The organism is Sphingobacterium sp. LRF_L2, assembly GCF_965644235.1.
Lineage (GTDB): Bacteria > Bacteroidota > Bacteroidia > Sphingobacteriales > Sphingobacteriaceae > Sphingobacterium.
This window is the reverse complement of record NZ_CBFFRI010000002.1, coordinates 173,015-229,841: the sequence shown is the minus strand read 5'-3', so window position 1 is coordinate 229,841 and position 56,827 is coordinate 173,015. Positions and strand designations below refer to the sequence as shown.

Annotated in this window: 63 protein-coding genes and 3 tRNA genes (2 of these 66 cut by a window edge); 14 read left to right on the top strand and 52 right to left on the bottom strand. The window is 38.5% G+C overall.

The annotated features are described in order from the left end of the window. The 3 genes in view from ACSZOX_RS04290 to ACSZOX_RS04280 are tightly spaced (at most 1 nt apart) and all read right to left on the bottom strand, a layout consistent with a single transcriptional unit that may run on beyond the window. Positions 1–438, bottom strand: the 5' end (the start) of a protein-coding gene (locus ACSZOX_RS04290) for a hypothetical protein (RefSeq protein WP_437918576.1). 1,095 nt of this gene lie to the left of the window's left edge; 438 of the gene's 1,533 nt are visible here — the first part of the coding sequence; its start codon is at positions 436–438; its stop codon lies off the left edge, out of view. Further along, positions 395–1,189: a terminase small subunit gene (locus ACSZOX_RS04285; protein WP_437918575.1), complete on the bottom strand. Its 795-nt coding sequence runs from the start codon at positions 1,187–1,189 to the stop codon at positions 395–397. The genes ACSZOX_RS04290 and ACSZOX_RS04285 overlap by 44 nt, the downstream gene beginning before the upstream one ends. A gap of 1 nt (position 1,190) precedes the next feature. Next, positions 1,191–1,385, bottom strand: a complete 195-nt coding sequence (locus tag ACSZOX_RS04280) for a hypothetical protein (RefSeq protein ID WP_437918574.1) — start codon at positions 1,383–1,385, stop codon at positions 1,191–1,193. A gap of 355 nt (positions 1,386–1,740) precedes the next feature. Between ACSZOX_RS04280 and ACSZOX_RS04275 the strand changes: the two genes are divergently transcribed. Further along, on the top strand, positions 1,741–1,872 hold the full coding sequence (locus tag ACSZOX_RS04275) for a hypothetical protein (RefSeq protein ID WP_437918573.1): 132 nt from the start codon (positions 1,741–1,743) through the stop codon (positions 1,870–1,872). A gap of 66 nt (positions 1,873–1,938) precedes the next feature. Here the strand turns inward: ACSZOX_RS04275 and ACSZOX_RS04270 are convergent, their stop codons facing one another. From ACSZOX_RS04270 to ACSZOX_RS04135, 28 genes are all read right to left on the bottom strand, one after another. Beyond that, positions 1,939–2,136, bottom strand: coding sequence for a hypothetical protein (locus ACSZOX_RS04270; protein WP_437918572.1), 198 nt, complete (start codon positions 2,134–2,136; stop codon positions 1,939–1,941). Between the two features lie 525 nt (positions 2,137–2,661). Beyond that, positions 2,662–2,934, bottom strand: a complete 273-nt coding sequence (locus tag ACSZOX_RS04265; protein ID WP_437918571.1) for a hypothetical protein — start codon at positions 2,932–2,934, stop codon at positions 2,662–2,664. Between the two features lie 133 nt (positions 2,935–3,067). Then, positions 3,068–3,157: transfer RNA gene (locus tag ACSZOX_RS04260), tRNA-OTHER, on the bottom strand. A gap of 344 nt (positions 3,158–3,501) precedes the next feature. Further along, positions 3,502–3,948: a hypothetical protein gene (locus ACSZOX_RS04255; RefSeq protein ID WP_437918570.1), complete on the bottom strand. Its 447-nt coding sequence runs from the start codon at positions 3,946–3,948 to the stop codon at positions 3,502–3,504. Between the two features lie 251 nt (positions 3,949–4,199). Continuing rightward, positions 4,200–4,691: a hypothetical protein gene (locus tag ACSZOX_RS04250; protein ID WP_437918569.1), complete on the bottom strand. Its 492-nt coding sequence runs from the start codon at positions 4,689–4,691 to the stop codon at positions 4,200–4,202. Positions 4,692–4,942: 251 nt separating this feature from the next. Then, positions 4,943–6,265 (bottom strand): PcfJ domain-containing protein, encoded by a 1,323-nt coding sequence (locus ACSZOX_RS04245; protein ID WP_437918568.1) that lies wholly within the window; start codon positions 6,263–6,265, stop codon positions 4,943–4,945. Then, the gene (locus tag ACSZOX_RS04240; RefSeq protein ID WP_437918567.1) at positions 6,262–6,612 is read right to left on the bottom strand and encodes a Cas9 inhibitor AcrIIA9 family protein; all 351 of its coding nucleotides are present in this window, start codon (positions 6,610–6,612) and stop codon (positions 6,262–6,264) included. Before ACSZOX_RS04240 ends, ACSZOX_RS04245 begins: the two co-directional genes overlap by 4 nt. Before the next feature lie 78 nt (positions 6,613–6,690). Continuing rightward, a complete protein-coding gene (locus tag ACSZOX_RS04235) occupies positions 6,691–7,743 on the bottom strand; it encodes a nucleoid-associated protein (protein ID WP_437918566.1) in 1,053 nt (350 codons plus the stop codon). Positions 7,744–7,752: 9 nt separating this feature from the next. Further along, positions 7,753–8,100 carry a hypothetical protein gene (locus ACSZOX_RS04230; RefSeq protein ID WP_437918565.1) on the bottom strand — a complete coding sequence of 116 codons (348 nt, stop codon included), beginning with the start codon at positions 8,098–8,100 and terminating at the stop codon, positions 7,753–7,755. A gap of 508 nt (positions 8,101–8,608) precedes the next feature. After that, the gene (locus ACSZOX_RS04225) at positions 8,609–9,352 is read right to left on the bottom strand and encodes a hypothetical protein (RefSeq protein ID WP_437918564.1); all 744 of its coding nucleotides are present in this window, start codon (positions 9,350–9,352) and stop codon (positions 8,609–8,611) included. A gap of 2 nt (positions 9,353–9,354) precedes the next feature. Continuing rightward, the gene (gene dnaN / locus ACSZOX_RS04220) at positions 9,355–10,443 is read right to left on the bottom strand and encodes a DNA polymerase III subunit beta (protein ID WP_437918563.1); all 1,089 of its coding nucleotides are present in this window, start codon (positions 10,441–10,443) and stop codon (positions 9,355–9,357) included. Positions 10,444–10,478: 35 nt separating this feature from the next. Then, entirely contained in the window at positions 10,479–10,694 is a 216-nt protein-coding gene (locus ACSZOX_RS04215; protein ID WP_437918562.1) for a hypothetical protein, read from the bottom strand. Between the two features lie 61 nt (positions 10,695–10,755). Then, positions 10,756–10,950, bottom strand: a complete 195-nt coding sequence (locus tag ACSZOX_RS04210) for a hypothetical protein (protein ID WP_437918561.1) — start codon at positions 10,948–10,950, stop codon at positions 10,756–10,758. 425 nt (positions 10,951–11,375) lie between these two features. Next, the gene (locus tag ACSZOX_RS04205; protein WP_437918560.1) at positions 11,376–11,840 is read right to left on the bottom strand and encodes a hypothetical protein; all 465 of its coding nucleotides are present in this window, start codon (positions 11,838–11,840) and stop codon (positions 11,376–11,378) included. Between the two features lie 142 nt (positions 11,841–11,982). Beyond that, positions 11,983–13,401, bottom strand: coding sequence for a replicative DNA helicase (gene dnaB, locus ACSZOX_RS04200; RefSeq protein ID WP_437918559.1), 1,419 nt, complete (start codon positions 13,399–13,401; stop codon positions 11,983–11,985). Further along, complete coding sequence (locus ACSZOX_RS04195; protein WP_437918558.1) at positions 13,394–14,191, bottom strand: DUF7833 domain-containing protein; 798 nt, start codon at positions 14,189–14,191, stop codon at positions 13,394–13,396. The genes dnaB and ACSZOX_RS04195 overlap by 8 nt, the downstream gene beginning before the upstream one ends. 12 nt (positions 14,192–14,203) lie before the next feature. Next, entirely contained in the window at positions 14,204–14,599 is a 396-nt protein-coding gene (locus tag ACSZOX_RS04190) for a hypothetical protein (RefSeq protein ID WP_437918557.1), read from the bottom strand. Then, complete coding sequence (locus ACSZOX_RS04185) at positions 14,596–14,946, bottom strand: hypothetical protein (RefSeq protein ID WP_437918556.1); 351 nt, start codon at positions 14,944–14,946, stop codon at positions 14,596–14,598. Before ACSZOX_RS04185 ends, ACSZOX_RS04190 begins: the two co-directional genes overlap by 4 nt. Positions 14,947–15,052: 106 nt before the next feature. Continuing rightward, positions 15,053–15,412 carry a hypothetical protein gene (locus ACSZOX_RS04180; protein ID WP_437918555.1) on the bottom strand — a complete coding sequence of 120 codons (360 nt, stop codon included), beginning with the start codon at positions 15,410–15,412 and terminating at the stop codon, positions 15,053–15,055. After that, positions 15,375–16,097 (bottom strand): MBL fold metallo-hydrolase, encoded by a 723-nt coding sequence (locus ACSZOX_RS04175; protein WP_437918554.1) that lies wholly within the window; start codon positions 16,095–16,097, stop codon positions 15,375–15,377. Before ACSZOX_RS04175 ends, ACSZOX_RS04180 begins: the two co-directional genes overlap by 38 nt. Further along, positions 16,097–17,005, bottom strand: a complete 909-nt coding sequence (locus ACSZOX_RS04170; RefSeq protein WP_437918553.1) for a recombinase RecT — start codon at positions 17,003–17,005, stop codon at positions 16,097–16,099. The genes ACSZOX_RS04175 and ACSZOX_RS04170 overlap by 1 nt, the downstream gene beginning before the upstream one ends. A gap of 5 nt (positions 17,006–17,010) precedes the next feature. Next, positions 17,011–17,361, bottom strand: coding sequence for a hypothetical protein (locus tag ACSZOX_RS04165; protein WP_437918552.1), 351 nt, complete (start codon positions 17,359–17,361; stop codon positions 17,011–17,013). Next, entirely contained in the window at positions 17,361–19,349 is a 1,989-nt protein-coding gene (locus ACSZOX_RS04160) for an AAA family ATPase (RefSeq protein ID WP_437918551.1), read from the bottom strand. Before ACSZOX_RS04160 ends, ACSZOX_RS04165 begins: the two co-directional genes overlap by 1 nt. A 5-nt stretch (positions 19,350–19,354) precedes the next feature. Continuing rightward, complete coding sequence (locus ACSZOX_RS04155) at positions 19,355–19,606, bottom strand: hypothetical protein (RefSeq protein ID WP_437918550.1); 252 nt, start codon at positions 19,604–19,606, stop codon at positions 19,355–19,357. After that, positions 19,599–19,883, bottom strand: a complete 285-nt coding sequence (locus tag ACSZOX_RS04150; protein ID WP_437918549.1) for a hypothetical protein — start codon at positions 19,881–19,883, stop codon at positions 19,599–19,601. The genes ACSZOX_RS04155 and ACSZOX_RS04150 overlap by 8 nt, the downstream gene beginning before the upstream one ends. 139 nt (positions 19,884–20,022) lie before the next feature. Further along, positions 20,023–20,325, bottom strand: a complete 303-nt coding sequence (locus ACSZOX_RS04145) for a hypothetical protein (protein ID WP_437918548.1) — start codon at positions 20,323–20,325, stop codon at positions 20,023–20,025. 2 nt (positions 20,326–20,327) lie between these two features. Then, positions 20,328–20,570 carry a hypothetical protein gene (locus tag ACSZOX_RS04140; RefSeq protein WP_437918547.1) on the bottom strand — a complete coding sequence of 81 codons (243 nt, stop codon included), beginning with the start codon at positions 20,568–20,570 and terminating at the stop codon, positions 20,328–20,330. A 20-nt stretch (positions 20,571–20,590) separates the two neighbouring features. After that, positions 20,591–21,172 (bottom strand): response regulator transcription factor, encoded by a 582-nt coding sequence (locus tag ACSZOX_RS04135; RefSeq protein ID WP_437918546.1) that lies wholly within the window; start codon positions 21,170–21,172, stop codon positions 20,591–20,593. 241 nt (positions 21,173–21,413) lie between these two features. Between ACSZOX_RS04135 and ACSZOX_RS04130 the strand changes: the two genes are divergently transcribed. After that, entirely contained in the window at positions 21,414–21,779 is a 366-nt protein-coding gene (locus tag ACSZOX_RS04130) for a hypothetical protein (protein WP_437918545.1), read from the top strand. Between the two features lie 12 nt (positions 21,780–21,791). Here the strand turns inward: ACSZOX_RS04130 and ACSZOX_RS04125 are convergent, their stop codons facing one another. Continuing rightward, entirely contained in the window at positions 21,792–22,028 is a 237-nt protein-coding gene (locus ACSZOX_RS04125; RefSeq protein WP_437918544.1) for a hypothetical protein, read from the bottom strand. 70 nt (positions 22,029–22,098) lie between these two features. Between ACSZOX_RS04125 and ACSZOX_RS04120 the strand changes: the two genes are divergently transcribed. From ACSZOX_RS04120 to ACSZOX_RS04100, 5 genes are read left to right on the top strand one after another with little or no spacing between them, the layout of a single operon-like run. Further along, entirely contained in the window at positions 22,099–22,728 is a 630-nt protein-coding gene (locus tag ACSZOX_RS04120) for a LexA family transcriptional regulator (RefSeq protein ID WP_437918543.1), read from the top strand. 3 nt (positions 22,729–22,731) lie between these two features. Then, positions 22,732–23,202: a hypothetical protein gene (locus tag ACSZOX_RS04115; RefSeq protein ID WP_437918542.1), complete on the top strand. Its 471-nt coding sequence runs from the start codon at positions 22,732–22,734 to the stop codon at positions 23,200–23,202. After that, positions 23,199–23,597, top strand: a complete 399-nt coding sequence (locus tag ACSZOX_RS04110; protein ID WP_437918541.1) for a hypothetical protein — start codon at positions 23,199–23,201, stop codon at positions 23,595–23,597. The genes ACSZOX_RS04115 and ACSZOX_RS04110 overlap by 4 nt, the downstream gene beginning before the upstream one ends. Before the next feature lie 31 nt (positions 23,598–23,628). After that, positions 23,629–24,006 (top strand): hypothetical protein, encoded by a 378-nt coding sequence (locus tag ACSZOX_RS04105; protein WP_437918540.1) that lies wholly within the window; start codon positions 23,629–23,631, stop codon positions 24,004–24,006. Beyond that, positions 23,996–24,322 (top strand): helix-turn-helix domain-containing protein, encoded by a 327-nt coding sequence (locus ACSZOX_RS04100; protein WP_437918539.1) that lies wholly within the window; start codon positions 23,996–23,998, stop codon positions 24,320–24,322. Before ACSZOX_RS04105 ends, ACSZOX_RS04100 begins: the two co-directional genes overlap by 11 nt. 169 nt (positions 24,323–24,491) lie before the next feature. Here ACSZOX_RS04100 and ACSZOX_RS04095 read toward each other — a convergent pair whose 3' ends face one another. Next, positions 24,492–25,373 carry an OmpA/MotB family protein gene (locus ACSZOX_RS04095; protein WP_437918538.1) on the bottom strand — a complete coding sequence of 294 codons (882 nt, stop codon included), beginning with the start codon at positions 25,371–25,373 and terminating at the stop codon, positions 24,492–24,494. A 316-nt stretch (positions 25,374–25,689) separates the two neighbouring features. After that, positions 25,690–26,667, bottom strand: coding sequence for an endonuclease/exonuclease/phosphatase family protein (locus ACSZOX_RS04090; protein WP_437918536.1), 978 nt, complete (start codon positions 26,665–26,667; stop codon positions 25,690–25,692). A 192-nt stretch (positions 26,668–26,859) separates the two neighbouring features. Here ACSZOX_RS04090 and ACSZOX_RS04085 point away from each other — a divergent pair, with 192 nt between their 5' ends. From ACSZOX_RS04085 to ACSZOX_RS04075, 3 genes are read left to right on the top strand one after another with little or no spacing between them, the layout of a single operon-like run. After that, complete coding sequence (locus ACSZOX_RS04085; protein WP_437918534.1) at positions 26,860–28,038, top strand: glycosyltransferase family 4 protein; 1,179 nt, start codon at positions 26,860–26,862, stop codon at positions 28,036–28,038. After that, on the top strand, positions 28,023–29,045 hold the full coding sequence (locus tag ACSZOX_RS04080) for a lysylphosphatidylglycerol synthase transmembrane domain-containing protein (protein ID WP_437918532.1): 1,023 nt from the start codon (positions 28,023–28,025) through the stop codon (positions 29,043–29,045). The genes ACSZOX_RS04085 and ACSZOX_RS04080 overlap by 16 nt, the downstream gene beginning before the upstream one ends. Next, complete coding sequence (locus ACSZOX_RS04075; RefSeq protein WP_437918530.1) at positions 29,026–30,189, top strand: glycosyltransferase family 4 protein; 1,164 nt, start codon at positions 29,026–29,028, stop codon at positions 30,187–30,189. The genes ACSZOX_RS04080 and ACSZOX_RS04075 overlap by 20 nt, the downstream gene beginning before the upstream one ends. Before the next feature lie 52 nt (positions 30,190–30,241). Here ACSZOX_RS04075 and ACSZOX_RS04070 read toward each other — a convergent pair. Together ACSZOX_RS04070 and ACSZOX_RS04065 are read right to left on the bottom strand one after the other, a co-directional pair. Then, positions 30,242–30,326: transfer RNA gene (locus tag ACSZOX_RS04070), tRNA-Ser, on the bottom strand. Between the two features lie 91 nt (positions 30,327–30,417). After that, entirely contained in the window at positions 30,418–30,942 is a 525-nt protein-coding gene (locus ACSZOX_RS04065) for a YceI family protein (RefSeq protein WP_437918528.1), read from the bottom strand. 192 nt (positions 30,943–31,134) lie between these two features. On the opposite strand from ACSZOX_RS04065, the gene ACSZOX_RS04060 reads away from it, so the two are divergent. Further along, positions 31,135–31,208 (top strand) — tRNA-Arg (locus ACSZOX_RS04060). 882 nt (positions 31,209–32,090) lie between these two features. On the opposite strand, the gene ACSZOX_RS04055 is transcribed toward ACSZOX_RS04060, so the two are convergent. The 11 genes from ACSZOX_RS04055 to ACSZOX_RS04005 all read right to left on the bottom strand — a co-directional run bounded on the left by ACSZOX_RS04055 (position 32,091) and on the right by ACSZOX_RS04005 (position 48,085). Next, complete coding sequence (locus tag ACSZOX_RS04055) at positions 32,091–32,900, bottom strand: serine O-acetyltransferase (RefSeq protein WP_437918526.1); 810 nt, start codon at positions 32,898–32,900, stop codon at positions 32,091–32,093. 88 nt (positions 32,901–32,988) lie between these two features. Then, positions 32,989–34,761 (bottom strand): family 2A encapsulin nanocompartment cargo protein cysteine desulfurase, encoded by a 1,773-nt coding sequence (locus tag ACSZOX_RS04050; RefSeq protein ID WP_437918524.1) that lies wholly within the window; start codon positions 34,759–34,761, stop codon positions 32,989–32,991. A gap of 26 nt (positions 34,762–34,787) precedes the next feature. After that, on the bottom strand, positions 34,788–35,714 hold the full coding sequence (locus tag ACSZOX_RS04045; protein ID WP_437918522.1) for a family 2A encapsulin nanocompartment shell protein: 927 nt from the start codon (positions 35,712–35,714) through the stop codon (positions 34,788–34,790). Between the two features lie 757 nt (positions 35,715–36,471). Then, positions 36,472–37,188 (bottom strand): hypothetical protein, encoded by a 717-nt coding sequence (locus ACSZOX_RS04040; protein ID WP_437918520.1) that lies wholly within the window; start codon positions 37,186–37,188, stop codon positions 36,472–36,474. Between the two features lie 126 nt (positions 37,189–37,314). After that, entirely contained in the window at positions 37,315–37,962 is a 648-nt protein-coding gene (locus tag ACSZOX_RS04035) for a response regulator (protein ID WP_437918518.1), read from the bottom strand. A gap of 22 nt (positions 37,963–37,984) precedes the next feature. After that, on the bottom strand, positions 37,985–39,775 hold the full coding sequence (locus ACSZOX_RS04030; RefSeq protein ID WP_437918516.1) for a tetratricopeptide repeat-containing sensor histidine kinase: 1,791 nt from the start codon (positions 39,773–39,775) through the stop codon (positions 37,985–37,987). A gap of 172 nt (positions 39,776–39,947) precedes the next feature. Continuing rightward, complete coding sequence (locus ACSZOX_RS04025) at positions 39,948–40,190, bottom strand: hypothetical protein (protein ID WP_437918514.1); 243 nt, start codon at positions 40,188–40,190, stop codon at positions 39,948–39,950. Between the two features lie 111 nt (positions 40,191–40,301). Next, a complete protein-coding gene (locus ACSZOX_RS04020; protein ID WP_437918512.1) occupies positions 40,302–44,744 on the bottom strand; it encodes a chemotaxis protein CheB in 4,443 nt (1,480 codons plus the stop codon). A gap of 14 nt (positions 44,745–44,758) precedes the next feature. Next, the gene (locus tag ACSZOX_RS04015) at positions 44,759–46,246 is read right to left on the bottom strand and encodes a GAF domain-containing protein (RefSeq protein ID WP_437918510.1); all 1,488 of its coding nucleotides are present in this window, start codon (positions 46,244–46,246) and stop codon (positions 44,759–44,761) included. A 242-nt stretch (positions 46,247–46,488) separates the two neighbouring features. Then, positions 46,489–47,226, bottom strand: coding sequence for a DUF6796 family protein (locus tag ACSZOX_RS04010; RefSeq protein ID WP_437918508.1), 738 nt, complete (start codon positions 47,224–47,226; stop codon positions 46,489–46,491). A 328-nt stretch (positions 47,227–47,554) separates the two neighbouring features. Continuing rightward, on the bottom strand, positions 47,555–48,085 hold the full coding sequence (locus ACSZOX_RS04005; RefSeq protein WP_437918506.1) for an NAD(P)H-dependent oxidoreductase: 531 nt from the start codon (positions 48,083–48,085) through the stop codon (positions 47,555–47,557). A 99-nt stretch (positions 48,086–48,184) separates the two neighbouring features. Here ACSZOX_RS04005 and ACSZOX_RS04000 point away from each other — a divergent pair, with 99 nt between their 5' ends. Next, positions 48,185–48,541, top strand: a complete 357-nt coding sequence (locus ACSZOX_RS04000; protein WP_437918504.1) for a winged helix-turn-helix transcriptional regulator — start codon at positions 48,185–48,187, stop codon at positions 48,539–48,541. Between the two features lie 179 nt (positions 48,542–48,720). Beyond that, positions 48,721–49,515 (top strand): N-acetyltransferase, encoded by a 795-nt coding sequence (locus tag ACSZOX_RS03995; RefSeq protein WP_437918502.1) that lies wholly within the window; start codon positions 48,721–48,723, stop codon positions 49,513–49,515. 124 nt (positions 49,516–49,639) lie between these two features. Here ACSZOX_RS03995 and ACSZOX_RS03990 read toward each other — a convergent pair whose 3' ends face one another. The 3 genes from ACSZOX_RS03990 to ACSZOX_RS03980 all read right to left on the bottom strand — a co-directional run bounded on the left by ACSZOX_RS03990 (position 49,640) and on the right by ACSZOX_RS03980 (position 53,675). Then, complete coding sequence (locus ACSZOX_RS03990; protein ID WP_437918501.1) at positions 49,640–50,233, bottom strand: pentapeptide repeat-containing protein; 594 nt, start codon at positions 50,231–50,233, stop codon at positions 49,640–49,642. A gap of 71 nt (positions 50,234–50,304) precedes the next feature. Beyond that, positions 50,305–52,551 (bottom strand): beta-N-acetylhexosaminidase, encoded by a 2,247-nt coding sequence (locus tag ACSZOX_RS03985; protein WP_437918499.1) that lies wholly within the window; start codon positions 52,549–52,551, stop codon positions 50,305–50,307. Between the two features lie 473 nt (positions 52,552–53,024). Further along, positions 53,025–53,675 carry a metal-dependent transcriptional regulator gene (locus ACSZOX_RS03980; RefSeq protein WP_437918497.1) on the bottom strand — a complete coding sequence of 217 codons (651 nt, stop codon included), beginning with the start codon at positions 53,673–53,675 and terminating at the stop codon, positions 53,025–53,027. Between the two features lie 128 nt (positions 53,676–53,803). On the opposite strand from ACSZOX_RS03980, the gene ACSZOX_RS03975 reads away from it, so the two are divergent. Then, on the top strand, positions 53,804–54,622 hold the full coding sequence (locus tag ACSZOX_RS03975) for a ZIP family metal transporter (RefSeq protein WP_437918495.1): 819 nt from the start codon (positions 53,804–53,806) through the stop codon (positions 54,620–54,622). A 146-nt stretch (positions 54,623–54,768) separates the two neighbouring features. Here ACSZOX_RS03975 and ACSZOX_RS03970 read toward each other — a convergent pair whose 3' ends face one another. Together ACSZOX_RS03970 and ACSZOX_RS03965 are read right to left on the bottom strand one after the other, a co-directional pair. Then, the gene (locus ACSZOX_RS03970; RefSeq protein WP_437918493.1) at positions 54,769–56,043 is read right to left on the bottom strand and encodes an efflux RND transporter periplasmic adaptor subunit; all 1,275 of its coding nucleotides are present in this window, start codon (positions 56,041–56,043) and stop codon (positions 54,769–54,771) included. A 6-nt stretch (positions 56,044–56,049) separates the two neighbouring features. Further along, a protein-coding gene (locus tag ACSZOX_RS03965; RefSeq protein WP_437918492.1) for a CusA/CzcA family heavy metal efflux RND transporter crosses the window boundary here: on the bottom strand, positions 56,050–56,827 show its final stretch. Its footprint extends 3,536 nt past the window's final position; the window shows 778 of its 4,314 coding nt (coding positions 3,537–4,314); its start codon lies beyond the right edge, outside the window — the gene reads right to left on this strand; its stop codon occupies positions 56,050–56,052.

The window sequence follows — 56,827 nt, the reverse complement described above, 5'->3', positions numbered from 1 at the left end:
CTTTGTTTCATCTAATTCAGCCCAGCCAAGTTCTTTCCCGTCGTGTGCTTCAAAATTGTCCAGTGAAGCAATATAGATAATAGCGCCATTTCGAAATGAAACAATGCCGTCATACCTATCATAAGCTTCAAATACTGTAAAATTTGCCGGTGGCTTTTTATTCACCACATACACGCCCTTAGGGTTGCGTACACGGTCGTATTCTTCTATCCCGAACTCCTGCTTCCATACCTTACGGACTGCAACGAGAGTAGATTGTGACAGTTGCTTATAAGTATTCGCAGCTATCATTCCCCTCATCCGTGGAAAGTTCTTTACATAGTAACCAGATTTGAAACCGATCATGTGAGATTTGCCCACACGTTGTCCAGCCATGTTCAAAGTAACCGGCTTTCTACTGAACAGAACCTTCTGCTGTGGCTCGCTGAATATCGGCATTGTCCTCTTCTTTCCTGGATAAAACGGTTATGTTAAGTTGCACAGGGGCTAAAGGGTCAGGCGTTGTCGGATCGGTAGGCTCTCCATTTTTGTCAAGCATTTGCATTCTGTTGGTAAAGAAGCCTAATTTGTTGGCAATATTCACAATCATCTTATCAGCTGCGAACATTTCAACTTTGGGACCAAACTCACCCCATTGGAAGGACTTGATCTTACCCCTTTCTTTGTCTTGAGTTAATTTGATCAAATCAAGTTCAACAGCGTCATAGGTTTCCATTTCAAAATCTTCAAACTCAGCTTCCGGCTCGCGTTCCAATTTAATCTCTAACCGAAGAATTTCGTCTTCCATCCTTTCAAGCGCTTTTTGGTATTTCGCCAAATCATCGCCCATCAGTCCTTTTCTAGCAATGAACAAATTTTCCCTTAGCAATTCCTCTTTCTTTTTATCGATCTGAATTTGGAGTGGTCGTAAAATAGGCTTAGGCCTTTCTTTCTGGACAATTACAAAGTAGTCATTCATGGAAGACTGCGCAATATCAGCCATCAGTTTCGATGTCTGTGCAGCGGTAAGATCCAACGATTCCAAACGCTCATCTATAGCCGCTACGATGTCAGGTTTGGTAAGGTTTTCGCAACCAATTGACTTGGCGGTCTTTTCGCTGTACCCGGCTCTAATAGCCGCCTGCGTCGCATTGAAATCGACACAATACTCCTCAACAAACCTTCTTTGCTTTGCTTTCAGTCCTTCCATATTACAAACTCTTTAAGACATCTCTCTCGTCGGTTAACTCGATATCGTACGCACAATAGTTTTCAGAGCCTCTGGCCAATAAATATATCGTGCTTCCTAAAGCGAAACGAACCTGTGTCACCATCCAAGGATCCTGCGTGATATCGGTCTTCAGGTAAACCATATCGCCAAAGCCAAAACGGGAATTAAAAACCATATATTAATAATATATACAAATATATTAATATCTAACTAATGCTATATATTCATTTGACTAGTTTAATTTGTTGATTGTGGAAAAGTTGTGTTAATAACTTGACAAAATATATTGCGAATAGATTGATTCATAGATATATTTGTACACGATTATTTATTCATTAAAAATTGGAAACTCGTTCTTAATCACTATCAAACAAAAAAGTATTAAAACAACAATTTGTTTAGATCGTCGAGGGTGCAGGATGGGAAAGATTTTAAAATTGGATGGGCCTGACAAATCCATTCTGGCAAAGAGCTAAGTTATAGCCAGATTGACCAATCTCTTAGTAACTTTAAGAAAGGAGGACCAATGAATGAGTGAAATAATCGAGCGTAATGGTAAACGTTACAAAGTGATATATACATCTTACATTACCAGAAACGGTAAAAAGGTTTATCACCCAAAAGGAAAACTCTACCGCTTTGAAGTCGAAATTACCGACTAAAAAGAGATAGAGTTTACGCATAATAATTGTCCCTATTACGCGGAAGTCGATTAAGGAATTGTCAACTTAATCGACTTTTTTTAATTTCTGCAAATCAGTGACATAGAAGCCATCTGAAAGGTTGAAAGTTGTGTCTAGAAAAGTTCCCAAATCTATAAGTCTATCAAAAAACCAGTTTGTACCTTTTACCTCCATGTTATCTTCATTAAAATAACAGGGTATACCATAAATTTTGGCCAAGTGAGTAAAACGATTTTTGTACATTTTTTTAGTAAATCTTATTATTAACGAAGCAAATAAACTTTATAACTATTTATTACAAAAACTAAGTTGCATCAATTTGTTATCGCTTACTGTTATAACGTTTTGTAAAAACAAAGTAAATACAATTTAAACACATAAACTACATTTCTGTGTCACAATTTGATTAATTTAGAACAATTCTAAATTAACAAACAAAATATATACAACTACTTTATAAACTAAAAATCAAAATAGTATAACAATTACAAGAACAATTTGTTTATATAAAACAGGTATTTACCTTTATGTATTAAACAATGAATTAAGTCACTTTATAAGCTATAAATCCCCCCTATATTGACAGAAAACAGGCTATAAGCCCCCCCCTTATTGTCGAAATTGATGCATAAAAAATCCTCCAACACCGGGGAGATGTGGAGGATTAACTAACCAATTATAAACCTAAATTATGAAATTATGAATAAGCAAACAGATTGCTCGTCTTTCCGAGCTGTCAAGTCTTTGACTAACTAAACACAAACACATCTACAACATTCGAATCGTTGGCGGATCGTTGGCACTTGGAGCGGTATCAGCAGTATATCCCGACACAATGTCGCTTTCCGGTAGTACTGTTACCATTTTGCCGTATTGTGGTTCTACCGATGGAGTTACACCATCCATGATGCCCACGAATGAAACATCATCAAAACTTTTTTTCAGCTCAATGGATGTCTGCGTATCAAACGCAGCGTACACCATACCAACCATCACAAAGGAAAACAAACCGACTAAAGCAATTGCAATAAATCTTTTCATCTTTGAATGGTTTAAATAAAATAATGAACTATTTGCAGTCTATCCCGCTGTCTTAAAGACCTTTCATACCCCCAGAATATTTACCGGGGGTTTACTGCATATGTCAAACGAAATATTAAAAGTATCATCCTTGCGACAGGAGCCGGATTCGAACCGACTATGAAGGTATGATTTATTCCTCCGCCTACGGAACCTTTTGTTTTACCCTTTACAACATCCTGTCAAATTAACGGTCTTTCCCGATTGTCAGACACTACTTCTATCATTTCGGGATTATCTGCCCTGCACGTGTTTTCCACCCACGGGATGGTAGCTTTGTACCTCTTGGCTACTAAGAGAATAGTCTTTCCTATCAGTCACGATTTTCCGGACTTGCTGGACAATTGTTTTGCCACACTATTACACCGTGCCCGTTTGGAGGAGGTTCGCTAACAGCTCGCTTTCCTCATTTGACTTATTTCAGCTGATCAAAGAATATTTTTAAGGAGGCAACAAATAAGCATGGCATCTCACGACGCCATGCACTCAGAAACCTAAACCAATTATTACCCCTAACAATATGATCCACTAATAACCCCAGACTAAAAGAGCCGCATCTCTTTGCTCCTGGTTAGTTCTTCTAGAGTAACCCGTAAGCTTTTGAAACTCTTCATGACTGATCTTTCCATCGGGTCCTTTCCAGCACTTGCGAAGAGGCAACTTTTCTAAACAAGAAACGCCTAGATAAGCACACATTTCAACAATCTTTCGTCCGACCTCATGATTAGCACCTGTTCTGGCTCCTATCTGTGAAGCTACTCCCACACCTCGCTGGTTTTCATGAAAGTTAGCTTTCTTGATCTTCCAGGAAGCTTCAACGACAACTTCACGGATATCATCTTTATGATCATTTAAAAAATCCAATAATTTAAAGAACGGTAAAGCAAATAATTGGAGGTCTTTTGATGACTTTTTATAGACCGCTACACCACTTTTATCCACATCGGGGTCTATTCCAATTATCAAACCTTTCACATTTCAAATATAAATATATTATTATTAAATACAAATATAATATTTTATAATTGCTATTTGATTTCCTTAACTTTGGTTTATACAGAACCAAAATATATTATTATGAATAACATATCCGTAAAACTCCATGATATCCAACTCAAAGGGCCGGTAATTCACAACGAAGAGAATGACTCCTACACGTTTGTTAATCGACATAGTTCAGACGATATTTATATTGAAGTCAAACGTGACGATCAAGGAAATTGGTATCAATCTGGAGGACCAAGCATTAGTTTCCCAAAAGAATTTGTTGACTCAGTTGGTAATGAAATAGAATCGATTATTTCAAAATAAAACTTCCCCAGGAACGGCTTATCTACAGAAACATCAAAAGCATCAGCGACGTTATTCATATATACAATACGTCGCTTTGTTGCAGGAACACCTGTTGTTTTTGGAAGCTTTGCCAATCGTTTATGGAAATCTTTCATATATCGACGGAACCCCTCCAGATCCAACGACCGCTTATAGTGATTGACAATCTTTAGAGCTGGCAAAAGATTATCCAGGTCGTGAACTTTTTGAATGTTTTCTCGAATATCGTCTATATTCACATAACGGCAATAAGCATCATTCGAGTGCTTATATACACTAGTAACATGATCTACCTGCCAATCGTCTCCAAGAGCCTTACCTGTATAAGCGCAAAGACCATTGTACTTCTGCTTTACTAGTTCACGATCTTTTTTTGAAATTTTCATTCCAACCTCCCCTTTACATAATCCAAATTATTAGTTTCAAAAAAAACATCCACTGGATAGTACTTAGCCTCGGCCTCCCATTCTTCATAACATTGCTGACAATAGGCACTGTTCAGTACGCCGATATACATAAAGTTCCCAGTGGCGGAATTACAGCTGTCACATATTCCTAAGCCACCAAGTTTTGTTATCTGAGAAAGGGTGACGGGAACAACCCGCCATCCTTGCCTCGTTTTGATTTCTTTCATACCCTACCCCGCATTCTTTTGCTCGCCTTGCATACGCTGCGCGATTTGATACATATTCCTGTTTACTAGGTCAACGATAGCGTCGTGGTACTTTGTGGCCTCGTTATGTTTTCCGCGTGATTGGGTAACGTTCATCGAATTCAGATTAACCTCAACAGTTTCCACTGGGATCTCTTTGAAAGAAGCGGACATCACAAGTGTATTGCCTTTATTGTAATACCGATTGGTGTAAACGCAATGTCCGTGAAAATCCCCTTCCAGCTTAAACTCTTCAATCGACTCCAGAACTTTCACGTGAAGATCTCCTTTTGAAAACTGCAACCCAAAGAAATGCCCCTTAAGTTGTTCAAATTTCTGACGATCTTCCATCATTCTCTTTTCCTCTCTTTCGCGTTGCTGAATTTTCCATAAACGATTCCTCTCTTTAGCCAACCGTTCTTCCTCTTTTCTCTTTTTAGCCACCATGCGCTGATGGTCCCTAAACAGTGTTGGTGAGCAGACGAACTTCGGGTTCCTCAAGTCCTTCCCTGCCTCCTCCAACAAATCTAGATGATCCAACCAGACACCCCCATCCGCTACGTAGTACTTGTGCCGGATCGCAATTTTTATAGATGACCAGTGTTTAAGTATTTTACTCGGTTGGTCCCCGCATTTATTAAACAGAGAATATTGCTTTGCTTTCAAAATGGTTTCTGCCCTAGAGTCAAGGGGCAGTATCCTAGATGCCGTAAAGAAGCTCAACCCTCTCAACTCGTGGTTAATGCCGTACTTGGTGTATTCTTGCTTGAATTGTGATTTCGGATGAAACTTGTAAGGACACGGGTTGTAAATATGCCACTGCCAATCGCTAGGCTTACGAATTTCTAAACGCCCACTTGTTGGATCTCCCTGGCCCATATTCCTCGCTCTAGCAACAAACTCAATCTTATCATGGTCATTGGGGATAAATTGCATTATCGTTTCTAAACTTGACACACAAGGTTTTTTATTCATCCTGTGGTTAGAGTTTATAATGAACAACCTAATCACTTGATAATCGCCTAGTAGTTCGGCAAAACCAACGTAGTAGGATTGATGATACTTTCGGATAGCTCTTTCCTTAATTTCAAGACGAACCTTGCAGCTAGGGCATTTTATTGTTTTTCGTTTAACAAATTTTCGTTCATGCACTTCTCCGCAATTCGTACACCAGTATCTTTTTTTTGTAGCAAAAGCATAATGATCATTGCATTCCTTTTGTGCCCATTGCTCAATGTCCTTATTTATTTTTAGGACAATCTTGCTCAGATCATACACTTCCTTTTGTCTTTTCGTCCTTGGTTTCATAGCTCAAATAGTGACGATTGGTGAACGGATGGAGTTGCCTTTTTCTTTGGTTTTGCTACGGGGGCTTTTTCAGCTGGATCGGCGGAACCATGATCCATGGCCACCCCCTGAACTTTACCGGTATCCTTGATCGAGTCCTCGTCATAGTAATGGACCGCCCAACCAAAAACCTCGGCATCCTTAACCATATTAGCGCCTTTCTTCTTAGCTTCGGACATGATATAATTCATGCAGCCATCGATACTCTTATTTTTCTTTTTTAGTGTTTCAGCAAAGAGAGTATCCTTTGCCGCCATCGCCTGGAGATGGCTTTCAATTGCTTCTTTAGCTTCTGCTGATGCTTTCATTTTGTTTTGATTTTGCGTGATAATATTGTGTTACTTGATAGGTGGGGTTACCGACATTGATGTCGGTAACCCCATACCCTACCCCTCGTTTTCGAAATAAACCTTGTAGAAGCTCATTCCCTTCTCATCATCAAACCCTCTCTCCAGAATATCTCTTGTGCCGAGCAGAATGATCTGGGCATTTTTATCAAGCTTGATAACCTTTTTGAAAGAAGACTGCATTTTCTTTACTGCAGATGACGAGATATCAAAACTATCTTCGATAGAAGTCTCGAATTCGTTTTCAAAATCCTTTTTATAATCCAGAAACATACCGATAGCCTGCTCATTGGAGAATACCTCTTCGCCAAATTCTTCCTGGTCGAAGGTTTCTTTCTTTTTGAAGTAGTCTACCGTTTTATTGAGCAAGGCAGACTTATCTGAAAGATCAATGTGGAAGGTCTCGTCCATCTTGTCCATCACGAAACTCTTGGCGACTTTCAAAATATTTGCTGTACGCTGATAGTTATCGTTTCTTGCCATAACTTTCAGAAAATCATCCTTCCAGTATACAGCTTCATTTACAGATTTTGACTCCGTGATCAGAACCTTATACCCCTCTTCTGCTTCCGTGTTAACGATGATAACACCTTTATCCAGGATATCAATATTGATGGTCTCCTCAATATGGCTAAATTCAAACCCCTGTTGTTTTGGATGTATCTTTAGGACGGGATTCTTATTCTCGGTTTTGAAAATTCCGATCGCATCGTGAACCTCCCCTTCCATCTGTACATTTTCAAAATGCACGACATGGAATTCGCCGGACTTTATCTTTGGGTGCTCCGAGATATCATACAAATACTTCGCTAATTGTTCCGATAGCTGCCCTAAATCAGTGATACCCTCAAAAAATTGCGTAACATAATTGTAAACCTCATTCAATGAGAAATCATTCTGGTGATGGAGACGATAAACCTCGTTTATTTTCTGAAAAGGTTTTGTATAGTATTTCATTAGAAGATCCGGCAGAACCTCATCTGACTTCAGATCTATTGGAAGATCGGAAAGAACATAAAACTCATCCTGTGATTTATTACCTACCCGGTGCACGAACACCGCTTTTATATTTGCATCCTGATGAAAAAACATAATTCGATTTTAAATAAAAATTTGACCTTTAACTCTTGCTTCCGATTGAATCTCATGTATACGCGTGATCCAGCGATTACATTCTTCCAGCCCGGATAGCTGCACCGCTACCGAATAGCCCTTGCTTTTGAAATCCACATGATCAGGACGGCGAAAATCAACTTTCATATCCGAAATAATAGGCAATCGGTAGACTGCCTGTTTGCCGGTGTCCTGAAGAAGTATATATCTCGTCTTATCGAACACCCACCCAAGAACCTCCAGCTCTTCGTTGCGGACCAGGTCGGGGAGAGATGGTGCCAGAATCTGATTGAAGATCGCTTTGGTTATCTTTGCTTTTCTTATTTCTACTACCATGGTTAACTTATTAAAATAATTGATACTGACCTTTTTCGGCTACCCGTGCACTCCTATCGTATTCTTCTTGTGATATTAATTCGATGCAATCCATATCTAGGCTTTCAAAAGTGTATTTGGTATTCTTCAGGTCGACATATGCTTTTATGAAGTCCCCAAGAGCGTAATAATCTATATCACCGTTTACCTCAAAGCTCTCGATCACTTCAGGTGTAAAAATAACCTGATGCGCCCCTGATACAACCCCGACATTCCCCTCAAAAGGACCTTTAATATCCTTACCTTTTCTCCTATATCCACAAAGGACAATTGTTTAAAAATTGCTTCAGATATTACTTTGACCTCGACAAGATCATACCGAATAACATCCCCTAACCAGTACCCCATTTTCCTGGGACATCTATCAATTCGAACATCAACCATCTTTCTGTCTTTATGATAATGGACTATTGTTCCTTTCACGAACCTTCTCATTAGAAACTTGCCATTTCTAGGCAATAGCTGCACCCTAGACCCCACTTTCATTATCGAAATCCTCCTTTCTTATCACCACACGCTCGTTCGACGGAAAGTAGGTGTTGGTGTTCTGTCTGGTGAGCCATTCGTTGAACTCTGCAAGTTTGGCCAAGAACGCATCAGATGGCTCCCAGTCTTCGTGAACTACCTCATAACTCGATGTCAAATCTTCGATATCAATCTCTGAAAATGAACTTTTGACGCAGGTTACAAGCATGAGTTCCGAAACATCGATCTCGTTTTCTTCGCAGTAATCAATAATGTCCCCGATATCAAAGAAATACTGGTTATCTGAGTTATAAAGAAACAATGGCTTTTTACCATCATATCCAACTATAGGTAGCTTCTCCCATTTCTCCCGAACAGCAGATGAGATACATGCATCACATTTTTTGACGTAGTCATATGGCTTCTTAAACTCAACACCGCATTTTTCACAGTTCCGATGGGTGATATATTTATCGATCGAGAAATGTGGCACCGGCGTAAGATTGATTGTTTTGCCGTCCACTTCGATACAATCAACTTCAACCGTTCCTTTTTTGATTGGAAGGTCCGCAGCTGTGACCTTCCTTTCCTTACTCCATATAGTATAGATGCCTTTATTTGTTAACTCCTTGTATTTCCAAGGTTTTTTAGAGTCTTGAAAACCGTTTTTCTTTAATAATACAAACCGTTCCGTTCCTGGCAGGCCTTGCCACCAGTCTATATGCGGACCTTCATCGTAAGCTCCCACGTCTAGTCAAGCATTAAAGGCATGGTCAAACCCAAATATTCGACTTCACCCTCCGGCCTGATGACCACTGGCCGATTCGGAGAAGTGAGTTCCATCTTGGCATTCTCGGTGTCGATAGAATTTAGCGCATCGATAACTTTTACTCCGCTCAGCATGATCCGTATATCTTCACCGTAAAACGTTCCGGAAACGGATTCTTCCGCACGTGTGTTGAAGTCTATATCTTCAGAACTGATCGATATACCCTTAGTGGAAAAATCCATCTTAACGGAATGACTTGTTCTATTCGCCAATATCAATGACCTTTTAATCGCAGCGATCATATTCGCGCGGTTTATCAAAGCATAATTGGACGATTCTTTAGGTATAACTCCTGAATAATCGACATATTTTCCCTCGCCGAGACGACAATACAGCTGGGCATTGGTGAAGCTTAGGAAGATATAATTCTCCGAATACGAAATATGAACTTCTTCACCATCTGCATATGATTTGATGATAGTTGCGGACTTTGGATCCAGCAATATGGAGAAATTATCTTCCACTTCAACATCAGTCTTGTGTTCATAAAGATTATTGGAGTCGCACCCCACAAAGATGACCTTGCGGTCCTCGACCCTGAACAGCAAATAATCAAGCACTCTCATACTATCACGAGCAACACCCAAAATCGTTTTCGTGATCCCTTCGTATAAGACGGAAGAATCTATACTAAATGTTTTGGACTCTTTGAGCTCAGGTAGATTCGGATAGTCTTTAGCGTCCGACACGGGAATTTCGAAAACGCCGACCGAAGCGATTAGCTTCACTCTCTTACCGGAAAGTGCAAGTTCCACCATAGGGTCTTTCAGCGTTTTAAGGATCCCAAGCAGTTTTTTGCCGTCAAGACAAACCGCGCCGTCCTGGTCGCCTTCTACACCAATCTCTTTGACCAACGTGTTCTGCTGATCGGAAGAAGTCAGGCAAAGACTAGATCCCTTGAGATCAAACTTTACCTCTCCGAAAATCGGAATGACCGATCTCAGGTTAACAATTGCAGTCGACTCCTGGAGCGTAGACACTAAATCTTTTGTTGTTGCTTTGAATTTCATTTTGCGTTTTACTTTTGTGTTACAGATTTGATTGATTAATCGGGAAATTGGATTTCGAGTTGCGCGGGGTCCTTTGCGGTCAAGGCATTCGACTTGCGGTCAAGGCATTCGATAGCAGCTACAGCCACGGTTGCAACCTGAATAAGTTCCGCCCGATGGTTTGAGATTCCTTTAGGGCTTTCCATATCATCCTCTAAGAGCGACTTATGCACTTCTCCCACCTCTTCCCCTAGGATTGTCCCCCAAACCATTGGATGATGATTTTGAACACCCCATTTAGCGTCTTGACGAAGTCTTTCGTCTTTGATTTGTTTAAAAATTTGTTCCATTGTCTGAACTTTTTGCGTGTTTTATATTTTGGGTCGCAACGAGCAACCCGTTTTCTATTATTTTAAATCCTTCTTTCAGTTCTTCTATCACCTGGTGATAAAGAGCATCCTCACATTCCGGAAACTCAAAATTCTTGATCCGGAAATAGAGATTGTTGAGCTTGTCTTGGTCTGTCATTTTTAATAGATTTTGGGATCGGTTTTACAATCTCCAGCTCAAGCACCTTCGCAGCCCAATCCATACACTCACGACATAAACCGAGGCCGGGATTTTTGATGCTATCATACTGTTGATAACACACTAAGCCTTTTTTTTTACACTTGAAACACTGGAAAGGATCAAGGATCCATCTATGCGAATTTTCATCCAAATACGACTTCCTGATACATTCAGCGCAGATACAGAAATTTGCAAAACATATATTGAATCCTTTTGCGACATCATGGCCATACCCTCCTATATTTTCGTTCTTCGTATCGCCCCAGCAGCAAAACAACTGTCCCGTCGTGCTCTTGTCTCGGCTACGCTTGACGTCATCAAGACCGAAATCCGAAAATTTGGGTGTCTGCTTTGTTTGCGTCATATCTATATGCTGAAGATTGCTATTGATTTCTGTTACTGGATTTAAGGAAAGACTCCTTTAGCCGTTCTCTTTGCCCATGCTCCACTGGAAAGTTTTTCTTCTGCCAGTCAAATCGCTTATATTCATGATTGGCGAATCCCAGAGGATCAAAAGATGTGGGCACCTGCTCGTATTCTATCCATTCCTCTGCAGTATATTCTTTGAAATCGTTAGGGAGACTGAAATGCTGTTTATTGGGCCATCCTCCCGCTTCCAGTTTATAAATCCCGACACCAAAGTGATTAGCGATGCAGAAAACCTGTTTATTTCCTGTTTCAGGTTCCTGGTACGTTATCTCGATCGCAGGAACCTGAGAGGTTCTCAATTCCATTACTTCGAAGTTATACCAATACAGCGGCTTATCTTTTTCTGCCTCTACCCGAACTGTTCCAAAGCGGACCTCTACCGGAGTTCCTTGCCATTGATAATTTTGATTTTCATTCATTATTTGCGTGAATTATTTGTGTTACTAAATTTCTTTTTTAAGTGCTTCCAGGTTATCAGTTATGTAATCTTTCAGATCTCCAAATACTTTTCCCTTTGTGTTGGCCAAATGGCATTAATGATTCGTCATTCATATATATCGTCTAAAATGGTTCGTCTCCAAAATTGGAATTTGGCTGTAATGCTGATGAAGAAAAACCTTCCGAAAAGCTATCGTTTGAAGCTTCTAGATCAGCGAATTTCATCATAGCGCCGTTGAATTTAAGTACTGCAGTATCAAGAGACCCGTGCCTATTTTTAGCAATTATCGACTCGCAGATACCTAGTGTTGGTCGTCCCTCTTCATCTTCTTCAATCCCATAATATTCTGGTCGAAATAGAAACATTACCATATCAGCATCCTGCTCTATTGCCCCCGATTCGCGCAGATCAGATAACATTGGGCGTTTCATGCTCCCCGGCCTAGACTCCACAGCCCTGCTCAATTGAGATAATGCGATAACAGGAATATCCAACTCTTTGGCTATAGCCTTTAAGCCCCTTGAAATACTTGATATTTCCTGCTCGCGGTTCCCTGACTTACCCTCACGATCTCCCCGCATTAACTGTAGGTAATCAACTACCAACCAACCAATACCATACTTATGCTTTAACCTAATTGCTTTTGACCGTAACATCTGGATAGGTAATGCAGGTGTATCATCTATGTAGATATTTGACTTCATAAGAGAATTTATTCTGCTATGAAGCATCTGCCACTCATGATCGGATAAATTTCGTTTCTTGAATTTCTCCAAGTAAATCTCGGTCTCAGCGGAAACCATTCTGTCAACTAACTGCTCTTTGGACATTTCCAGAGAAAAAATTGCACCTGCCTTCTGTCCATCTATCGCAGCATTCCGAGCTAGATTCAGTACGAAAGCAGTTTTTCCCATACCTGGACGTGCAGCTATAATAATCAAATCAGAATCCTGCCACCCATTAGTCAATTGATCCACTTCTTTAAATCCACTGGTAATGCCTGTCAATCCATTTTCAACTGGTTTCTCATATAATTTTATTCGCTCACGGATAATATCATCAATTCGAGATGCCTGCTTACCCGCATTTACAGAGACTTTGTTGAAAATATCGGAACTAAGATTATCATACAGATCAAATACATCGCTAGCACCCTCATAAACGCTCTTAGCATATTCCTGACACAACACAATCAGCTCTCGCTCCAGATACTTCTGATTCAATATCAGCGAATACTCTTCAATGGATGTTGTACCGACAACACCATCAGTCAATTCCGTTAAATAGTAAGCTCCTCCGATAATTTCAAGCGTACCATCCTGTCTCAAAGAGTTGGTGACAGTTAGGAGATCAACCGGCTTATTTGCATCGCTTAAACTCCTGATAGCGTTGTAAATGCGCTGATGGGCCTCAACATAAAATGTTTCTGAACGAATAAAACTCGATATTTTGTAGAAAACATCTTTCTGCAGCATCAATGCCCCTAGGACAGCTTTTTCTATATCAATTGCTTGAGGAGGAAGAAATCCGATATTAGCCATGTTTCACCGCCCCCATCGGTTTCGCTCCCAAAATAAACCTATCAGGTTGATCATTTTTCTTCTTGTGAAGCACTTCTCCCGATTCAATCCGGATAGTCACCCAATTGGCAAAGTAGGATTTGAAATCCTTTTCGGTCATTTTTTCCTTCCCCTGGGCAAGGCAATGCGTACAGAATTTTTCAAACCATTTTCCGACGTCGTTTGGCTCGATGGAATTCTTCATGCCTACTTGATCAAACCAGGTCTGTGCATGCTCGAATTTTTGTTTTAATTTTTCTATCGGATGCTCTCCGATATTTGATAAATCGATAGGTGTTCTGTTTGATTTTTCACCATCGTCGACGTCGGAACCATAATACGACGTAGGAGTATTATTTTTACTTTCTATTTTACTTTCTATTTCTATTTGCCTTTGTGTTTGGGTTTCTTTTGGGTTTTCCGACTTATTACGCGTTGGGTTTTGTTTGGGTTTTGTTTGGGTTTTCGGACGACCTCCCTTAGAACCGTTTGAACGGTTTTTATTTATAAGATCTATCCGTTTACCACAAGACGGAATCGTCCAAAAATCACCTTTTTTTTGAGCCTTCATAGAAAGTATCTTCTCGACCGTTTGAACATCCGAATTGGTATATCTAGCAAGCATATCAATACTATAAGCTATACGGTTCTCGCTTGTATAGGCTAAGTCGATAAGGTCTCTATAAACGCCACGCTCAGCTGCCGTCATAAACATGACGTCCGGGTCTGAAATAAAATCTTTTGGGTACCATGTATATCCTAAACTTGCCATGTATAGTTACTTTTAATGTGTTTGGTATTTACTCTGTTCGAATTCCACTTTCTTCCAGGAAAGAACCGACCGTAATGCTTCAATTGAATGTGAGAGATTACGGATATACCGCTCATTGAGCGTCATGTAATAAATTTCCTGACTGGCCAATCCAGCGAAAAGCATTTTCTTGTCCGTAGCGGACAACTTTGCGTGTTCAGGCTTCTGTACAAGCTCCGACAACTTCTGATTGTACAACTGCTCAGCCAAGGCGTTAGCATATGTAGCCGTCGCCTGAAGGGCGCAAAGCTCCATCAGTTTTCCTGTTACCTCATCGGGATTATCCCTGTCTATTTCCTGCTCGATAGCTCTGCCTATCTGCTCACTGATCTCCTGGAGATGGGAAGCTGTTGCTGGTTGGTTGTTCATGATTCGTTGAGCTGGGATAGTTTATTTATTCTATCAATGTATCCCTGTATTCCTTTCACGGTATTTCGGTTGCGAGGGTAATCATACGGCCTCCGTAATGCAGGATCCAGCTCATGATTGTAGCCTTCACGGATAGCGTTACGATAAGCGACAAGTAGATCATAGGTTAAGAAGCCCCGATCCTCCGTCACCAAGTCGGATTTCTCTAGCGCGACAGTCATATACCAATCGTAATCAAGCTTCTTGTAAGTCTTTGGAACAGGTCGCAGAAACGTAATCGTTTCCTCTAGAGTAAACTCAACCTCCCGTTCCCTTTTATATACGTCGTTTTCTTTAACTGTGATCATTTTTTAGAATTATAGGTCCAACAAATACAACACTTGTAACGTCCTGTAATATCTTTATAATGGTTGTGCATTGCCTTGCAATGCTTGCACCACATCATCAGACTACTCATTTCCATTTTCCTTTTACGAGATTCCAGTCACGTCCGGAACTCCATGCATAATTCAAATAAATCCGTGTAGGACTAATTATTGATAAGGTCTGGTAGTAATGCATCCCATCATGATCACCCATGTAGAATACGTATTTCCCTTCTACCACTCCCATGTACTTCAATGGTCGAGAAAAGAATCCCAATAAGCTTGTCTTCTCCCCTGTTTCTATCTTTTTTTCCCCAACAAAAATTGTCTCGGCTTCAAACTTTATTACATCATTGGGCCCTGCAATAAAACCTTCCCCCTGTTGAGCTGAAAATATGACGTTATTTATTCTAGAAAGGCGTTTTGTTAAATTCGATTTCCATTCCATTTTCAGCGATATGAACGTTTGCCCCGGTCCTTGCCCGGATCTTGTTCTTAAAATCCACCGCATGGCTATTTCTGTCAGATAGGTGAATCAATACGATATTGTTTACTTTACTGAGGTCATTGGCCTGAAGAAACTCTTCACAGGTTTCTATACTCATATGAGACTTTAAAATACGGTCACGCAGGAATTTTGGATCATTACGTTCATCGATGATATCCTCGCCATAATTCGCTTCTACAATCATATTACTCATGTTAGGAAAAGTATAAGGGCAATAAATGGTATCCGTAAGAAAAGGAAAGAATCCCGTATCCGGATGATGAATTAAGAAGCATACACATGGAACATCGTGGCGAACAGGCATAGCTAGTACTTTGAAATTTCCCACATTGTAGGTTGCCGAAGCTAAAAGATGATGAACACGATGACCTACCAAGTTCCTGGCCTCAGCTGTTTCCTTCAAACAATAGACATCGATACCGGCTTTCAGCACCTCCTTAGCATGTGCCGCATGATCTAAATGCTCATGTGTGATCAGGCAACCCGAAACCTTGCCGATGTTGAAATCCAAGGCAGCTTTCACCGCCTTGAAATTACATCCGGCCTCTATCAGCAATGCTTCGTTCTCGTCGTGCACGATGTAAGCATTGCCTTTGGAACCACTTCCAATGACCTTTAACTTCATTAGAATGGTGCCGTTACAGGTTTAGAATTCTGTTGATCAGCAATTGGCTGTTGTTTGGGAACCTGAGGATCTAATTCACCTGTTTCCTCATCGACAACAACATGGGCTTCCTCGAAAACAACAGCTTTAGAGTTCGCTTGCTCTCTAATCTCATGTTTCACTTCAGTTTTAGCTTTATCGACGCTAGATTTCAAGATAGACGAATCGTCTGAAGAACCTGATTCAATTTTCAGTGCACGTGAAATAACCGTCTTTTCCGCCATCTGGTCAGGAAAATTCTTGTGCGCCGGCGAATTTCCTTTAGACCCACCCATTCCCCATGAGGTTTGTATCTGACCGATGGTCATGATCTCTGTGTCCGTAGTACCATCGTTATACGAAACGATAGCATAAGCACCGACAATTTTGTTCATATCGATATTGGTAAGCTTTTGCTCATGTTTGAGCACCTTCTTACGACCTGAATTAGCATCCACCTCGTACTCAAATATATCATCTTTGTATACAGTGACTGCATTCACTTCTTTAACATTTGCCACACGTTTGGCTAAAGCGATGTCACCGATATAAGATTGATCAAATTGAAGCCTGTCTCCATAAACGACAAAATATCCTTGGTTTTTCGCAACAGACAGGCCACTTGTAACCATGTCCATAAAAGCGTTAGCAATACTGGGCTGTGTACAAACATCCAGTGCCGGTCTACCACTTTTGTCCGTGGTATCTTGAAGAATCAACCATGCGGCACGTACTGCATTCTCCGGGATATAATTTGGAGGCAGAACGAGCTCACCTGTTGCCTGGATAGACGATATACGAGACAATACATTGTCCAATGTCGCCTGTGTAAATTTCTTGACAGCGTTATTTTGCGTTGTCGCTGCCGGTGTTTGATTTTCGTTGCTCATTTGTGTTACTTAATTGATTTTAAAAAATTGTTAATAGGCTTTCCAAGTTCCATTTCAATAGAAGCACCTTCGGCTTTATTGATGGCATCAATACAGAACTTAAGCTTCTCTTCTTTAGTGAATTTCGTGGGCTCTTTTTCGACTATACCCACGGCTATTTTTAGAGCTTCAAGCATGTCAGGAACGGCCGATATTAATTGAGCGTCCTCTACTTTATAGATTGATTCAGCAATTAGATATCCCCCATAATGCACAATATCACTATGACCTGTTCTATCAGGAAATCCGAAGCCATCATTTGTGACGACTGCCCCTCCAGTTTTACCAATTGTCCATTTACCTCTCGAATACCTCATTACGCTACCCTCAGTTTTTTGTCACCTTCAGAAACAACCAAACGAATCACCTGTGAATTGACTTCGGATAGCTGCGTAATGCTTTCGGCATTATCGACAAATATTGGAGCCCACATCTTGTAATACCTGCTCAAGGCATTGATGATATCCAGACCTGCATTGATACGGCCTGCATTGTTCAGATCGGAGTAAGGAACACCGCCAGCCATCGTCTCACAGACTTCCTTTTCACCTCCGTTCTCTTGCACTTCAAACATCTTAAAAGTGACGTAGGCAAATAAACCGTTGATCCGTTTTTCAACTTCTTCAATCTTCTTACGTATGAACGACTCAATTGTAAATTCTTGACCTTCTAAAGAGGCCAATTCCTGCACCATACGTTTCTCTTCTATCTCCAGATGCTTAATCCGTTCTTTGTTAGAGGTAATTACCTCTTCTTTTGCAAGTTCCTTCTGTAATAATTGAATTTCATCGTTGAGAACAACTTTCTTCGCTTGTAGATCAGAGATGTCGACCTGAGGAGATTGGGGAAGGGATTCTTTCAATTCGGCCAATGCTTTGGTCAAAAGTTTGTATTGCTCGTTTGTCTCTAAGAGATCCTCCAAAAATGATACTGGTTTATCCTGCGTATTATCAAACTCCTCCAGTTTCGCTTTCAACACTTCAACGGTCGAATTAATCTGTAATATTTCCCCTAAATATTCGATTCCCTGAAGACGTTCAATCTCCTCTTTAATTTTCTTACCGGATTCAGCGATAATGACCATCTCCTGACCGATACGATTAACACGAGCGGTTTGGTTGGTCGCAAAGTTTTGCTGAAGCTCAAGCTTCTTGGCCTCTATATCATCAGCATCAAATAAGCGAGCGCAAGTAGGACACGAAAAACATGAATCGTCAAACTCCAATTTTCGTTTGCTTTCTGCATCTTTTTGCTGATTAAGAGATAACCATTTTTCCCGCTTTTCATCAGCCTCAGCGGTAAGGCGCTTGATTTCATTCTGACGTCTATCATGTTGCGATTCTATTTGTTTAAGCGATTCTTGGTTACTGGTTAATTCTCTGACAATATGAGCACGCGCCGACTGACGTTCACTATCCGCATTGTTTAACTGCGATTTTGATTCACGAACGATAGCATCAATATCTTGTTGTGTACTGAAGATGAGGTTCTGGTGCTCACGAATCAATTCCTGCTGAGACTCTACGGCCTTATTCCGATCCAGCATCATTTGATCAAGACCTCTGATCTCGGCTTGCTTGGTTTCGATATCTCGACGGATCAAAGCAGCATCACCGTCAATAACAGGCATATTATTATGGACCTCCGAAATCTTGACAGGGATAGTCGCAAGTTCGTCCTTCATTTTTTTTCGTTGAGCAGCAATCTGCTTCTTAAAATCTTCCAAAGTTTTGCCATTCGTCAGGCTCGCCAATAATGCCTGAAACTTAGCATCGGAACCAGCGACATCATGATCTGAAACATCACCGGCCATATCGAACAAGATTTCTCGCTTTTCCTTCCAGGGAAGATCATTGAAGTAAGCAGGATTGGATATCAGCTTGAATACCTTCTCATCGATCAACTTAGATACACGCTTGCTAAATTCGCTAAGGCTAACCGGCACCCCATCCCAAAAGAAAGCCTGTTCGTTTCCTTCTCTAGTTGCTTCTTCAGCACCTCGTTTCTTGGTCCACTTCTCACGATAGATTCTCTTGATGACCAGTTCCGACCCATCAGCGATGATAGTTGCTTCCACCTCATGATCCTGGCGATTAAGAGAAACATCAACGGTATTCTTAATATTAAAGTCCTTCCTATCGGTTGACTCCTTGCCGAAAAACAACCACATAAAAGCGTCGAATACAGTGGTTTTACCTGTAGCATTGTCACCAAAGATATTGGTTACCAACTCTTCAAACTTAATGGCTTGTTCTTTGATTCCCTTAAAATTCTTAATAAGCAGAGATTTGATAATGATTTTCATTTGTTTTATTTGTTATTTGGGTTAATGATTTCTTTTGCTTCCTCAATCAGTTCATTCATAGCCTTGGATTCCAATACCTCCTGAAGCTTTGAACAGTCCACAGCTATGATATACATACTCAATGGTGCTAGGCTTTCTAAATATTGCCGACGTATATATTCGGTCCACTCGTTAAATCCTTCCATCGGGTTGTTTTTATTGTATTCAAGTGGATAAAGAGATTTCTGCACGCCTGGCGCAACTTTATGTTTACGCATGCTCTACCTCCATATTTAAAACTTCATACTTTTTGAATGCCTCATCAAGACCTTCCAAGTCTGTGTTACCTGAAAGCAGTATTCCGTGGGAATAATAAACTGCCTCGGCCTTGCCCTCCTGATAGAAATAGAGGTCGATACACTTTTTTGATATTCTGATATTAACATTTGCTACGCCAGATTCATTGATATCAAGTGTTCGCGATAGCGATAACATAGCGATTTCATCAAAAGATCCACATTTGTCGAAACCGTGATTTTTAGTTAGATTTGCCATAACTTTTGGGTGTTTATTTGCGTGAATGCTCATTTGTGTTACTTAAGAGGGAGCCAGTTATTTGCGTGACGGCCCCCTCGTCTTTTTGAGTTGTGAGATTTATGATTGCGTGACAGTTCATTTTACTCTTTGTTAGATGCTACTTAAAGTTTTTAAGCATTTCGTTCCAATGCTCGGTGGTTAAGCCAAACTTTCCGATCTCTATACCTGTTTTTTTCGCTAATTCAGACAATTCCTTGATTTTAGTCGCGTGTTGCTTTAAGGCCTGCTTCTCCTGCTGCTTGTACATTCTTATTACAAGCCTAAGAACCCTCTCTTTTCTAGAGGCCTCCTCCTCTATCTTTTCTTTCGGTGTTTTCCTTTTCAGCTGCGCACGTAACCTTTCAAGCTCCGCCTGTTGCTGGACGATCTGTTTGGCCAACTGCAAGATGGCCTGCTCCATGACTACGCGGTTCGCTTGATTTCGATAACCGGTGTTTCTTCCTTACCAACCTTTACCTTGATCTTTTTTGTTTCAAACTTGAGGTCAGGATATCGGATCGGCATTCGAGCCGATATCTCACCTCTTACAGTGGAAGCGCTACGCATATCAACGTGTATCGTCGCACCTACTTCCATCTCCAACAATTTGTCCGTCCAAGACTTTCTTGGAGCCGTCTGCATAACTTTTACTTGCGTGGTATTCATTTGTGTTACTATTTTAATTTTTATATTATTCCTTTTTTTCCTGCCCAAATTGCCATTTTAGGTTTACTGTCAACATCTTTACCAATCTTCTCGCGAATATTGATGATATGCGAATTAACCGTCTCTGTGCTAATGTTTAGTCTATCCGCAATGATTTTATTATCCTCTCTGATGAGTCTAAGCACATCCATCTCCCTCTTAGATATCACCCCGTTCGCTACCTTGATTGCCTGACATAGCTTACCCTCATATTTACATTCTCCCCTAAGCTTACAGGGAACATACTCTGACGGATGAACAATGCCATTCTCATCAATATCCGGCTCGTCATCAAGTCCTCCAAAACGACAAGCAATATATCTGTACTCATACATCTCCGGCAACAGGTTTTCCCAACTTGCCAAAGCCTTCAAGGCTTCCGGGTAGTGAAGCATATCATTCTGCACAATCTCCATAATCCGTGGATCAAAATCAGGCCATTCCTTAGTACAACCACCATAGCTTAGATATAATTTTCCACCCTCCTTGAAGAAGTCCGCAGCTTTATCAATCATGCCTGCATAAGGCTTTTTTAATGTTTCTGTTGTACCCTTACTTTCCATATTATTGGGGATTTATCCAATTGCCACTTATTAATATTTTTGTACTAAATATTAATGATCATCATTTTTTGATTATCTTCGTTTAGCATCACGATACAAATATGCTTACATATTTTGAAAGTACAAACGTTTTTACATTCATTTTTTGTAAGTGTCTAATATTCAGTTAGAAAATTTTATAAATAGAGCAATGCTCTAATAACACAAACGGGGCTGATCGAAAAGTCTGAAAAAAAATTATATGGAGCTAAAGGAGTTTATAAAAGAGGCAGTGGTACAAATCGTCAATGGCGTCGAAGATGCCAGAAAAGAACTTGCGGACGTGGATGTCTTGATCAACCCTTGTATCAATGAACGTGGTGCTGTGGCCAACGAGGGAAACGCGGTTGGCGAAGGAGAACGGCAGCCGCAAAATATTGAAATAAATGTAGCGATCACGGTAGAGGGAGAAGGTTCAAACGCGAAAGGACTGAGTGTCTTTACAGGCTTCTTTGCTATCGGTGGACAATCCTCAAATAACGAAAGAACGTCAGCAGTCAACACCTTGAGGTTTAATGTCCCCATATCACTCCCTTATGAGAAAACGATCAGAAAACCTAAGCAGTAGATTATATGAAGCTTAGCGAGATTTTATATAAGGGTCTTGCGTCGGTTTACTCATGTCACGACCGAATTCTATTTTGACTTCTGTGTCGTTAGCAAGAGATTTTACGATATAGCGATACATGTTGATAAAATCGGCTAAAGGAAAGCGTGGCGAATGTTCTTTGTGAAGTTCTATCAAGCGAATTGCAAGTTCTTTGTCAGACATGTGTTGACTAGCGAGATTTTTGACAGCTTGTTCGGGTGTAGACATAATTAAAAATTTAAAATATAAATATACAAACATTTTTTGAAAGCACATGGTAATCGGACACACCAATAAAATGATTGATGCATACCTAAAAAGTAAGGGTATCAGCTCATATAGAGCTTCCAAAGACACTGGTCTGTCCGAACCCACGATTAATCGTTACAGAAAAGGAGAATCTAACCCAACAGATAATAATTTAAGAAAAATGTTTGAGACGTATACCGATCTCGAATCATTTATCAAAAAGGATTTAATCGTTGACGAACATGCAGATCATAACTCACAAATCCCCATGTACAACTTCCCTACTGCTGCCAGTGGCGTGGAAATGTACAATGATCCGAATGATGTAAAGGTTGTCGGTTACTTGTCCATTCCTGGTGCACAAAAAGGATCTTTTGCTTTACCGGTTCATGGCCATAGCATGTACCCGACATTAGAAAGTGGCTCTTGGTGTATTGTTCGTCCGATAGAAGAAAAGACGGAAATCATGTGGGGAGAAATATATTATATTGAATGGTCTGACTACAGGGTATTTAAGCGGTTATTAGAAGGAGACAAAGAGGATGAGGTGATTCTTTGGTCCGACAACCAAACCGAAAAGATAGGTGATCGGGCGAAATATTCCAAGATCGTGATCAAAAAAAATAAAATCAGAAAACTTTGTTTATTAACTGAAATATTAAAAAAACCAAATTATTAGAAAATGAAAACACTACCATTAATTGGGATATTAGCAGTTTTTACGAGTTTACTTTCATGCAGTGAAAGCAACGAGAATAGGATAAAGTCTTCTGTAAAACAATACATATCAGAGAACACCAACGACCCTTCTTCTTATGAAGAAGTAAGTTGGTCAAAAATTGACACCGTATTTGAGCCATTTAGTAAAACACAAGAAGCTAAAGAAATGCAAGATCGCATGGCGACTTTATTAAAAAAAAGTAAAAAGACTTTTGAAGAAGAAAAAGAATTAATAAATATTCAAATGGTCTATGATTACAAAAAAGGTACCCGTAAAACAGGAGGTAGAATTGAGTCTTACGAGATCATCCACAAAATGAGAGGTAAGAATGCATTTGGAGCTTTAGTTCTGTCTGATGTTAAATTTAGTATTGACACTACTTTCAAAGTTATTAAAGCAGAAAATTTAGGCCTACCAAAAATTGAGGAATGAAGCATTTAATATTAATGGTATGCGCAGCCGCGATATTTTCTTGTTCAAAAAAGGACGAAAGTCTAAAAAATCCTATTGATTACACTTTAAAGATCGAAAAAGGTCATGGCGGAGTTTTTGTAGGAGCTAATCGATCTAACTCGAATTTTACAGTAACCTTCACAAACAAAGCAACTGGATTTGCTCAATCAACAGCAGTTATGGGATTTTCAGATCTAAAATATACTCCCAACTGTCAATATACAGATAAGAGAATAATGGCAATATCTCTACCAGCAGGCGATTATACAGTCAAAGTTGAAAATAATATACACACAGAAGCCCCTTGGGGATGGGATATTACTGTTGAAGAAGGAAAATGTATGGGTGTAAATGCATTTGGAACAGCCTGGTAATATGACACTTAAAAATAAACTTACAGATATTATGCATCGAGCAACGTTCTCGATGCTCAACAAACCATTCCCAACAACTCATTTAGATCCGGAACATGATCCAAATAGCCAGAATGTAGATTTTATTATAGATGAAAGAGAATTCACAATAAACCTGAAGATTTACGAAGACACATTCGACACGCTGGCCAAACAATTTGGAACTGAGAGGGACTACGAAAAACTGATGTTTTTCTACCAGCTTGCAATGATGCAGTCAAACAATATAGCGACACTTAAACGGACGGAGCGATATATGACCGAGAAAGAGCTATCGGCATACTACGGAACCTTAAAAAGGCAACAAGAAGCCTTCGATTTCAATCAGGAAGATTTCCAAGAATATATCAATAAAAATCATGAAAACTAACGATATTTTTAAAAAGATTAGAGAAGAGGCTGGTTTAAGCCAGGTCCAACTAGCAGAAATCTGCGAGACTACGCAAGGCACAATATCACATATTGAAAAATCGATAAATAGCAATCCTTCATATGACATCGTATCGAAGTATATCACCGAAATTGGCGCCAACCCTATATTCATGTTCGGCTTGGATCCTTTAGCCCCACCTATTATCCACCCAACGATTATGATGGCGCGGATGTCAACAGCTAAATCATCCACCCCGAAGGTTGAGGTAATTAGAGACCTACAGGATATCATTAATCGGATAAGAAGTTTATAAAAAAGCACCAAAAACAGCACCTAATAATACCCTATAACAATGTCAAAAAAGGCCCCTAGACACAATTTAACGAGTGTCGTAAATAAATCGGTGAGTTCGACCCCCGCCGAGGACACAAAAAAGGTAGCTGTTTTACAGCTACCTTTTTTATTTATAAATCTTTTTTTCGTTAAAATCCCGAAGAAGATTCAGTTGCCGACTCAGGAGCTTTGTCGATTAACTCCATGAATTGATCAAGTTTCGGCGTAATAATAATTTGCGTACGACGGTTACGCGCTTTGCCATCCGGTGTATTATTTTCAGCAACAGGATTATATTGTCCACGGCCTCCTGCTGTTAAACGTTTTGGATCTACACCATACTGATTTTGCAAAGCTTGAACAACTGAAGAAGCACGTAAAGCACTCAAATCCCAGTTATTTCTAATATTCGTTTTAGCGATAGGATCTGTATCTGTATTACCTTCAATCAATACTTCGTAATCTCTGTAATCCTGAATAATTTTGGCAATTTTACTTAATGTTTCGCCTGCTTGATCCGAAATCTCGTAACTACCAGACTTATACAGCATATTATCAGACAACGATATATATACCACACCTTTCAAAACTTTCACATCTACGTCACGAAGCTCTTCGCGACTCAACGATCTTGTCAAATTATTTGTCAACACCACATTAAGTGAATCGCTTTTATTTTTTGTATTCACAAGATGCTGTATATATTTATTGGAAGCGTTAATTTCATCCACCAGCTTGGAAATATTAGCGTTTCCTTGACTGTTTTGATTTATACTAAGATCCAACGAGCCTTGTAAACGACCTAATGCTTCCTTTAAAGAAGCATTATTCTTTCTTTCGTACTCCAATTGATCTTCCAAACTCTTTATTTTTGCTCTGCTTTCAGCCAAGTCCAATTGTCCTTTTTGGTATTGCTCAGCTAAGTCTCGATGTTGGGTCTGTAAAGCTGTATATTTTTTATTGCTTACACAGCTCGCCAGAAAAATACCCGACATTAAGATTCCCATTGTGATTATTCTTCTATTTGTCATATTACAACAATTTATACTTATAAAGATACAAAAGTAATGCCTAAACGAGTTGCGGCTATTTACTAATAATTGTTAAAATTTAGCGCATGTCGCAAGTCCTCATTATCGCCCCATATTAAATAAACTTTAGGCATTACTTACCCCCTTCTCTAAACAAAAATAAGACTTAATCCGGGGAGAATTAAGTCTTATTTTAATCTAACCAATTATTAACCTAAATTATAAATGCTAACAATTGTTCAATTTTACACCAAAATCATACGCTCAAATCTCTTGACTTTAAACGCTATGAGTTTGGGCATAACACAGCATTATGCTATTCTTTTTTTCGCCATTGCAATGCGAGAGAGATAGCGCAGTGATCAGAAAGTGCCTGCCCACTGGTATTGGAAAACTGCTGCTTTTCAACTTTATACGAGCGCGGGATGAATTCTATTTTAGAGCTATTACGAAAAAATATTTTATCTATACTTTCACAGCTATCTGTAAGAGACAACTTCTCTTGAGGCACAAATGCTTTTTTTATTGCTGGAACATCTCCTTTTACAGCAATAAGCCATGCATCTTCCAACGTTGTCAGATACTTGAAATCACGAAGATTATCCCAAGACGCTGCATAATGCGCATTAAAATCACCCATAACGACGATAGGCTGATTTTTTGAATGCCTATTTATATACTCCGATAATTGCAAAAAATTCTTCCTTCGTGCAATTGCAGCATCATGATTATCTTGAGCGGTAGCATGTACATTGTAAACATCCATACTAACTTCTGTACTTAGTTGAATCCGAACAAAAGAAAACCCCTTCGCTGCTAAACAATCAGAGCCCGCGCAATCTTCCCATGGTAAACGACTCGATGCTATGATTGGATATTTAGAGAATGTATTCAGACCATCTCCATACGGTATACCGTTCTTATGCACTGTACGGTAAGGGTGATTGTTACCTCCTTGATACAATTCATTATGATAATGAAAATCTTCTTGTACATTAACGATATCAAAATTGTTCAGTCTTTTGGAAATCTCTGTTATACTCTCTTTCCGAGGCGTCGGTGCGGCAGAAATGAGTTCAGGGAGCCCTGCTATATTATAAGTGAGCAAAGAAATTTCACCTTGCATAGCTGGAATTTCAGCTACAGCTTTGTTATGAGCGACATTGTAGTGAAGGCCATAGCTAGCGGACTTACTCGTTTTCGTGAGGTAGATATAAGTACACAAAATCAATAAAATAACAAACCCTCTCCCCCAATTCCTTTTATTATTATGCCGAATAAGATACACGCTCATACAGGTAACTTCTTGATTTTCAACAAAGCTAAATCAATAATATTACGCCTTTGTAAAAAATCAATAAAGATTTCATTTCCGAATCGTTTAGCGAATGTAAATACCATTAAAAATTTCACAAAGTATTAATATTCAATCACTATTTAGGAAATATCATCAACGTACTTTCGTAAAATAAAGAAACTTGACTACATGATAAAAGTAGCATTTTTTGCAGAAATACTTATCGAAGATTTTGATGGCGCATCGCGCACGATGTTCCAAATTATCAACAGGATTGATCCGAAACGATTTTCCTTTCTATTTATATATGGAAAAGGAACTGACCAACCTGTAGAGGGACATGCGTCTTTACGTATACCAACCTTAAATACTGGTCTTAATAAAGATTATAGTTTTACCATGCCAGCGTTAGCTAAGGAACAAATGCGAGAAGAGTTGGATAATTTTAGACCAGATGTCATTCACATCGCCACACCATCATTATTAGGATTTGCAGCACTTCGCTATGCTCGTCAGCGTAATATACCTGTCCTAAGTATCTATCACACAAACTTTGTTTCTTATATCCCATACTATTTCCGCAAGCTTCCTGCTTTAATAAAGCCTATTGAAAAATGGATAATTGGCGCTAGTCGTCGTTTCTACAACAGCTGTGACACCGTTTATGTGCCTTCTCAATCTATGATCAAGCAATTGGAACAATTCGGCGTTGACTCCGAAAAAATAGCACTATGGCAACGTGGAATCGATCTCAACCTTTTTAATCCGAAAAAACGAAACATATCCTATGTAAAACGTTTAACAGGTAATGAAAAACCGAATATTCTCTTTGCCAGCAGATTAGTTTGGGAAAAAAATGTGCAAACGCTCATCGACATTTACAATAGGCTAGAGCGTTCAGGACTTGCCTATAATCTTATTATCGCGGGGGATGGCGCTGCAAAAAATGATATGATGTTACAAATGCCGAATGCTCTTTTTTTAGGAAAACTTGAGCACGAAGATCTAGCACAATTGTATGCATCTTGTGAAGTCTTTGTTTTCACGTCCACATCAGAAACCTACGGAAATGTCGTCGTTGAGGCCATGGCTTCTGGTTTGCCTTGTATTATCGCAGATGGAGGAGGAAGCTCAGACCTAATCAGACACCAGCACACTGGGTATAAATGCCTTCCCAAATCTCCAGAAGATTATATTATCTATATAAAACTTTTACTTAGTGATCCTGAGCTACGCCAAGTAATTACTAATGCCGGATTAACTCAAGTACAGCAACTTGACTGGGAGAAGTTAACAGACCGTTATTTTTCAGAAATAACGAACTTGGCAGCGTCCACCAATAAAGACTTGGTATGGACCGTATGTTAAACGACAAAAAATGGCTCCGATACACCCTAATATTAAGCGTTATCATAACTTTATTTATATTTATTTTAAATACTGATTTTAAAACAATTATAACTGAAATTTCAAAAATTGGAAATAAATTTATCTATATCCTTGCTAGCACTGTAACTGCCTATATTTTAGGAACTATCGGTTGGTGGGTCTGCCTTGGTGAAGAACGAAAAAATATCAGTATCTGGCGTCTCTTCGTTATTCGTCAATTAGGAGAAACTGTTGGTTTATATAATCCTTCTAGTATAATTGGTGGTGATTTACTTAAGAACGAACTATTAAAATCTTATAATCTATCCAAGAGCGCAACGGCGGACTCTATCATTGTATCCCGGCTTACAGCTGTTTTATCTCAATTGCTGCTTTTCATAGTCTCTACAATATGGCTTTTTACGAATACAGATTTACAGTTTCCGTTTCAAATCCAAATACTTATTCTAGTGATATTATCGTTTCTCATTGTTTTAAAATCTTTTATACTACTTTCTTTAAACAAAAAAAATAATTCTAAAACACCGTCTCTCTCCTTCCCAAACAATCTAATTAATCGTATAAGATCGAGCATACAAGAACTTATTAGACAAAGCAGGTCTTTTTTTCAGGAAAAAAACCATGTGTTCTGGTTGTCTTATGTATTCTTTCTATTGCATTGGTTGGTTGGTAGTATAGAATTTTATCTGATTTTAATTTTCATGGGATTTGATTTACACATTATGCACGGTTTATTGTTAGACATGGGCGTAATTATTTTCAAAAGTGTAGGTGCGTTTATCCCAGGACAGTTGGGGGTAGAAGAACTAGGGAATAAACTCGTTTTAAATGCAATTGGCATACAGTCGGCTGGGGTATGGTTAGCGGTATCCATATTAAGAAGATCACGCCAACTCTTTTGGATTATGGTAGGTTTCATCTGCTATTTTTTTGTAAAGAAAACACCTGCCTTTAAACTTATGAGTCATGGAAGTACTATTCGTTAGTCATAAATATCCTCCATCTACAGGAGGAATGGAAAAGCAAAGTTTCGAACTCATTCGTGGAATGCAATCTCGTACCGTCGTCCATAAAATTGTTTATACAGGAGAAGAAACCTACATTCAATTTTTTAGACAGCTCAATAATCGGATCTTAAAAATGGTACATATTCATCCTGAAATCGGTCTTATCCATTTCAATGACGGACTTATTGCTGCCTTGAGCTTATCGCATAGTGGCTACCAACATGTTAAAAGAGTTGTTACGGTACACGGTTTAGATGTTGTCTTCCCTTGGTCTGTATATCAACGCTTTATTATCAATAAATTTAGAAAATTCGATCATATTATTGCAGTCAGTCGTGCTACAGCAGAAGCGATCATCAAAAGAGGTATACCAAAAGAAAAAGTTTCCGTCATTGTAAACGGTATTGATCATACATTAGCTGCAGACTATCCTCAATCCGCTGTACATAATGTACTGCAGAAATACGGTATACCTGAGGATAAAAGAATCCTGATCACACTCGGCCGCCCTGTTAAGCGTAAAGGTTTTTCATGGTTCATCCGCGAAGTGTTACCACAATTGCCATCTAATGTATTCTTGGTGATGGTTGGGCCTTTTGAGGAAAACGTCCAAGCAAAGGAAAAATGGCTAAGTATTCTCCCGAATAAGTTAAGGCACCTCTATATGTTATTCATGGGTTATCCATCCGATCAAGCGGAACTGCGTAACGTGTTAAACCACACACAAAATCAGCAGAGATTAAAACATGTAGGAAAAATACCTTTAGAAGACCTCAAAATTATGCTTAATTATGCGCATGCCTTTCTCATGCCCAACATTCGGGTCGAAGGTGATATGGAAGGTTTTGGTCTAGTTTGTCTAGAAGCAAGTATGTGTGGTACACTTGTATTTGCTTCTGACATCGAAGGAATAACAGATGCTATACACCATCAAAAAAATGGCATCCAGGTAGCACATCAGGATGCCGAAGCTTGGAAAAACGAAATTCTTGAATCGTTAAAAGATATAGATTTTCACAAAGATCGACGGAAAAACTATCGAGCATTCACGCTAGAGAACTTCAGCTGGGAGAAAATGGTAGATAGCTATCTCCAGTTGTTTGAAAAAATAACAAGAACCTAAACTTAATTTCCCTTAATGCAAAAATCCTTTCATTTCTGAAAGGATTTTTCTGCGGAGAGTGAGGGATTCGAACCCCCGGACCTGTTACAGTCAACAGTTTTCAAGACTGCCGCATTCGACCACTCTGCCAACTCTCCGCGACAAAAGTACGAATTTTCTTATTCCTGCCAAATTTTATTTCATTTTTTTAAAGAAAATAGCAACGTATTTCTGTAACCACACTGATTGTTAACTCAGTATAAACTGAATATCGCCTGTTATTTTCACTTCATCACCGACCATTACCCCTCCAGTTTCTAACGCTGCATTCCAAGTTAAACCAAAATCTTCCCGATTTACGGATCCCGCAAATGAAAAACCTATTTTTTCGTTCCCCCAAGGATCCTTTGCTTTTCCTCCGACCTCTATTTTAAAAGTTACAGCTTTAGTCACATTTCTGATAGTAAGATTACCAATAACCTCATAATTTCCGTCGTTCCCGCCCTTTACTATAGTTGAATCAAATGTAATTTCGGGATACTGGGTACTATTGAAAAAATCTTCACTTCGTAAATGTTGATCCCTTTGTTCATTTTTAGTATGAATAGAGGCCGATACAATCGCTATACGTACTGATGCTGTTGATAAATCGTCCGGATCTCCACTCATACTGATATTAAAATCCTGAAAAAAACCTTTCACACTAGATATCATCATGTGTCTCACTTTGAATTCGATTTCACTGTGTGCCTTGTCTAAATTCCATGTAGCCATAATTGTTTCTTTTTTATTACTAAACCCTCAATGCAATAAATTGTTTCCATCGATCCTCTAATTTGTAACTTGGAAACATAAACCAAAAAATATGTATTTGTATTGCAATAAGTTATTTGCCTCTGTATAAAAAATCACTATTTTATTTTGTAAAACACCTGCAATTTTCTACTTTTGTAGCACTGAAAGGAAGCGCCAATAGCTCAGCAGGATAGAGCAACGGTTTTCTAAACCGTCGGTCTCAGGTTCGAATCCTGATTGGCGTACAAAAAACCTCTTTATTTAACGATAAAGAGGTTTTTTATTGGATATCCATTATTTCTACCGTTATCAACTTCACGACTATCACAAAATTTCACTAATTAGTTAACATACAGTAACAAGAGACAAATCCAGATAAATTTCCTCACGAGCTATCCGAACAGTACGAAAGTAAAAAACAGAACGACCACAAAGAAATTTTGATCCGATTTGACCCAAATTGAACCGATCTGACCCTTTCTGCCCTATTTCCGGCAAGGAACAACAAAAAATCCCCCATAAACGACATTAAGTCTGAAGCAACCCGATGTAAGTTTGTCTCAACCGCATATGAGTCTATCACAAACGCAACTGCTTTTATCGCAAACTAGAATGAGTTTATCATAAACGCAACCAAGTTTGTCGCAAATGTAGTCAAGTTTGTCGTCAGCTTGCATCTGACACCCCAACCGCATATCAATCTGTAACAACCGCGATTGCTTTTGTCACAAACGCGACCAAAGTTGTCACAACCGGAACCAAGTCTACGACAAACGCAGTTGCGTTTATCACAAACTAGGTTCCGGTTACGACAAACTTACATCAGGTTATGACAAATTTTTCTCATATTTCCTTTGATTCTGCCAGCATTGCATAGTAATCAAAAGGTCCGGCTCGCAGTAACTGTCAACAAGGTTCAAGCGCAGAAGTCGCAGCTAACCGAAACAGATTGCCTACTTGTAACTACTTTCGCTTCATCTTATTTTTAGATCACGGCCTATTTCCCCCATATCATTCCAGTTTCAAGAAGCGTCATCATCTCTCTATCTAATTCCTGGACTCTTTCCCAGATTATAGAAACAAGACTCATTACTTATCTCGTAGGGTATGGTGAAAGAAAGGTAGTATTACTCAGTAGGTGCGGAATTCACAAATTCGGTATTCGGCCGATGATAAACGGTTGTGTAAGGCGCCACACTTGAAGTAAGCCAAACGTTTCCTCCTATAATAGAATGATGCCCTACACGCGTCTCCCCTCCCAAGATAGTAGCTCCAGCATAAATAATAACATGATCTTCGATAATAGGATGCCTTCGCTGTCCAGCCAGCAACTTATCGACACTCAAAGCCCCCAACGTAACGCCCTGATACAACTTCACATGATTGCCAATTACTGCAGTTTCACCTATTACCACACCTGTTCCATGATCGATGTGCAGAAAACGTCCTATAACCGCTCCAGGATGTATATCTATGCCCGTACGCTCATGTGCATATTCCGTTAAGATACGAGGTATAAGTGGAAGTCCATCCAACCACAAGCGGTGAGCCATTCTATACATACAAGTAGCCAAAAAACCCGGATATGTTCGGATTACTTCTCTGATATTCTTGGCCGCAGGATCTCCTTCTAGAATAGCTTCTGCATCTTCCATCATCAACTCATATAAAGCAGGAAGCATTTCAAAAAAATTATGCACAATATAACGGTGATCAGATTGTGCACAATCTCTACTTTTCAAAAGTAAATCGTAAAGCTCATTTTCCAAGATCGTAAAACTAGCTTTAACAGCCTCTAAAGTCAATAACTTTTTGGAGTTTCGTTCCGGAAAAAGTAACCGAAACACATCTCTCGCCCATTCCCAAATACGCACATTACTAGGCATATCGTGAGCTTCCTGTTGGCGCAAAAATAAATGTTTATAAAATTCTTCCATATATCTCAACTTCAAACGATACACTTTTTCGAAACATACAAATAAGTTGATGAGCCGGTATTGTGACCAACCCATCAACACTAACACACTAAAAGTAACGACGATTATTTCTCGCTAGTTGATCTATCGTTCGAGCTAAAAGATCTATCTCTTCATAAGTATTATAGAAAGCAAGAGAAGGTCTCACCGACGATTCATAACCTAGTCGTCGCAATATTGGTTGAGCACAGTGATGTCCCGTACGAACAGCTATTCCTATCTCATTCAAAGCTTTGCCTACATCAGCATTGGTATATCCTTGTAAAGTAAACGACAATACACTTGTTTTATCTTGAGCTGTACCAATTAATTTAACGCCTGGTATTTCTTCAAAAAGTTTAGTGGCATAGATTAAAAGATCATGTTCATACTGGTAAATCTTCTCAATACCTATATGCTGAACATACTTGATAGCGGCACCTAAGCCTACCGCATCTGCAATATTTCCAGTTCCTGCTTCGAATTTATTCGGAGCTTTATTGAAAACAGTTTTCTCAAATGTAACATCGTTAATCATGTTCCCCCCTCCTTGGTAAGGATTCATGCTGTTTAACAATTCCTCCTTCCCAAACAAAACGCCAATACCTGTAGGACCAAAAATCTTATGTCCTGAAAAAACAAAAAAATCGGGATTCAGATACTGCAGATCTATTTTTATATGCGATACGGACTGTGCTCCATCCAACAAAACTTTTGCTCCCACTTGATGTGCAAGTTCAATAATGGCTTTTACTGGAGTAATTGTACCTAGCGCGTTACTAACATGGGTAAATGCCACCAATTTCGTCCTGTTATTTAACAATTTCACATAACCTTCCAACAGTAAGTTCCCTTGGTCATCAACTGGAATTACATGGATTTTAAAGCCCTTACGCTGACTAAGAAGCTGCCAAGGGACGATGTTTGCATGATGCTCCAGATGACTAATAATAATCTCATCATCTTTTGTCAAATGCTGTTCTCCCCAACTACTAGCCACTAAGTTAATTGCTTCAGTTGTTCCTCTGGTAAAAACAATTTCATTTACCGAATCCGCATTTAGGAAATCCTTTATAACTTCTCTTGCATCTTCATATGCATCTGTAGCCCGGGCCGCCAAAACATGTGCTGCGCGATGGATATTAGAATTCTCATGTTGATAAAAATGCGTAATACGATCAATAACGACACTTGGCTTCTGCGTCGTAGCCGCGTTATCTAACCACACTAATCTCCTACCATTGATATACTCATTTAAAATGGGAAAATCCCTACGCACAGCCTCCACATCCAACCGTTCAACAGCATGTGATTGATTTTCATGTGATTTCACGGCAAAGGCATCTGCGTCACCTCGACTTTTACCTTCAAAGAAATAATAAGAGCTCTCACAACCTTGAAAAGGCATCTGTAACTCACCTGAAAAAGGTAAGGTGGAGCCCACAGCTAATCCTTTCAGCTCCTGAAGCTGTTCGCGATATGCTCCCTCGAATGGCAATAGAAAATTAGTAGATTGTTGTTCACTGCTGGCTACCAAACCGGGTTGTTTCCCCTCGCCCGCTACAGATTTCGGAATCTTCCCATCAAAATAGCCTAAATCATTAAAACTGGTCGTTGGATTATGCAAATCAAAGCCATCAACAGCCACTGCAGAGTCGACTCCATTTTGGGTAAAAGTCGGAGAAACCCGGCTATGCTTCGTGATATCGAACAGATTTTGGTCATGAGATTCTACCTCTGCAACGGGTTCTGCTATCGAATCGGCCTGGAATGGAATAGCTTGAAACTGTTTATTTGCTATTTCCTCCAATATTTTTTCAAACGCAATAGTTGGATTCGACATATATTCTCTATTTTTTAATTTTAAATCTATTGATAATGATACTCGTGATATTTCGTAATATCAACATCATCCAACACGGCTACAGCGTCATCCACCAAAATAACCAACGAGCAATAGAGCGAAATAAGATAAGACGCAATTGCTTTATCATTAATCCCCGTAAATTTTACCGATAATCCGGGCGTCTGTTCACCTGGCAAATTCGGTTGATAAAGGCCTATTACCCCTTGTCTGGTTTCTCCGGTTCTTATTAATAAAATTTTGGTCTTTCCTTTCACAATCGGCACTTTATCACTTGGAATCAGAGGAATGCCACGCCAAGTCAAAAATTGCGATCCAAACAAGGAGACGGTGGGTGGTGGAACGCCTCTTCTTGTACATTCGCGACCAAAAGCGGCAATAGCTAATGGATGCAACAAAAAGAACCCCGGTTGCTTCCAAACTTTTGTAATCAACTCGTCCAAATCATCTGGTGTAGGTGCTCCTGTTCTCGTCTTTATAACTTGCTTTCCGGCTACATTACTCAGCAATCCATAATCACCATTATTAATCAACTCACTCTCTTGTCTTTCTTTAATTTTTTCAATTGCCAGACGTAATTGTTCACTTATTTGATTATAAGGCTTACTGTAAAGATCTGATACACGTGTATGTACATCAATCAATGTATTCACGGCATTCAGGTTATATTCACGTGGATTTTCGTCATAATCCACAAATGTATGTGGCAATACACTCTCATCCCGACGCGAACAATCCACCTGTATAGAATCCTCTCCGACAACTTTGTTAAGTCGAAAAACACCAGACTCGACAGGGACCCAATTAAGTAAATGCACAAGCCATCGTGGTGAAATACTTTCCAATTGCGGGGCTGTACGTGTAGCAATAGCTAAATGTCTTGCTGCGACATCACCTAAAGCTGTTTGTTGTTGTTTTGATTGATCACTCATATAATAAAGATTACTTGTTGATTTAGTGAAAAGAATGATAGCATCCACCCCATCTATTTGAAGGCTATACTATTGAAAAATACAGTTAGACAACTTCGAGTTTAATACAGACCGAGAATAAAAATAAGCTACAAATAAATCTGTACGACACAGGAAGAGCCTATCCATTTAAAGACTAGAATTACATCAATGTGGGACAATAGGTAAAAACACTAAGTTTTAAAAGTGCCACATATCTTACAAATAGACAAGCGTATACAGGTAGCTATCCACACATTCGTGAAAAAAAAATTACACCGAAGTGGGAAAACGAAAAAGGAGATTTTAGATTTATGAATGTTAGTGTTTTCATACTGTTAATATTAAATACAATCGCTGCCAACGCCTATTGATAACGAATCTGAAGTAAATGTAGTAATAAAAAAATAAAATCTACCATAATAGTAGATTTTATTTTTTTATTACTCGAGCCTTTATCCACTATGTTGATGGATCGCAAACGCGTTTCGCATCAATATCTCAGTTATGTGCGCCTCATTAGGAATAATACTGCAGCTAAAAAAACACTAGTTGAACCGTTAAGCCATTTTTTTACCACGGCTTTTGCTCTCTATTATTGCCATTTCCTTTCCAGCGGCTATTTCTACTCCGACACGATTTTTATAAACTTTAATTTAATCCAACAAGATAAAGCGAATAAAGCATAGTTTTATCTGCATGAGTAATTACGAATAAGGAATAGAATTGATCAATTTCTTTATAAATCCTGAAGCAACTTTGCTGTACCTAAACCAGCAGGAAATATTTTTCGACCTGTTTTTGCCTGTTGATCAAATCCATTTATTCGTTCTGCTATCTCATCAGATTCTCTCACCAATCGACCTGATCCCAACTCAATAAAGCGCGACTTATCCTCATCTGTAATATTTTTCTTTATGCAAAGAATACCCAACGTATATTTAATAATCACTCCATCCAAATACTCGCCAGAGAATACCATAGCAAACTCAGCTCGTTCCTTCTCAAACTCGGAATTGACTTTTCCATAGATTGTAAACTTATTTCCCGAGCCCGAGATTGCAGTTACTGCACTTGTATCAACCGTACTAATAAAGTTTTTACCGATCAACTGAATGGTAAAATCTTCTTTTTGATTGAAAATATGAAGGTATCCGTCATTGAACACATAACCCGGCTGAATTTGATCATTGGGCACACTGGTTTTTACAAGTTCCACTGGTGAGAACTTAAAAAATCCATCTATTATAACAGGATTCGTACCACTATTAATTTCTAGCCCCAACTTCCGTAAGGAGTCAAGATACTGATCGGGTATAATTTCTTGAATTTTCTTTTCCAACACCTCCTCCTTTGCTAAATTTTCATTAATTTTTTGTGCATCGTCTTTTCCACAAGCATAAAACAACATGCTCAACAGGCTTCCTAGTGAGCAGATAAAAAATAGTTTTTTCATTTTACTTTAATTATCGGTTTCTAAATAATAGTCTAATATTTGAACGTTTTAATCTTTGTCAGATTTCTAAATCAAAATTAGCCTACTACAAAATGAAGAACTATACCACAAAGGGTGATTTTGGGGTTAAATCAAACCCTTTTGCCTAGCTTTTAGAATCGCCTCTGCACGACAAGCCACATGGAGCTTCTTATAGATATGTTTAATATGCGTACGTACCGTTTCATAGCTTATAAAAGATTTATCAGCTATCGTTCGGTAATCGTTGCCCTCCATCATAAGAGTTAGGATTTCTCGTTCTCGGGCACTAAGTTTTATTTCATCCTGGTCAGGTGTAATAAGAATCACATTTTGATGAACGAAAAAATCCATAACCTTCTGTGCAATAATCGAGGACATAAAAGCACCTCCTTTATAAACATCGCGTATAGCATCCAGTTGTTTTGCAGGATTATCACTTTTTAGAATATACCCTGATGCTCCTGCACATAAAGCTTTAAATATTTTCTCGCTGTCATCAAAAACCGTCTGTATTAGGACTTTTACTTCCGGAAATTTCTTCTTTAGTGACTTTGTTGCCTCAATTCCAGAAATCAATGGCATTTCGATATCCATCAAAATAACGTCGGGTTTACAAAATTCGACATCAGCTTCTATTTGACGCGCATTTGCGAAAGCACCAACCATTAGAAAACCGTCTGTACCGCCAACAATCGCTTGCAGTGCTTCCCGTATAAGTTTATTATCTTCAACAATTGCTACCCGAATATTCATCCTAATTTACCTTGTTTTAAAGCTAACCATTTCGTTTTCCATATAATATCCCCTTTTGGGGTATTTTAAATTGAATTACAAATAAAGTTCCTCCCCCAAAATTGCTTACAACATTCACCTTGGCATCGATTTCGTGCGCTCTAGCCTCTATATTATCAAGTCCATTCCCTCGTCTAACGTTTTGCAAATCAAAACCATTGCCATCATCTTTTATGGAGAGAACTCCATTATGGTCGTCAACTATCAATTCAATTTTGAGCTCCTTACAATTACTGTATTTGAAAGCGTTATGTATAATTTCCTTTCCCATCAAATAGATGTTCTTTCTTTGAATCATATTGAGCGTTATTTTATCTAAATTTCTGGGGATGCAAACCTCTACATGTACGCCTTTAGGACCACATAATTGCAACGAAAAGTCTTTAAGTCGACTAATCAAATTTTTGAGTGTATCCTGCGCAGGATTAACCGCCCAAACGATATCGTTGAGTTTACTCACCATTTCTCCAGCATGCACCTTAATCACATCAAGTGAAGTCGACACGGCAATTGTATCTTCTTGTTGCACTTGTTGTTTCGCGATGTAACTGTACATCGCAATTCCACTTAAGGTCGCACCGATTTCATCATGCAAATCCTGACTAATATGGCTCCTCATTTGCGCCAATTGTAAGCGTTGTCGATAAAAATAGCGGTAAGCAAAAAAAACGATTAACAATAGTAGCAACAACAGTAGTGAAATATATAAGCGTACATTCGCCTCTGCTTGTTGTTGCTTTGAAGCCGCCAGTTCCAGATTAAAAAAGAGTCGCTCATTTTCAAGATCTGCAATAAGCAAACTTTGAATTTGTTTATTATTTCGGCTATATATCTCTTGTTGAATTTTAGATTTTAAGTTCAACACTTCTATGTAACGATCCTTCTGATTCAATGCACTATATATTTCGATAGCTTTATCCAAAAACATCAAACTAAAAAAGTCATTCAACTGTTTGTTTGCGTGAAGCAAAGCCAAACCCTGATCTAAAAATTGCAAAGACGCCATCTTATCGCCCGTTGTGTAAACACACTCTGCCAACCCTCCATAGGTATTTAGTTCAATATCCACCTCTTGGTTACGTTTAGACATGCTTCTTGCCTTCTCAAAATATAATTGAGCATGCTTAGGTTGTTTATTCAATAAATAAGCAATTCCCAATGACAGACTAGCTGTAGCTTCACCACGCGACGATTTTATTTGAATTGCTTTTGTTAAGGAAAGATGTCCATAATATAATGCGCTATCAACTTCTCCTTTTTTTTCGAACGCCTCCGCTAAATTTCCATAGATATGATGAGGTTTAGACAGCTCAATATAACTTGTAGCATAAGGCGGTTGCTTCACGTATGTTAATCCCTTCTTTAAATACAAAACTGACTGAGCCAAACTATCTTTAGTTAAATAAAATAATCCTAAAAAATTGTAAGCGTCAGCTTGTAAAACGGAGTCTTTTAAAGAATTGGCGATATGGAGAGCTCGCCAAGATTCTTGGAGACCAAGTTCGTGAAGGTTATTGTAGTAAAAAATTTCGGCTTGCCGACTCGTTAAATAATAGGAAAACAACGTAGGCTTTCTGTAATGTATTTTTAGATCTATTCGATTAAGCCAAGCTTGAGCAGAATCGTATTGCTCAATTTCCATGAAATTATCTGCAGATTGAAATGCTTTACGCAAGAGAAGCTGCTCAGCAATCGGGGCATGCTCCCTATATTCGTTCTGAGCGAATAAAACAAAAGGAATTATAACCCACAACAACAGAACATACCGTATCATATATAAATATATTCAAAATTATGCAGTCAAGAAATAGCAGTTTATCAAGCAACTAGTAGCAGTAATATGAAAGTTAATTTCTTTTCTACTTCTTCTAAAAAATTCCAATTTTATTTTAGTCTCATAGAACCTCGCTTGCACAAACCTATTATTGTATTCTCTATAATTGTCTTTATTTCCAATTGAACTGGAAGAGCACAATAGGTACTTTTTGTTCTTGGCTGGGCGTATCGAAATTGTCCAGTTTTATTTGTTCTTCTTTCGAATTCAAAAAATTGGAAGGTGATTTTTCCACCAATCCATATCGATTATTATGAGCTGTTATCATTAGAATATAAACACCGAGCAAAATATGACTAACCAATACGCAAATTAATAATCTATTTAATTTGCGTTTTAAGTGAACTACTTCCATAATTTAAATAACTTATATATAGAAGACGAACCATCAGACAAATTGGTTGCATTATCGAATCAAAAAAGTGTAGAGAATTATTTTGTTCAGACGATAACCCTAAATACAACTTTACGAATCTTTACTTCTAGAGTCTAGAGGTATAACAAACCAAAATGTTGAACCTTCTCCCTCGACACTATCAACCCCGATATATCCATGATGACGTTCGATAATATCCTTACTAATAAACAGTCCTAAGCCAAGTCCAGAATACTTAATTGACTCTTCAACGCGAAAAAAACGATCGAACACCAGTTCTTTCTTATCATTCGAAATCCCGATTCCAAAATCCTTCACCGCTACACGTACGCCTTCTCCAATTTGCTCATTAACTTCCACAATAATTTTATGGGCACTTGGAGAATATTTAATTGCATTAGAAAGGAAGTTAATCAATACTTGTTCAATTCTATTGCGATCGGCAGATATGCGTAAATGATCTACGGAATTCAAGAGAATATCATGCGGAATATCCTCGTTTACAACATCATTTATCACATCTTTCACCAACTCCTTAAGGTCGAATTCTATATAATTAAGCTGCATTTTCCCCGAATGTATCTTTGTAACATCCAATAAATCATTAACTAAAAAAGTCAACTTATCTGTTTGTTTTAGGCTTTTGGTTAAAAAATCCTTTATCATATGCGTTGGTTTTTCCTGACCAACAAATTTTAGTCCTATTTGAAGCATACCTTTCAGACTTGTAATAGGCGTCTTCAGTTCGTGACTTGCAATACTCATAAATTCATCTTTTCGGTTCATCAACTCTCGCGTCGCAAGTTGGGATTTAACTAATTCCGTAACTTCAAAACCAAAAAATGCAATGCCATCTATCTTTTCTTCCTGATCAAAAATTGGTGTAAATAGATAATCTATCCATGCTTGCCCCACCTCATTTCCATGCATATCAAATTTAGCAACCTTAAAAGCTTTACCAGAAAACGAAATACCTTGATCCAAAATATCTTTATCAGATTGATAGAGCCGTTTATCTACACAAATTTTATGAGCCTCTTCAGAAGTTAACCCTACTAAATCGGCTTCCGCATAAAAACTCTTGAAAGCGGTATTCGTATACTCGTAAGTAAGTTCTCTCCCTCTTCGCATAGAAATTATAGCAGGAGCATTGGCAAAAAGTTTATAAAATTCTTTTTGCTGTCGAAGAATGAAATCTTGCAATTCTTGTTTTTTTCGTTCCGCTTCTTTGACGTTCGTTACATCTACAACAGAGCCCACCATCCGATATGCCACACCGTGCTTATCATGCTGTATGCTACCTCTGTCTAAAATTTCTGCATAACTACCGTCAGCTTTCGCGAATCGATATTCTGACGACCACGTTGTTTTTTGTTCATTTATTGCGTCATAAACACTGCGTTGCACGATTGAGCGATCATCCGGATGAATCTTATCAAACCAAAATGCCACCGTATTCGTTTCGGAAGTCATTTCATACCCGAACATTGTACCAAAATTCGGGCTTCGCCAAATACTATTATTAACAAGATCCCAATCCCATATCGTATCATTTGTCGCCTGAGAAACCATCTTAAATCGTTCTTCACTTTTCGTTAAACTCAATGTTCTTTCTCCCACTCGTGTTTCGAGTTCATTATTTAATTTCTTTAACGATTCCCGAACGTGTATCAGTTCATTATAGTTCTTTCGCAAGCTTTGTTCCCCATTCTTTCGTTCAGTCACATCGGTATAAGTAACAGCCAATAAATCACCCATCTTGGTCGCTGTCACGATATACCAATTTTGATCATCAAGCTGAATTTCGGTCTGAATGTTCTCGCCTGTTCTTGCGATTTCCTTTAATTGTTCGAAAAGTCGCTCATTAAATAAAGCAGGCATCTGCTTATGTAATAATAAGCCAATAAGCTTCTGATTGTTATATCCAGAAATTTTTTCAGCCATACGATTCGCAGCATAACACTTGAAATCGCTGACCTCCTTCTGCTGATCCTGAAGCGTAGTAAAAATAAAAATAGCACTTAAACTGGTTCTAAAAACACCCGTTATAATGTTATTCAGTTCATACAGTGTCGTGATATCTACAAAAGTAACGACTACTCCATCAGTTTTACCATCTACACGTAAGTAGGGCATGACGCGCATTAAACAAATCCGACCATTTCTCAATGCAACTTCACGTTCAGGCAATGGAGATTCACTTTGTAGCACCGTACTAATATCTGTTAAAAAGTGATCATAATTAATATTATTAGAGATGTGCTTAATAGGTCTTCCAATATCACTCTCTATCAAGTTTACCATATCGATAGCTGCTGGATTAAATTTTCGTATTCTCCCATTGCCATCGACAAAAATTTGCCCAATATCTACACTTTTAAAGTAGTTATTCAGATCATCATTGAGTTCTATTAAATCTATTATTTTTTGCTGATGTTCGGCATTCAACGTGTGCAACTCCTCGTTAAGGGATTGTAATTCTTCATTGCTTGATTGTAGTTCTTCATTGGCAGAAAGAAGTTCTTCGTTACTGGACTGTAACTCTTCGTTTGTGGTATCCATTTCTTCAATTGCGATTTGAAGATTATTACGTACCTCACTCAATTCGTTCTCCAATTCAATCATGTAAGTTGTTTGGTGTTCATCTGCTGTTATGAATGATTGTGGGCTTTGCGTTTCAACCTCGGATTCCACCTGACGAAAAACGATAAGTGTATAGGTTTTTTCCAAGTCAGTACCAGCGGGACTTACATCGATATTTACAAAAATTTCTTCTGTAGCATTTTTTATTCGAACGCGTCTAAGCGATCTAGCAGAATTCTCTTTCCATACAGACCGAATTGTATTATTCAACAAATAGGAAATCTCTTTGGAAACCATCTTTAATAAATTAACTTCCAACTTTTTATCTGGAAGAGATAAAAAACGTTTATAATGTCCTATCGTTTCTCTGACTTCGAAATTTTTATCAATAAAAATTCCTACATAACCATATTGCTCTAACAAAAATTGTTGAAATTGCTCTTCAGATGTCTTCTTTACCTTTTTCTTGAAATTTATTGGAAAGGATCGTTGAACACCAGGCCGCTCTACCCCGGTAAACTCAGCAGTTCTAGCAATAGCATTCGTTTTCTTAAAGATCTTCCATTTACTACTTACATCTTCAACACCTTCCCGTATCGGCGCAATAGCCTCACTAGGACCTAAAAACAAATATCCTCCTTGGTTTAAAGAAAAATGGAACGTTGTCAATACCTTGTGTTGAAGTAAAGGATTCATGTAAATTAACATGTTCCTACAGCAAATCAAATCATTTTTTATAAAAGGAGGAGCTTTGATCACATTATGCTTCGCGAATACTACCTGCTTTCGAATATGGGGAACAACAGATATACGTTGCCCATCAACGATAAAATATTCTTCAAAAAGTGTTGGTGGAATTGATTTTTGAAACGACTCTGGGTAACTGTTTTTTGAAGCAATTTCTAAACTTACTTCGTCTATATCTGAAGCAAAAATCTTCACTTCAATATTTTTATCTTCTCTTTTAAGATATTGATCAATGAGTATGGCCACAGAATAAACCTCCTCACCGGTGCTACAGGCACAAATCCACACCTTGATAGAATCATCTGATGTTTTTTGTTCGACAATATGAGGAATAACTTTATTTTTTAAAATGTCGAAGGCCGCTTCATCACGAAAAAACTGCGTAACACCAATCAAAAAGTCTTTTCCCAAAATTGCGATTTCTTCTTGGCTATTTTTTAAGACTTCCACATACTGGTCAACCCTATCCAAATTTAATACTTTCATACGACGACCTATCCGACGAAAAATTGTAGGTGTTTTATAAAGTGAGAAGTCATGTCCTGTATGTACATGAACAAGCTCAAAAAGTTTATTCACCACATATTCTTCTATTTCACCTTGTTCTAGGGCACGAATGGGGGCCTGACTGATATAATCTTCGATTTTCTCGAACATGTTGGCCGTGTCGACAACATAGTCTACATTTCCCGACTTAATAGCACTTAAAGGCATACTATCAAACTTCGCCGCCGTGGGATCTTGCACGATAACCATACCACCATGTTCCTTAATCGCCTCGATCCCAACAGTACCATCACTTCCGGTTCCAGAAAGAATAACTCCAATAGCTTGATTCTTACTATCCTTAGCTAAACTAACAAAAAAGTTATCTATAGCATTATTTGGAACCCTATCACCTTTTTTCTCAAGATGTAAACGCCCATTTCTAACTGTGATAAGTTTATCATTTGGTATTACATAGACACGTGAGGGTTCTATAACTTCATTTTCCGTTGCCTCTAACACCTTCATATGCGTATGCTTGGAAACCAACTCTACAAGTAGACTTTTGTAATCAGAAGAGAGATGTTGAATCAGTACAAATGAGACATTGATGCTCGAGGGAATACGGTCAAAGAGATCGTGAATAGCCTCCAATCCACCTGCCGATGCTCCTATACCCACTACATATTGTAAAATTGGATTCTGTTTATTTTTCATTAGTAAAGCAAATATTAAGAATCATGTTCCAGTAGAAAACTTCGTATGCTGTTTGCAATCTGTAACTCTTGTTCATGCCAAGGCTTCGCTGTTTGATGAACTGTCTCCATCCATATCTTGAATGAATTCCGAGGATGATAAACCAAACCTCCTTCCTCAAAATTTACTGTCTCATGCGGGTTGCCTCCCCATTCTATTGTTTTTATAAACTCAGGTCTAAAACAGACAATATATTCTGCTCCTCGATTTGATATCGGGATTACTAACATTCCACTTGTAATCTCGTGAACCTCTTCTGCTTCTTCTAAATCGCCGACAAGATGGTGAGTCGAATATACTTGATTGATATTCTTTGCCTGAAGCCATAGGAAAATATTGTCTAAGAAATCCCTGTTTGGTACGCTTCCTCGATGAAATTGTTTCCCTTCTGAAAATAACACAGTACCGGAAGCATCGAAGAGATTCAGAATATTCTGCGGACCATCAAATAGCCCTTTTTCTAATCCAAGTTTATAAACATTATCAATTATGGTGTTCCGATCGCGTTGTAAATTCGACACAAATTGATACTCTCTACTATTGATTATGGAAGAAATTTTGGTAGATATCACATTTGTCAATAACGCTAAATTGGTACAATCTTCAAAACTCAACTCGTAAGGGGAACTATGGTTACAGGAAATGAGTCCCCACAATTTGCCATTGTGCAAAACTCGCAGGGACATGGATCCCACTACCCCCATATTACGCAGATATTCCAAATGTACATCAGAAACTCCTCGTAAAAAACAAGTAGAAAGATCGGTGAACGCATTTGTTAGTGGATTAATCACTGGATAGAGACGCGCAGGTTCGTATTTTCGATTAGGTATGAGACGTATAGGATTTCTTAAATACAATTCTCTTGCCTGCTTTGGCACATCAGATGCTGGAAATGTCACACCTAAATAAGGTTCTAAACCGTTCGTTTTAACTTCTGAAATTACCGTACCGTTCCAATCCGCATCAAATTTGTACATCATAACGCCATCGATCCCCAACATACGTTTTAATTCTACCACGATCAGATCACATGCTTCCTGAAGTTCGTTTGTTGTATCTAATGTATCAACCAATTCTCTCACTTCCTGTACACCGCTAAATTTACTGTCGTAAGTATCGGACTCTGGTTGTATCTCTATAAAGTAGTAATGAGTATGTTCCATTATCCAAGCCGACATGGTGTGATGTGCCGGCTCTATTTTTAACGAGATACGTTTCTTTTTCCCATCTCCAAAACCTTGTAAAAAATCTTCAATACTTAATCCTGTCAAGTCATCCAGTTTTCTACCTATAATCTCCTGCACTTCAAGAAGAAAATACTCAACAATATTTACACTTACTTGAACAACGGTTAGATCATGCTTATCAACAAGAATTACAGCTCCATGTGGTTGGATGGTATTAATATGATGAATGGGAAGATTCCCACAAAATCCCGAATCAAAATTCGTTTTTTGCATAACTTTGCATGTTTGATAAAATACCAAAAGATGCAAAATAATGAAAAAGAAGGATGCCATCAATAGTAATAAGCCTTCTTTACTCATTTCAAGTATAAAACTCGCGAAAGGAAACAGCACCTTCTCGGAGCCCCATAAATATATCTCATATACGAAAAGAGGGACAGCGAAGTCCCTCTTTTCGTATATGAAATTTTAAAATAAACACGAAATCGCTGGAAGAGTTATTGCATCTTAATTACTCAGTTTCCAGTTCGCATATCTTTGTGTTTTAGCTTTTTAATAAAAAATACTTGGACTAACACAAAGAAAATAAAATAAGATATATTGAACGCTGCTGAACCGATAAATCCTTTAAAATCAGATGCTGGCAAAATAAGTTGTAAAGGCAATTGGTAAATCGTAAGAAAAAGAGGCGTCACCAATCCGGCCCACTTTGGGAACATGGTTTTTCCTGTAAAAATCAAAATCGAAAAAAGTAGCCAACCGATAAACATTACCAAAATAGCTGTGCCCCAAGTAATGTACAATGATTTTGTAAAAGCATTAGCCGTCTCCAGCAAGTAAGGATGAGCTATGGGATCTGTATGGTATATAGCCTTATGTATTTCCCCTACATAAAAATAAACCGCGTGCCCCAGTGGCGAAAGAAGAACACTGACGATAAGCATAAAATAAATCCCCAGAGCATACCATTTGGATTTATCAATAACAAATTGATAGGAAAGCCAAATTCCTGGCAGAAATAACGTGGCTGTCATTGCGCCAATTAAGGCCCCAAACATCAACCGATTAGAAGACCCCTCTAGCATGAGCACGGCAAGATCTACATCAACCTTACCCGCATAAGTCTCTGAGAATAATGGATAGTCCGCAGGGTTTACAGAAAACCCTGCTACAAACATATCTCCTACAATCCAGCATAAAGCTGCTAGAATTCCAGAAATTAAGGACCACCGTATTTTAGTTTGATATTGCATATTATTTTTTTTGAAACGATAAATTTTGACATAAGGAATGTATCTTACTAAAGGCATCTGCAGTACGCACAGTAGAAAAACACAAAGTCCCTCACATCGAACTCCTGCAAAAATAAAATGCCAAACTAAGTTCAAAGGCGTTGAGAAGGAATAAAACCTCCGCAAAAAGGAATATTATGTAATCAAAGAGACGAAAGAGTAAGTTTTAAGGCCTACTTATTCGACTCGACCGGATCTGTTTACACCTGATTCCCCAATCAAAAAACCCAACTCCTATCACATCGAATGTATTATCTCGGCTAATTTCAAACGAGAGGTCGTTAAAATGTTAAAATGATTCCAAAAAACTTAAATACAGTGGTACACTTCTTTCGATCCATTCTTGGGAGGTATTCAACTCAATGCCATAATATGCGAATAACGGTTGATAATCCGCTTTGATATACTCAAACGTTAATTCAAAAGGTCTAGTTAGCTCTCTCAATGTATATTTATATTTTTCTGCAGGACCATATTCATACTCATCCACACCTGCAGACATTGCTAAAGCAATCTTTTTACCAGCCATTTGATAACCACTTTTACTTCCATATGCCCATCCGTATATCAGTACTTCATCTATCCATTTCTTAAGAAGCGGTGGAGAGCTATGCCAATACACGGGAAACTGGAAGATAATTTTTTCATATTTTGTTATCCTCTGTTGTTCAGCAACCACGTCGATTTCACCTGTAGGATATGCTTGATACAAATCATGTATATGAAATCTGTCTGGATACTTCTTCAATTCTTCAATCCATCTCTTATTTATTAAAGAGCTTGCTATCGTGGGATGTGTAATAATAATCAGTATACTCATTTTTTCATCATCTTTTTTTTCTTCTCACAAAAATAACTAGCTATATTCTATTTTTGTGTATTTGCACCCTATTGTGAGGTACTATAAATAATGTAAGGAATGTCAAAAGTAAAGGAAACATCTACTAATTTTGAAAATAGAAGGGCATTGGGCGAAGAATGTTCGGAAGTCTACGCTACAAATATCATTGGAGGACAATGGTCTCTTGTAATCTGTTCCTGGCTCTTGAATGGAAAATTGAGGTTCGGAGAACTAAGAAAATTGCTACCAAACATCACAGAAAGAATGTTAAGCTTACAGCTCCGAAAATTAGAGAAGCATAAAATTCTAAAACGCGTAGTCTATGCAGAGGTACCCTCTCGAGTGGAATACGAGCTTACATCCATCGGTTACGATTTACGCCCTGTAATTCAACAGCTTGAACTTTGGGGAGATAAACATAAAGGTTTAGTTTAAATATAGGAAAAAGCGCCAAACAATCCCACGCCTTTTCTTGTTCAAGTGATGTGAAAATCTGATTTAGCTTGCTAAGTTATGCGGATAGCATATTGAGTTTTAGAAATCAATCCGACATCAATATTCGTTATTCTCGGTATCTTTGAAATTCAGAACGACACTCGGCGACACATTGAGACATGAACGAAATAAATATACGACAGGCAAATAAAAGCGATTATAGAGGCCTAGCCAAAATATGGTTACAGGCTTCTATAGTGGCTCATGATTTTATTGCAGAGAAATACTGGCATTTAAATCAAGAAGCGATGGAAACAGATTATCTCCCCCAATCAACGGTCTATATTGCCGAAGGAGTAAAAACCGCGTATGGATTCGTTGCACTGTTAGACACACATATTGCTGCAATTTTTGTGAAACCGGAATATCAAGGAAGAGGGATTGGTCGGCTATTGATAAAACACGTTATGAAATCACATAAAAAGCTGTCTTTAAACGTATTCCAAAAAAACTTTAAAAGTATCGAGTTCTATCAAAAGCTTGGTTTTGTGGTGACAGACGAGAGTATCGACGATAAAGTAAACGAAAGCGAATTTATTATGTATTGGTTTGAAGAGCTTAACACTCCTATTCCACTAAGCGCAATTTTTGACTACCATCCGTATGGTGCACAATGTACCACCGAAAAGCCTCTACCCCAGCTCTTGGAAGGTCAAATTATTGAAATTCCTTCGCTAGAAGACGACACTGTCTTTAATATTTTAGAAGAAAAAGGAAAAGAGATCGTCATTGCGAATCTAGATCGATATATCCTTCTACAGTTAATCTTAGACCAACTCTCCTGTTTTTATCAAGTACAGATCCGAAACGGAAGAATAACAATTTTAAATGCATTAAATGAAGAAGAACGGAACGAACGCTGGAAAAAATTTTATACTATTTATGAAAAATATTTCCAACCTTTTTCTAAATAGCGACTTTTTACGATTTGTTATCGTTTTCCGCTTTAGCATAATGGTACGCGTTCATACTTTAGCAAAAAAAATAAAGCTCATAAGAATTACTAGAGCGCTTGGATACCCTAGTTTTTTGTCATCACTATCGTATATCAAGATCGTATTTATACAATAATCCTTCAAGACCACCTGCCGAAAACCTTGCACGCTTCATTTTATTTATACTGGGATCAATTGTAAAATTTCTTGCACTCGTAAAATCCACTTTTTCAAGATTAGAAGTAACAAATTTTGCTCCTGCCAGATCACTTTCAATAAAAATACTTGCGGCCAAATCACTAGAAGTAAAATCTACTTCGATAAGTCTACAGGCTTCAAACACTGTATTCCTCATCTTTCTCCCGTAAAAAATACTATAATCCAACGTGCTATTAGCAAAAATAAATGAAAACATAAATGTGTTACATCCGGTAAAATCTACTCCAAGCAATTTGCAGCCTTTAAATCTTACATTTTGAAAACCCGTCCCTTCAATTTTTACCATGGATAAATCACAGTTTTCGAATGTGCAATCTTCGAAAATATTATCCCGAAGATCACTTCCATTAAAATCACAACTGGTAAATACACATCTGTTAAATTCGCGTTTGCGCAATACTTTACCGTGAAAATCTATTTTACTAAACGTCTTATCTTCATGAAAAACAGCATGATCATCACTTCTATCCATTTCCATATTTTTTCGCTAAAATCAATAAATATACTATCAAAAGTTACTTGGATTTCGTTTGTAAGTAGATAAGTTTATCAATCAACAGCTATCTCATCAATAAATATCCAGCTATCACTCCCCGGCAATGGACTTCCTACAGGGATTTTGCCTGGGTCTTTCAATGTTATCCTCACAAAACGAGCCTTTTGTTTGCCGACCAAGACTTTCACGAATCCATTCGTGCGTCTAATTTCCTCCACAGATATTTCCTTTAAATCTTCAAATATATGATTATCGGAAGATATAGAGATGTTAATTCGAGCTGGATAGTGAACCCCAATCCCTCTGTTTTCCAAAAGGGAAATCCCTACTTCAGAAAAAGTTGATGCTTTTACAAGATCTACTGTTGCGCAAACATCTGTTTTTATAAAACCTAACCAATGTTCTTTATGGAAAGCTTTTGATCCCAGAATACCATCCACCAGTATTGCTGCACCTCCCGCGGCATAAGCATCTTCTGGTGGCTTGTTTAGCATTATATGTTTGTTTGTCGCTTTGGACTCGACAAATATCTGTTCAGAAGTAGTGCTAATCTTTTGCCCATTCTCGAAATAAGCCGCTTTAACAACAGCAGCTCCATTCACACGAATAGGTCCCTGATAGATCATTGAATAGGAATTAGGCTCCGATCCATCCAATGTATAGCGAATATTTGTAGAATCTTTTGCCGTAGAAAGAACATAAGTTTTTGCAGTATTACTCGAACGAACCTGACCACGGATTTCATAAATAGCTCTACTGTAGTTAATATTTTGACGATCCAATTCACTAAAATGGCTAATAACTCGATTCTCGAACCCCTTATAATCAATAGGGTTCGATGTTCCCCAAGCCACTTCAGACAATGCCATCAGTCGCGGAAACAACATATACTCTACCTGTTTGAAGTTTGGAATATATTCAGTCCACATTGTGGCCTGCGTACCCAAGATATGTTGACGTTCTTCAGTATTTAGCATTTCTGGGATTGGATTATAGCTATATACTTGCGCTAACCTCAAATCGGCGGAAAAAGCCAAAGGTTCTGTTTGCGGATTTCCCTGATAATAATCAAAATACAAGTGTGAAGCAGGCGTCATTATAGCATCATGTCCACTTCTAGCTGCATGAATACCACCTTCAATCCCTGTCCAACTCATTACTGTCGCATTCGGAGCAAGTCCGCCTTCTAAGATTTCATCCCATCCAATGATTTTTTTACCTTTTCCATTGATATATTTCTCCATTCGCGTTATAAAATAACTCTGCAGCTCGTGTTCATCCTCTAGTGCCTCTCGCTTTATAACCTGTTGACAATGCGTACATTCTTTCCACCGTTTCTTCGGAGCCTCGTCGCCGCCTATATGTATATAATGACTTGGAAAAATAGATACAACCTCATCAATAACATCTTCCAATAGTTGGAACGTTTCTTCTTTGGCACAAAAAATATCGTCCGTCACTCCCCTTCCTGTCCACACTTCAAATGGTCCTCCCGTACATGAAAGTTCAGGATACGCAGCAAGAGCTGCTAGCGCATGTCCAGGCATCTCTATTTCCGGTATAACTTCAATATGTAAACTCGAAGCGTAAGCAACAACCTCTTTTATTTGCTCTTGCGTGTAATAACCTCCATATAAATCGGGATTTGCAATTGGCTGTTCATTCCCATCGAAAGGTATCCGTTTTCGAAATCCGCCAACCTCAGTCAACTTCGGATGTGATTTAATCTCCATACGCCAACCTTGGTCGTCAGTCAAGTGCCAATGAAATCTGTTAATTTTATAGGCTGCGATATAATCTAGAAACTTTTTGACCTCAGGTACAGAAAAAAAATGTCGGGATACATCAAGATGCATACCTCTGTAAAGAAATTTAGGATAATCGTCTATCAATAAATAGGCTATATATCCCTCCTCCCTATTCTCAGCACACAATTGCAACAAGGTTTGTATACCATAAAAAACACCTTTTTCATTGCCCGCAACGATACGAATTCCGGCATTATTAATCTCTAATTGATATGCCTCTTCCGCTTTATCCCAATCCTTAGAAACAACCAATGCTAATGTTTCACGATCGGCTGTCTCTGGCATTGGCTTGCCAAACAGAGCACCCCATTGCTTCTTTAAATAGATCGCTTCAGCACACTGATCCTTGGATGAAATACGTAATTCGCTTAAAGGAAATTTACCAGATCCTATAAAAATATCCTGCGGTTGCGGAATAATATTTTTTTGAGCAAAGACAATCTGAATCGATAAAAATAGGCCAATGAGTCCGCCTATACCTAGATACTTCATCTTTTAAATATAAAATAAACAATGTTTAGATGGTACAAAGATAACCTTTTTAAATAGTGTTGACACCCAAGTTCAAATAGGATGCTAAAATAAACTTTATTTTAATTGGGACAAAAGACGCTCCACTAAAAACCTTACCAACAACAACTTAAAACAAAAAATTAGGCTACTTTTCATAAAACGAAACAGGGGTGTTCTATGTTATCTATCATAAAAAAACAAAAAAGGATCGCAATACAAATAAAAAAACATCTATTTATGTAGCATTCTCTTTTTTATCCATTTTTTTGGGTCTTTGGGATTTGAGAATACACTTCGATCAGAACTACCTATTGATTGGAGTCTCGGGGAGGAGACGAGATGGTTTGGTGTGTTAAAGTTAGCACACCGGCCATTTCGCAGCCCAAGACAGATGAACAAACCCTACCAAGAACTAATAGACGAAAAAGTATAAATTAAAATACTATTCTCAGTTAAAAGATAAGTAACCTATCGCAAATAACTTTACTTAATACAGTAGTAAGATTTGACTTGTAAGATACAGTCATATTCCCGTCAAAAGATTCGATATTTAAAATCTTGATTTCGGTACCTAAACTCAGATCTTTTGTTGTCAGATACGTAAGGAAGCCTTCTGAAGAGTCATTAATTGCTTTTAATCGAACACATTCCCCCGCTACACATTGGCTAAGTTTTCTGTAATTATTGGGTTTTATGAGGCCTTCAACATCAGGGATAGGTGAACCATGTGGATCAAATTGCGGATATCCAAGCAACTCATCCATACGATCAAAGAATGCTATAGACTGGATATGCTCTATTTGTTCGGCGATGACATGAACCTTATCCCAACCAAATCCCATCTTTTCTACAAGATACATTTCAGTTAGTCTATGTTTCCTAACAATAGAGGCCGCAATCTTCCTACCTTGTGGAGTTAGCTTTGTCGGACGATAGCTTTCATAGACGACCAAACACTTCTCAGAAAGCCGTTTCATCATACTAGTCACCGTCGGCATCTTTACCTGCAAGTGTTGACTTAGCTCATTAATGCTTACTTCCTCTTTTTCTTGGGAAAGTGCAAACAAAATTTTGAGATAATTTTCCTCGGTTGATGATATCATACACAAATCTACTAAGAATTTTTAGTTAAAAATATAATGAAACTATTTTGTTAGATTTGTCTAACTTTTTATTTTCACAAAACTAATATCGATCTCTTGATGAGCAAGATATTAAATTAAATAGATTTATGATTGACACTATCCTTTACCATTTTGAACATATCGATCCGATATGGGCAGCCCTTTATGCGACACTATTTACATGGTTCGTAACGGCTTTGGGAGCCGCTTCCGTATTTTTCTTTAAAAGAACTAGCAATAATATAATGGATGGAATGCTTGGCTTTACTGGAGGTGTAATGGTTGCAGCAAGTATTTGGAGCCTATTGATACCAGCGATTAATATGAGTGAAGGAGAAGGCTTTCAAAAGGTTATTCCTGCTGTAGTAGGCTTTCTTGTAGGAAGTTTTTTTCTTTTCGTAGTAGACAAGGTCCTGCCACACTTGCATGTCAATTTCAAACAAATAGAAGGTGTGAAAACACCATGGCAAAAAACCACACTGATGATTCTTGCTATTACACTTCATAATATCCCTGAAGGATTAGCAGTAGGTGTTCTATTTGGCGGCGTTGCTGCGGGTATTCCAGAAGCGACAATCTCCGGGGCTGTTCTGTTAGCTATAGGTATCGGTTTGCAAAATTTCCCCGAGGGTATCGCTGTTGCTATGCCATTACGAAGAATGGGGATGAGTAGACGAAAAAGCTTTATGTATGGTCAAGCTTCCGCTATAGTTGAACCTATTTTTGGCGTAATCGGAGCACTCGCTGTTACGACATTCACACCTATTCTTCCCTATGCACTTGCATTTGCTGCAGGAGCTATGATTTTTGTTGTGGTAGAAGAAGTAATTCCAGAAGCACAACAGCATAAAAATTCTGATGTAGCGACCTTGGGATTTATAGCAGGTTTCGTTATTATGATGACATTAGATGTAGCATTAGGTTAGCGAACACGAAGTCAAATTTAGGATAAGAGAAAAAATAAGGAGAGCTGCGCTCTCCTTATCCAAATGCAGTATTAATATGATACGTACCCGCATAACTATCTTAAAAGTTTAAGATCAAGTTTGCCACTTGTTATGCCACAGGCAGATTAGTGTGCGTGTCCTCCTGTATTACTCATCTTAGCGTTGATAAAAAAACCATTTTTAACGGCAATTTTAGATCCTGATGGAATGCTACTTACTAAAGTAATAGCCGTATACCCCATCTCAGATACACCTTTTATCACTTCTATTTTTTCAAAATTAATTGTCCCACTTTTTTCGTGTACATGTTGATGTTCTTCTTCTTTTTCGTGTTCATGTTCATGTTCATGTTCATCCCCTTCCTTATCGGTTCTTACAAAGATGTAGTTTTTTCCATCAGCTTCCACAATAGCGGAAGTGGGTACAGCAGGAACTAAACTTTGATCCAGACTGACCGTTCCAACGGTATTCATACCATCAATAAGTCCTGATTTATTACCAACGACATTACAGTGAACAGCAATGGACTTGCTCTCATTTTCAAAAGAAGCCCCAATACTGAACACTTTTGCTGAGTAAATTATGGATGGGTTATTGGTAATCGTAAAATTAACAATCTGTCCGATTCGGATATTCGACAAATCTTTTTCAAAAACCTGTAAATCCAAATGTAGAAGGTCATTATCTACAACCTCCATCACCGGCGAGGAAACGTCAACATAGCTACCGATCTTTGCAAACACATTACTGACCACCCCATTTATCGGACTTGTTACAACCAGATTTGAACGTAAATTAGTATCACTTACTGTCTCTGGGTCAATCCCCATCAATCTGATTTGCTGTTGCAGTGAGGCTTTCTTCGTACGAAGGGCGTTAATTTGAGCATTCGCACTTTGTAGATTCTTACGCGTGCCCGCCTTTCCCTCATTGAGTTCTTGTTGCCTTTGCAATTCTTGATCAGCCAACACAATTTGACTAGAAACCATTAGATATTCCTCTTGTAATTGAATGAATTGGGGATTGGCAACAGTGGCAATAACCTGCCCTTTCTTTACCCGATCTCCCAGCTGTACGGCCATACTTCGAATCACTCCCCCATAAAGAGGCGTTATATTAGCCTTATTATTATTGGGTACACGCAAGACGCCATTTGCCTTAACCACGGCTGTAAGATTCTTCATCTCCATTTCTCCAAGCACTATACCTACCGATGCCATTTGTTCTTGCGTAAGACTAGTAATCGTTACGGTTTCACCACTATGTTGTTCTTCTCCATGTCCTGCGTGTACATTCGTATCCGCATGGTCATGTCCATCATTATTGCTATGTTTCTGTCCGCAACTCCCAAAAAATAAAAGAAGTATAACTGTATATATAATATTTTCACTGCGTTTCATGCGTAATTATTTATTGTTAAAGTAATTAAATTCGATTGCCGAATGATTGTAGAGATTAAGTACATCCAAATAATTTTGACGAATGGCAATTGCCTGACCTAAAAACTGGCTCAATTCTGCAAATCCAATTTCTCCTGTATTATAACTTAGGCTCGCTGCTTTAATAATTTCATTAGCCTGTTTCAATCCTGACGACTCATAAAAATGTAGTAGGGAAACATTTTTCTGAATGGCAGACCGTGTAGTTAATTGCTGTGTTTTCAATTCTTGTGTCTTGTAAGCTAAATTCTCCTCCTGCACTATCTTCTCAGCCTGAGCAGTCTTAACTTTACTGCGACTCGCACCCCATCCGAAAATTGGAATAGCTGCAGTCACAGAAAAGCCCGTAAAAGGATCATCTGCTCCCCATAGCCTTTGTGAAAAAAAACGTCCAGTAAAATCTGGCAAATTACTTTTTCGTTGGATGTCGATATTTTTTTCGGCGATAATTACATTCTGTTGCTGCAAAAGAAGCACAGGATGAATAGACGACAATTCCACCAAATCAACTTCTATTTTTTCCAATGGGCTATCGATGGGCAACATCCATTCATTTTTATTCAGCAACATCATCAATTGCTGTTGCTGAATCAGCATTTCCTTGTTATTCTGCTCGACTTGGGCACGAACCTCGTTGGCCTTTGCCTCAGCAGCGATTTTGTCTAATGCAGCAACATCGCCTGTACGTAACCTCAATTCAGTCGCCTTAAATAAAGAAGAATAAATACTATCCAACTGTGCATAA

Coding starts and splice junctions, on each gene's coding strand:
- ACSZOX_RS04285 (WP_437918575.1), bottom strand. CDS start 1,189: ATGGAAGGACTGAAAGCAAAGCAAAGAAGGTTTGTTGAGGAGTATTGT.
- ACSZOX_RS04280 (WP_437918574.1), bottom strand. CDS start 1,385: ATGGTTTTTAATTCCCGTTTTGGCTTTGGCGATATGGTTTACCTGAAG.
- ACSZOX_RS04275 (WP_437918573.1), top strand. CDS start 1,741: ATGAGTGAAATAATCGAGCGTAATGGTAAACGTTACAAAGTGATATAT.
- ACSZOX_RS04270 (WP_437918572.1), bottom strand. CDS start 2,136: ATGTACAAAAATCGTTTTACTCACTTGGCCAAAATTTATGGTATACCC.
- ACSZOX_RS04265 (WP_437918571.1), bottom strand. CDS start 2,934: ATGAAAAGATTTATTGCAATTGCTTTAGTCGGTTTGTTTTCCTTTGTG.
- ACSZOX_RS04250 (WP_437918569.1), bottom strand. CDS start 4,691: ATGAAAATTTCAAAAAAAGATCGTGAACTAGTAAAGCAGAAGTACAAT.
- ACSZOX_RS04245 (WP_437918568.1), bottom strand. CDS start 6,265: ATGAAACCAAGGACGAAAAGACAAAAGGAAGTGTATGATCTGAGCAAG.
- ACSZOX_RS04240 (WP_437918567.1), bottom strand. CDS start 6,612: ATGAAAGCATCAGCAGAAGCTAAAGAAGCAATTGAAAGCCATCTCCAG.
- ACSZOX_RS04235 (WP_437918566.1), bottom strand. CDS start 7,743: ATGTTTTTTCATCAGGATGCAAATATAAAAGCGGTGTTCGTGCACCGG.
- ACSZOX_RS04230 (WP_437918565.1), bottom strand. CDS start 8,100: ATGGTAGTAGAAATAAGAAAAGCAAAGATAACCAAAGCGATCTTCAAT.
- dnaN (WP_437918563.1), bottom strand. CDS start 10,443: ATGAAATTCAAAGCAACAACAAAAGATTTAGTGTCTACGCTCCAGGAG.
- ACSZOX_RS04215 (WP_437918562.1), bottom strand. CDS start 10,694: ATGGTTTGGGGGACAATCCTAGGGGAAGAGGTGGGAGAAGTGCATAAG.
- ACSZOX_RS04210 (WP_437918561.1), bottom strand. CDS start 10,950: ATGACAGACCAAGACAAGCTCAACAATCTCTATTTCCGGATCAAGAAT.
- ACSZOX_RS04205 (WP_437918560.1), bottom strand. CDS start 11,840: ATGAATGAAAATCAAAATTATCAATGGCAAGGAACTCCGGTAGAGGTC.
- dnaB (WP_437918559.1), bottom strand. CDS start 13,401: ATGGCTAATATCGGATTTCTTCCTCCTCAAGCAATTGATATAGAAAAA.
- ACSZOX_RS04195 (WP_437918558.1), bottom strand. CDS start 14,191: ATGGCAAGTTTAGGATATACATGGTACCCAAAAGATTTTATTTCAGAC.
- ACSZOX_RS04190 (WP_437918557.1), bottom strand. CDS start 14,599: ATGAACAACCAACCAGCAACAGCTTCCCATCTCCAGGAGATCAGTGAG.
- ACSZOX_RS04185 (WP_437918556.1), bottom strand. CDS start 14,946: ATGATCACAGTTAAAGAAAACGACGTATATAAAAGGGAACGGGAGGTT.
- ACSZOX_RS04180 (WP_437918555.1), bottom strand. CDS start 15,412: ATGGAATGGAAATCGAATTTAACAAAACGCCTTTCTAGAATAAATAAC.
- ACSZOX_RS04175 (WP_437918554.1), bottom strand. CDS start 16,097: ATGAAGTTAAAGGTCATTGGAAGTGGTTCCAAAGGCAATGCTTACATC.
- ACSZOX_RS04170 (WP_437918553.1), bottom strand. CDS start 17,005: ATGAGCAACGAAAATCAAACACCGGCAGCGACAACGCAAAATAACGCT.
- ACSZOX_RS04165 (WP_437918552.1), bottom strand. CDS start 17,361: ATGAGGTATTCGAGAGGTAAATGGACAATTGGTAAAACTGGAGGGGCA.
- ACSZOX_RS04160 (WP_437918551.1), bottom strand. CDS start 19,349: ATGAAAATCATTATCAAATCTCTGCTTATTAAGAATTTTAAGGGAATC.
- ACSZOX_RS04155 (WP_437918550.1), bottom strand. CDS start 19,606: ATGCGTAAACATAAAGTTGCGCCAGGCGTGCAGAAATCTCTTTATCCA.
- ACSZOX_RS04150 (WP_437918549.1), bottom strand. CDS start 19,883: ATGGCAAATCTAACTAAAAATCACGGTTTCGACAAATGTGGATCTTTT.
- ACSZOX_RS04145 (WP_437918548.1), bottom strand. CDS start 20,325: ATGGAGCAGGCCATCTTGCAGTTGGCCAAACAGATCGTCCAGCAACAG.
- ACSZOX_RS04140 (WP_437918547.1), bottom strand. CDS start 20,570: ATGAATACCACGCAAGTAAAAGTTATGCAGACGGCTCCAAGAAAGTCT.
- ACSZOX_RS04135 (WP_437918546.1), bottom strand. CDS start 21,172: ATGGAAAGTAAGGGTACAACAGAAACATTAAAAAAGCCTTATGCAGGC.
- ACSZOX_RS04130 (WP_437918545.1), top strand. CDS start 21,414: ATGGAGCTAAAGGAGTTTATAAAAGAGGCAGTGGTACAAATCGTCAAT.
- ACSZOX_RS04125 (WP_437918544.1), bottom strand. CDS start 22,028: ATGTCTACACCCGAACAAGCTGTCAAAAATCTCGCTAGTCAACACATG.
- ACSZOX_RS04120 (WP_437918543.1), top strand. CDS start 22,099: ATGATTGATGCATACCTAAAAAGTAAGGGTATCAGCTCATATAGAGCT.
- ACSZOX_RS04115 (WP_437918542.1), top strand. CDS start 22,732: ATGAAAACACTACCATTAATTGGGATATTAGCAGTTTTTACGAGTTTA.
- ACSZOX_RS04110 (WP_437918541.1), top strand. CDS start 23,199: ATGAAGCATTTAATATTAATGGTATGCGCAGCCGCGATATTTTCTTGT.
- ACSZOX_RS04105 (WP_437918540.1), top strand. CDS start 23,629: ATGCATCGAGCAACGTTCTCGATGCTCAACAAACCATTCCCAACAACT.
- ACSZOX_RS04100 (WP_437918539.1), top strand. CDS start 23,996: ATGAAAACTAACGATATTTTTAAAAAGATTAGAGAAGAGGCTGGTTTA.
- ACSZOX_RS04095 (WP_437918538.1), bottom strand. CDS start 25,373: ATGACAAATAGAAGAATAATCACAATGGGAATCTTAATGTCGGGTATT.
- ACSZOX_RS04090 (WP_437918536.1), bottom strand. CDS start 26,667: ATGAGCGTGTATCTTATTCGGCATAATAATAAAAGGAATTGGGGGAGA.
- ACSZOX_RS04085 (WP_437918534.1), top strand. CDS start 26,860: ATGATAAAAGTAGCATTTTTTGCAGAAATACTTATCGAAGATTTTGAT.
- ACSZOX_RS04080 (WP_437918532.1), top strand. CDS start 28,023: ATGGACCGTATGTTAAACGACAAAAAATGGCTCCGATACACCCTAATA.
- ACSZOX_RS04075 (WP_437918530.1), top strand. CDS start 29,026: ATGGAAGTACTATTCGTTAGTCATAAATATCCTCCATCTACAGGAGGA.
- ACSZOX_RS04065 (WP_437918528.1), bottom strand. CDS start 30,942: ATGGCTACATGGAATTTAGACAAGGCACACAGTGAAATCGAATTCAAA.
- ACSZOX_RS04055 (WP_437918526.1), bottom strand. CDS start 32,900: ATGGAAGAATTTTATAAACATTTATTTTTGCGCCAACAGGAAGCTCAC.
- ACSZOX_RS04050 (WP_437918524.1), bottom strand. CDS start 34,761: ATGTCGAATCCAACTATTGCGTTTGAAAAAATATTGGAGGAAATAGCA.
- ACSZOX_RS04045 (WP_437918522.1), bottom strand. CDS start 35,714: ATGAGTGATCAATCAAAACAACAACAAACAGCTTTAGGTGATGTCGCA.
- ACSZOX_RS04040 (WP_437918520.1), bottom strand. CDS start 37,188: ATGAAAAAACTATTTTTTATCTGCTCACTAGGAAGCCTGTTGAGCATG.
- ACSZOX_RS04035 (WP_437918518.1), bottom strand. CDS start 37,962: ATGAATATTCGGGTAGCAATTGTTGAAGATAATAAACTTATACGGGAA.
- ACSZOX_RS04030 (WP_437918516.1), bottom strand. CDS start 39,775: ATGATACGGTATGTTCTGTTGTTGTGGGTTATAATTCCTTTTGTTTTA.
- ACSZOX_RS04025 (WP_437918514.1), bottom strand. CDS start 40,190: ATGGAAGTAGTTCACTTAAAACGCAAATTAAATAGATTATTAATTTGC.
- ACSZOX_RS04020 (WP_437918512.1), bottom strand. CDS start 44,744: ATGAAAAATAAACAGAATCCAATTTTACAATATGTAGTGGGTATAGGA.
- ACSZOX_RS04015 (WP_437918510.1), bottom strand. CDS start 46,246: ATGCAAAAAACGAATTTTGATTCGGGATTTTGTGGGAATCTTCCCATT.
- ACSZOX_RS04010 (WP_437918508.1), bottom strand. CDS start 47,226: ATGCAATATCAAACTAAAATACGGTGGTCCTTAATTTCTGGAATTCTA.
- ACSZOX_RS04005 (WP_437918506.1), bottom strand. CDS start 48,085: ATGAGTATACTGATTATTATTACACATCCCACGATAGCAAGCTCTTTA.
- ACSZOX_RS04000 (WP_437918504.1), top strand. CDS start 48,185: ATGTCAAAAGTAAAGGAAACATCTACTAATTTTGAAAATAGAAGGGCA.
- ACSZOX_RS03995 (WP_437918502.1), top strand. CDS start 48,721: ATGAACGAAATAAATATACGACAGGCAAATAAAAGCGATTATAGAGGC.
- ACSZOX_RS03990 (WP_437918501.1), bottom strand. CDS start 50,233: ATGGAAATGGATAGAAGTGATGATCATGCTGTTTTTCATGAAGATAAG.
- ACSZOX_RS03985 (WP_437918499.1), bottom strand. CDS start 52,551: ATGAAGTATCTAGGTATAGGCGGACTCATTGGCCTATTTTTATCGATT.
- ACSZOX_RS03980 (WP_437918497.1), bottom strand. CDS start 53,675: ATGATATCATCAACCGAGGAAAATTATCTCAAAATTTTGTTTGCACTT.
- ACSZOX_RS03975 (WP_437918495.1), top strand. CDS start 53,804: ATGATTGACACTATCCTTTACCATTTTGAACATATCGATCCGATATGG.
- ACSZOX_RS03970 (WP_437918493.1), bottom strand. CDS start 56,043: ATGAAACGCAGTGAAAATATTATATATACAGTTATACTTCTTTTATTT.